Raw genomic sequence first — 56,739 nt, forward strand, 5'->3', positions numbered from 1 at the left:
GGTCAGCCGCGAGGGAGTGTTGAGCGGCTTGCAGCGGGGGCTGGTGGAGTTTTTGCGTGGGGAATTGGGGGTGGATGCGGGGGGATTTGCCTGAGTCCCCCGGCGATCTTTATTCGGGTTTGTTGATTTCGCGGAGCAGGTCGGCGGTGGGGATGTTCATGGTGTTTGAGTAGTAGGTTTTGTAGCCAAAGGCGGTGATGACGACTTTGCAGGGGATTTGGGTTTTATTGTATAGGAGGTTATTTAGCTCCGTTGTTGACAGGTGACGTTGTGAACTACGGTCGCTGGAGGTTTCAACCAGAAACGCGCTGGTGAGATAGGAAGATTTCTCTTTCTCTCTCTTGCTCACGTCTGAATCAATCAAACCTACGGCAGAAAATTGCATTGCTTTATCAACCGAGAAATCATGGTCATCCGCCAATGCACACTCAAGCGTCCCTGACGCCATACCGACTCCCTCTCCACGATTAAAAAGATCCAGAACATCAACGTCCGATTGATATCGGATAGCGTACAACCGAAAACTTTCTCTTTCGACCGACACATAATTCAAATTTGCTGGAGGCTTCGCATGGTCTTTCGCACAGCCGGAACAAACGGCTAACAATGCGCAAAGCAAAAATCTGCACATCACGAAAACTCCCTCATGACTGATTCGAACAACAAATCGCTTGCGGATTTAGCTCCAGAGATAGGTGCGACAAATAGACCTTTAGCGTCTGCATGATTGGTATCTACGTTAGCATTAAGGGAAGGACCGCAAGATATGAGCCATTTTTCGCCAAAATCCGCTACACCATCTGAAGGATCTCTTTGAGTAGGCATCGCTCTGACGTTTATCCAATCCTCCGCAATGGGCTCGGGACGCTCACGATAGATATCCGAGCCTACCCACACCAATGCGCCTTCACCGACAGGGTCCAAAGTAATCAGCATAGGCACTCTGTACCCCCACTCCGACATTATTCTCGTAAGGTGCGCCCCATTCCACCCCCCAAGACTATGTCCAATAATGTAGATAGGGCAGCTTTTGTACGGTATCAGACTCAAAACATGTCGCTGAATATCTGACTTGCCTCTGACCTCGTTGTAGCCCAGCCACTCCGACTTGTATTTCCCCTCATCTTGTAACGACTCAGCACGCTTATTAAAGTCCAGCCACGCCCGTTGTATATTTCGATACGGCCCAGAGAAGTAATAACTCTCCTTATCCCCGGCCCCACCAATAAAAAGCACGATCGCCTTGGTACTTTCCACCGGCACAGGCTTGGCGCTGACATCCTTCTTGTCGGTCAGCGTATGCTCCTTGTGCAGCTTGTAAGTGTTGCCCTTCGCGCACGTTACCGTCTCCGCAGCCATTGCCTCACTCCTCCAGAAACAGCTTGATGGTTTCAGGCAGGTGCGAACTGGCTTCGTGAGTAAACCCGTCGGCATCAGACACGCCATGCTCCATGCGCCCGTCGGCGCGCTGGATCATATAGGGATGGTTGGGCATCGGTTCGCCAGTTACATCGTTGACCAGTTTCAACTTGTCGGTGAAGTGCACCGGCATCGGCAGCAGACCACTGAAAGGCGCCGCGACTACGGTGTCGCCAATGATCACCGTGCCTGAACCGCCGATGACGACATTGCCGTGGCCACCGGTGCTGTCCAGCGTCGCCGCGTTCAAGCCATTGATGAACACGGTGCCAGATACAGCGCCGCTGATCGCACTGCCGCAAGCGGACTTGTCGGTCATGCGCGCAGCCGCCAGTCCATCAAAATTGACATTCGGCGAGCCGCTGACGATCGGGTTGGTGCCGTGTCCCGGCAACGGGCAGGCGGTGGGGTCGGTGACGCGGGCAGCGGGTTTTCCGCTCATGAACAGCTCCTTGCAATGTGTCGTGCAGATCCTTTGAGGCGCTCAGCATGCGCGAATTTGCCCTCCCCTTCAAATCTTCAGGCAAAAAAAAGGCGCTCATGCGAGCGCCTCTTTTCCTGGGCCGTTACGGATGCTCACCGTACCGGCGGCACCCGAATATCCCCCGCCCGGCACTGCGTCTTCACCCCTTTGCCACACGCGCCGAACTGCAAATCCCTGTCCATGCACACCCGCACTTCCGACAGCTGCGGGCCGCTGCAAACCACCGCAATTCCGTCTTCGGGAATACCCGGATTGGCCTTGCGAAACAGATCGACAATCTCCTGCGCTTCGAAGTAGTACGACGTCGAGCCGAACGGCTGTAACGCCTGCGGAATATTCACCGCGCCGAGGGCCTGATCGGACTTGTCCAGATAGCCCTCCGCGCCGAGACCGCTGCAGGTGCCGTGCTTGGCCCATTCGTGATCGAGGAGTTTTTTCGTCGGGTACATCGTCAGGCCCTTGCTGGTTTCTGCCGCCGATAGCGTTGTCAGCGGCGGGCAGGATTGCGGCCAGCCGCCCTTGGCATATTGCGGCCACAAACCGTGCAGGACAAAACCATAACCCTTGCCGGTGCACTGCGCGTCGTCCTTGTGCGACAGACAAAAAGTCGGCGACCAGGACAGCGCCAGCAGGTAGTAGTCGAACACCCCCGCCACCGATTCCGCCTGAGCTTTGTTCGACTCCGGCTGACGCGCCGAACTCATGCCGATGCTACCGGCCGTCAGCGCGATCAGCGCCAGAATTGTAAACAGCTTTTTCATTAACCCGTTCCTTGGGACGCCTGCGTCCGTGGTTTTCGTTGTTGGCCAGACCTGGCCAGTGCTGATTTCGACACGCTTGTATTGCAAGCGCATGACGCAAGGCAAGGCCCTGCGCCGTGCGAAGGTCTACGCTGAACAGGCAGACATCCAACAAGGGAACCGACATGAGTAAAGCAGACGAACTCGCCGCCAGACTCAAGCAGACACGGCATACCCAGGCTGATGCGGCGCTGGAAATCGATTGCTGGCCTGCTCAGGTGTACGACTTGTACCACCGCATCGGAGCCTGGCTACAGCCAGTCACCGAAGTAGGACTGAAGATTCGGCGAAATCCTACGCACGTTTGCGAAAGTTCGCCGGACGGCGAGAGCCACGATTACGCAATCGATCAGTTGGTGATCGAAGCGAACGATCACAGTCTGATTTTCGATCCGATTGCGCGGTTTACCGAGGACGGTTGCGGACGTGTCGAGATCAAGGTGCCGGGGCGTGATCAGTCGTTGCTGCGCACGGTTGACGAGCATGGCGAAAGCCATTGGTGGTTGCAGACTATCGAGACCGGCCAGGAGCTGGATGCGATCGCGCTGACGGAAAACAATCTGCTGCAGGTGGTGCAGCAAGGGTTGAGCCTGTAAGCCGCCCGGGTTAACTGACAAAACTGTAATGTTTGCCTCAGCCAACTGAAAGCCGGGGCTGGCTAGTCTCTCTGTCATGAGCCAGACGGGGATTTCCTGCGCATGCCTTCCATTCTCACAAGACGCACTTTTGTCAAAGGCCTGGCCGCCGGTAGCTTGCTCGGTGGCCTCGGGCTCTGGCGGACACCGGTCTGGGCGCTGAACGGCGCCGCGCCCGTCAACGAACTGAGCGGCAACGAATTCGAATTGTTCATCGGCGAAACTCCGGTCAATTTCACGGGTTCGGCACGCACAGCGATGACCATCAATGGCAGCCTGCCCGGCCCGCTGTTGCGCTGGCGCGAAGGCGATACCGTGACACTGCGGGTGCGTAACCGGCTCACCGCCGACACCTCGATTCACTGGCACGGCATTCTGCTGCCGGCGAACATGGACGGCGTACCGGGCCTGAGTTTCCACGGCATTGAACCGGGCGGCGTGTATGTCTACCAATTCAAGGTCCGGCAGCACGGCACCTATTGGTATCACAGCCATTCCGGCTTACAGGAGCAGGCCGGCGTCTACGGGCCGCTGGTCATTGAGGCCAAAGAGCCGGAACCGTTCCAGTACGATCGCGACTACGTGGTAATGCTCAGCGACTGGACCGACGAAGACCCGGCCAGACTGATGAAGACTCTGAAAAAACAGTCCGACTACTACAACTTCCACAAACGCACCGTCGGCGACTTTATCAACGATGTCAGTGAAAAAGGCTGGGGCGCCACGGTTGCCGATCGCACGATGTGGGCGCAAATGAACATGAACCCCACCGACATCGCCGACGTCAGTGGCGCCACGTATACCTTTTTGATCAACGGCCAGGCCCCCGATGACAACTTCACCTGGCTGTTCCGTCCCGGCGAAAAACTGCGCCTGCGCCTGATCAACGGCTCGGCCATGACCTATTTCGATGTGCGCATTCCGGGACTGAAGATGACGGTGGTGGCTGCCGATGGCCTGCACGTCAAACCGGTCAGCGTCGATGAACTGCGCATTGCCGTGGCCGAGACCTATGACGTGATCGTTGAACCTGCAACCGAGGCCTACACCCTCTTCGCTCAGGCGATGGATCGCAGCGGTTACGCCCGTGGCACTCTCGCCACACGCCCCGGCATGTCGGCAGCAGTGCCGGCGCTGGATCCGCGTCCGTTGGTGAGCATGGACGACATGGGCATGGGCGGCATGGATCACGGCAGCATGGACATGAGCGCCATGGATCACTCCAGCATGGGCCCGATGCAAGCCCATCCCGACAGTGAAAACAATAATCCGCTGGTGGACATGCAGGCCATGATCACCGCGCCAAAGCTCGACGACCCAGGCCTCGGCCTGCGCAACAACGGCCGCCGAGTGCTGACCTACGCCGACCTGCGCAGCACCTTCGAAGACCCGGACGGCCGCGATCCGAGCCGCACGATAGAGCTGCACCTGACCGGCCACATGGAGAAATTCGCCTGGTCGTTCAACGGCATCAAATTCTCCGATGCCGAGCCTCTACGTCTGAAATACGGCGAGCGCATCCGCCTGGTACTGGTCAACGACACCATGATGACCCACCCGATCCACCTGCACGGGATGTGGAGCGATCTGGAAGACGAAAACGGCAACTTTCAGGTGCGCAAACACACCATCGACATGCCGCCCGGCAGCCGCCGCAGCTATCGCGTCACCGCCGACGCCCTCGGCCGCTGGGCCTATCACTGTCATCTGCTTTATCACATGGAAACGGGCATGTTCCGCGAAGTGCGGGTGGAAGAATGAAGAGGCCGATCATGACTCGACTCAGCGTGTTTTCGCTGCTGCTCGCCGGCACCTCTGCCATGGCTGCCGACGCCATGCACGGCATGGACCACAGCCAGATGCCCGGGATGGATCATTCGGCAATGCAAAGCATGGACGACGGCATGATGCAGCCCGCCGCGCCCAGCGAAAGCCGCACGCCGATTGCGCCCGTGACCGACGCCGACCGCGCTGCGGTGTTCACCAGCCCCGGCGGTCATCAGGTGCATGACAGCGTCATCAACAGTTACTTTCTTGCCGACAAACTCGAATGGCAGAACGCCGATGACGGCAGCGCTTTGGCCTGGGATCTGTCCGGCTGGATCGGCGGGGATACCGATCGGCTGTGGCTGCGCTCTGAAGGCGAGCGCAACAACGGCAAGACTGAAGACGCGGAAATTCAAGCGCTATGGGGCCACGCGATTTCACCATGGTGGGACGTGGTCAGCGGCGTGCGTCAGGACTTCAAACCCGGCGCACCGCAAACCTGGGCCGCGTTCGGCGTGCAAGGCATGGCGCTGTACAACTTCGAGGCCGAAGCCACGGCTTTCATTGGCGAGGGCGGCCAGAGTGCGGTACGCCTGGAGGGCGACTACGACATCCTGCTGACCAACCGACTGATCCTGCAGCCGACCGCAGAACTCAACATCTACGGCAAAAACGATCCGCAGCGAGGCATCGGCTCAGGGTTGTCCAATACCGAGGCAGGCCTGCGGTTGCGCTATGAAATCCGCCGCGAATTCGCGCCTTATATCGGCGTGACGTGGAATCGCACTTACGGCAACACCGCCGACTACGCCCGCGAAGAAGACGAGGATCGCAGTGAGGCGCGCCTCGTCCTCGGCGTCAGGCTGTGGTTCTGAATTCTTCTACAAAAACAAACCGGAGACCTTGCATGCGCACATTGACCCTGCCCCTGATATTCGCCAGCGGATTACTCCTGAGCACCCTCGCCCAGGCCCACCCGAAACTGCTTTCGTCAACGCCGGCCGAAGGCGCGGAAGGTGCCGCGCCGAACAGGATCGAGCTGCACTTTTCCGAGAACCTGGTCACGCAATTCTCCGGGGCCAAACTGGTAATGACCGAAATGGGCGGCATGGCTCACTCGCCGATGCCGATGAAAGCCAAGGTCAGCGCCAGCAGCGATCCGAAAACCATGCTGATCACCCCGCTCGCCCCGCTGCCTGCCGGCACCTATCAGGTGCAGTGGCGCGCGGTGTCCGCCGACACGCACCCGATCACCGGTAACGTCACGTTCAAAGTGAAGTGAACAATGGCGGACCTGCTCAACATCATCCTGCGGTTCGCCTTGTATGTGGATTTGCTGCTGTTGTTCGGGCTGGCGTTGTTTGGCTTGTACAGCTTCAACGCGCTGCTGCGGTTCCGTCCGTTGTTGCGCGGCATGGCAGTGACAGGGGCATTGCTGTCAGTGGCCGGGCTGGTGCTGATGACCCGCGCCATGAGTGGCGAAACACAGCTCGCGGCATTGTGGCCACACCTGCAGATGATGCTGCTGGACACGGACGTCGGCCTGGCGTGGGTGCTGCGGATGACAGCGTTGGCCATCGTGGTGATCCGACCGGGTCTTTGGCCAGCGTCGTTGGCAGGCGCCATTGCCCTCGCTTCGCTGGCGTGGAGCGGGCATGGCGCGATGGACGAAGGATGGCTGCGGTTCTGGCACTTTCTCAGCGACATCTTGCACTTGCTTGCGGCGGGAGCGTGGTTGGGTGCCTTGCTGGCGCTGGTGTTGATGGTGAGCGGGCGGATCGGTGATACACGCCTTCGCTTGATCGCCGATGCAGTGAAACGCTTCGAATGGGTGGGCGCGTTGATCGTGCTGACGGTGTCGGTCACCGGCGTGATGAATTATCTCTTCATCGTTGGCCCAAGGCTCGACGGAGTGCTGTTCGGGACCTACGGGCAGCTGCTGACGATCAAGGTGCTGGCGTTTGCCGTGATGCTGGTGCTGGCTGCGTTGAACCGCTTTCATCTTGGACCGTCACTGCAACAATCGCTGCGCGACGGCCAGCACCTCATCGCCGCGAACGCGCTGCGGCGCAGTGTGGTGATGGAGCTGGCCCTTGCCCTTTTGATCGTGGCGCTGGTGGCGTGGCTGGGCACATTGAGTCCGGACCCGGGATGACACCCGTGGAAGGCTTTCACTACACTGGGCCACCTTCCCTTTCAGAAGCCCGATCTCAATGACAACACTAAAAAGCACGATGATCCTCGGCGGCCTGCTGACCCTGGCGACTGGCGCTCACGCCGACCCCGCCACGTCCCACCTCGACAGCATTCAGCAACAAGGCCAGTTGCGCGTCTGCACCACCGGCGATTACAAGCCCTACACCTTCAAGCGCAGCGACGGCGACTTCGAAGGCATCGACATCAGCATGGCCCGCTCCCTGGCCGACAGCCTCGGCGTCAAGGTGCAATGGGTGCAGACCACCTGGAAAACCCTGATGCCCGACATGCAGGCCGGCAAATGCGACATCGGCATGGGCGGCATCTCAGTCACACTGGAACGGCAGAAAAAAGCCTACTTCAGCAACACCCTCGACACCGACGGCAAGATCCCGCTGGTGCGCTGCGCCGACCAGTCCAAATACCAGACCATCGACCAGATCAACCAGCCCAACGTGCGCCTGGTGGAACCTGCCGGCGGCACCAACGAAGCCTTCGTCCACGCCTTCCTGCCCAAAGCGCAACTGGCCCTGCACGACAACGTGACGATCTTCCAGCAACTGCTCGACAACAAAGCCGACGTGATGATCACCGACGCCTCGGAAGCGCTGTATCAGCAGAAACTCAAACCGGGGTTGTGCGCTGTGAATCCGCATAAGTACATGCAGTACGGGGAGAAGGCTTACTTGCTGCCGCGCGATGACATGAGTTGGAAACTGTATGTCGATCAGTGGCTGCACTTGAGCAAGGTCACTGGCAAGTATCAGCAGACGTTGAGTGAGTGGATTGCGGTGCCGCAGTAAGCCACTTAACCCGGCCACCGCGCGCGTTGAGGGAACGGTTCGCTCAATGCACGCGGTGTCGGGAATCTGAACGTGCTCAAACTGAATGCATTCCTGGCCGGCCTGCTGTTCGGCGTCGGTTGGGGGATAGCCGGCATCTGCCCTGGCCCGGCAGTGACCATCCTGTTGACGGGCCACTGGCAGGCAATGGTTTTCGTATTGGCGATGCTCGCAGGCATGGGGTTATTTACGCTGCTGGAAACCCGACGCAATCCGTGACCGCAGAACAACCGGCATTCAGGCGCATGGCACCGACGGCAGCCAGTGTCGGTGGCGGTCAATGTTTTGCATAAGAGCGCGGATTGGATGATCTCCCCAGCCACGCACTCGTCGAGATCTGCGCCAACGATTTGAACGAGGGCCTGGCAAACCAGTAGCCCTGCATCAGATAAATGCCGCAATCGGCGAGAAAGTCTCTTTCCTCGGCATTTTCTATGCCCTCGGCGATCACTTCCACGCCCAACTCTCTGCACATGTTGACCACGTTGCGCACGATGGTCTGGCGTACGCGGTCACGGTGAATATTGCGGATCAGCGCCATATCCAGCTTGATCAGGTCCGGTTGAAAATCCGCCAACAAGTTAAGGCCGGAATAGCCTGCGCCAAAGTCGTCGATGGCCGTCTTGAAACCAAACTCACGATACTCACGCAAGATATTCATCAAGTGTTTGTTGCTTTCAACGTGCTCGCCTTCCACGGCTTCGAAGATCAGCCGCTCCAGCGGAAAGCCGTATGTGCGCGCCGCTTCCAATGTGCTGCGAATACACATCTCCGGCCGGTAAACGGCATTCGGCAGAAAGTTGATCGACAGGTACTGCGTCATGCCTAAGTCAGCCGCGGTGGAAATTGCCCGCACTCGACACAGTTGATCGAATCGGTAACGGTTCTGATCGTCCACCTGCTCCAGGACAGACAAGGCACCTTCACCGTTTACGCCGCGAACCAACGCTTCATGGGCAAACGTCGTTTGATCGCGCAGATCCACAATGGGCTGGAAAGCGAAGGCGAAATCCATCTCTGGCACACCTTTGTTTCTACAGCCCTGGCAGCCACCGGGAGACGCGAATGATTTTGGAAAGTCGGTCATGACACCCCTGATAACGGGTTGTAACCTTCCATGGTGATAAATGATCAGTTGCAGGATTGCGTCATCTGCAAACCAGGCAACAACTGCAGCCCTGCGGCGCCTGAATATGCAAAGGCGCCGCGCGCTCGACGTTAAAATGATCAGGTGCGGAAATGCGCGGTCATTCGCTGCAGGTCCTGCCCCAGTGACGCCAACTCGATCGTCGCCGCCGCGCTTTCTTCGCTGGCGACAGCCGACTGGTCAGCCACATCACGCACACTGACAATGCTGCGGTTGATTTCGTCGGCCACGGCACTTTGCTGCTCGGCGGCGGCCGAGATCTGCAGACTCATTTCCTGGATCGTACCGATGGACTGATTGATCTCGGTAATCGCCAATTCGGCCTTCTGCGCCAGTACCACCGTATCGAGGGTGCGTTCGCGGCTTGAGGTCATCAGCGTCGCAGCCGCTTGCGTGCCTTGTTGCAGGGTGACGATCAGCGCTTCGATTTCCTTGGTCGAGTCCTGCGTGCGCTGCGCCAGCGAGCGCACTTCGTCTGCTACCACAGCAAAACCACGACCCTGCTCACCCGCCCGCGCGGCTTCGATAGCGGCGTTCAACGCGAGCAGATTGGTCTGCTCGGCGACGGCTTTGATCACATCGATGACTTTGCCGATCTGCTCGCTGTCCTGAGTCAGCACATTCATCGCACCGCCCAACTCTTCAATGGCCATGGCAAGTTCGCTGATCTGCACCGTCGCCTGCTTCACCACCGTGCTGCCGTGGCGCGCCTGCTGATCGGCGAGGGTCGCGGCAGCGGAGGCATCGGTGGTGTTACGCGCAACTTCCTGCACCGTCGAAGCCATTTCGTGCATCGCCGTGGCAACTTGATCCACTTCGCTTTTTTGCTGACGTACACCTGCGCTGGTCTGCTCGCTCATGGCCGAGAGCTTTTCCGCAGAGGTGGAAATCTGCGTGACGCCATTGCCGATACCTTGCACCAGCGTGTTCAGGTTCTGCGCCATCTCCTGCATCGCATTTTGCAGATCGCCCAACTCATCTTTGCGCGCAGACCTGGCCTGGACCGTCAGGTCGCCTTTGGCAATCCGTCGCGCCAGATCAACCGTCAGCGCCAGCGGCGCAGTAATCTGGCGCGAGATGACCACCGAAGCCAACAGCCCGATCACCAGCGCCAGCGCAGTCAATACCGCCATCTGAATAAAAGCCGAATGCTGATCCTCATGTGCAAGGCGCTGCTGGGTGTCCATCAGGCCACTCATGATCTTGTCCATCGCCTTGCTTTCCTGGTCGACCTGCTCGCGCATGTTCTGCTTCTGCTCAAACAGCCCGGCCACTTCCACCAGTACTTCGCGATAACGCCGCATGCCGGCGTGGGCTTCTTCCAGTTGGCTCGACAGCGCCGTCGGCAGGCTGGTGCGCGCCTTGCTGATATCACTCAAGAAGGTATCGATGGTTTCCATCAGCAGTTTTTTGTTCACGTCGTTGGGCACCGCAATGTAACGACGCAACATCAGGCGAAACGTGGTCATGCCATTGCGCAAGTCGGCCACCGTACGCAGCTCCCGAACGCGTTCACCATCGGCAGACGCCAGTGCACTGGTCGTGGTGCCTTCAAGCATGCCGGCAAAAGTTTGCGCGTACTTGTCCGACAGCGCCGTCAGCGGTTTCAACGCATCCGTGGTCGACTGGTCGGCAGCGATCAGCCGTTTCACCTTCTGGTCGTAGGCAACAATCGTGGTTTGCAGCGCCTTCAGGGCTTGCTGGTTTTCAGCGCGGGTCAACGTATCCAGCGCCTTGCCCACAAGGCCCTGCAAGACATTCAACTGCGCGTTATAGGACTCGGCGAAGGCTGCGTCAGCGGCGGCTTCGTACTGTTTCTCGGACAGACGCATATTTTGCGTAGCGTCATTCAACGTGCCGATCAGGCGCGTCGTACTCAAGCGATCAACCAGCACGCTGTTGCTGTTATAGCCAATGAAGGCAACCGCCAAAACGGCCAGCAGAAGAATGCCGAAGCCGGTTCCCAGCTTGCGGGAAACTTTGATGTCACCGAGGAAATTCGATGCTACTGCCATATTCAGCCTCAAACGTCCTGACGCGAAACGCCAGGCACAAAAATTGATCTCCGGTAACCACAGTCACCGTCCAGACATTCGGGGGTCGTCATCCAAGGCGTAATACGGGACGCTCCAGCTGTCCCGGAGATGCAAATGCCGATGCTGTTGAAGCGTCGAAAAGAGACCCGACGCGAGCACCGGCAGACAAACCCTTCACCTCGCAAACAGAGCATTTGCACGCTGGATTTATCGTTTCAGCAAAGGTGTCTGGAGGGATGCTATTAATTTTGGGAAAACTTGTACAACTTTATATTTTTGTATAATCGTTGAACTTTTTGAGCGGCGTGATGACGCATTGCCATCATGATTTGTGGCACATCGCTATCGGCGTGAAAAGACGATGAAAATGTCAATGCAGAACCCCGCCCCTCTGCAGCAACGGCGTGCCGCATGCCACAGAGGGACACGGGTTTACGGCTTGATTTCAACCTTATCCAACGCCTGATTCACCGCCAACTCCGCCAACATCACCACCTGCGCAATGCCTAGCGCAGATTTGCGGCGCGAGTTATCCAGCGTCGCGGCAAAGTTGTTGAGCATTTCGGAGGCAGAACCCAGGGTTTCGCAGGCATTGGCCAACAGGGATTCCATGTCGTACTTGGGATTGGCGAGGTACATGCGTTCGGGCGCATCGGTGCTGGCCCTGATTAGGCTGGCGGGAAGGAGATAGTGATCAAGCGCGCGCTCGGCGGCTTCGTGGAGTTTTTTGGAATTGGCGGATTCGTAGGGGGATGCGGGGTCGGTTTCTGGCGGGTTGGGTGTTGGTTTGAACATGGTGTAACTCCTGACGGATTAACGAAAAGGAGCCATCACTCTCGCTACCAAACGAAGGGTGGAGGCCATACGCAGGTTGGTAGACCGGTCGTCAGGAACCCCGGCGCATCCGAAGACGCCCCGCGCATGACCACCATAAAACGAAGACGAGAAACGTCATCGCAAGACAGTAGTCTTGTGCTTCTGACGGAGCGGGCTACCAAACCCGATCACTGTTTTCAGTGACCCGGAGACGATAAAACCCGCAGGCTAGACGCACAAGCCGGCGGATTCTGTCTTAGGTGTAGGGGGAGGCGCAAGACAAGGTAGGCTTCGGATAACTTTCACCAGTCAGATTTAAACAAGCGCCTGCGCAATCGTTTAAACGCATACTGAAGGACAGAAAACAGGCAGAAATACACTTCCTCCCATCAGGCCGAGCGCGTCGGAGCCCAGTTCAAACCACAAACAGCGCCTCGCAAGCCTTTGCCTGTTCGCAGACCTGATAAACTCTTGCGCCTTCGCCTTCTTGATCCAGATTCCTCACATGTCCCTACAACCCGTCACACTCTCCCGCCGCTTCTCCGTCGCCCCGATGATGGATTGGACGGACCGCCATTGCCGTTTCTTCCTACGCCTCCTGTCGAAGAACGCCCTGCTCTACACCGAAATGGTCACCACTGGCGCATTGCTCAACGGTGATCACGAACGTTTCCTGCGTCACAACGAAGCCGAGCACCCGCTGGCGTTGCAGCTCGGTGGTAGTGTTCCGCTCGATCTCGCCGCCTGCGCGCGCATGGCTCAGGAGCACGATTACGACGAGGTGAACCTGAACGTCGGCTGCCCGAGTGATCGTGTGCAAAACAACATGATCGGCGCGTGCCTGATGGGGCATCCGCAGTTGGTGGCCGATTGTGTGAAGGCGATGCGTGATGCGGTGTCGATTCCGGTGACGGTTAAGCACCGGATCGGCATCAACGGGCGCGACAGTTATGCCGAGTTGTGCGATTTCGTCGGCACTGTTCGCGATGCCGGCTGCACGAGTTTTACCGTGCATGCGCGGATTGCGATCCTCGAAGGGTTGTCGCCGAAGGAGAATCGCGACATTCCGCCGTTGCGCTATGACGTCGCGGCGCAGTTGAAGGCGGATTTTCCGGAGCTGGAGATTGTGCTGAACGGCGGGATCAAGACCATGGAGGCCTGCCATGAGCATCTGCAGACGTTCGACGGCGTGATGTTGGGGCGTGAGGCTTATCACAATCCGTATTTGCTGGCGGAGGTGGATCAGCAGTTGTTCGGCAGTTCGGCGCCGGTGATCAGTCGGGCTGAGGCGCTGGCGCAATTGCGGCCTTATATCGCCGAGCATTTGCTGGCCGGTGGTGCGATGCATCACATCACTCGGCATGTGCTGGGCCTGGGCACAGGGTTCCCCGGGGCGCGCAAGTTTCGTCAGTTGTTGTCGGTGGATATTCACAAGGCCAAGGATCCGCTGGCGTTGCTGGATCAGGCGGCTGCGTTGCTTGAAGGGCGTTGATTGATGGTTTGAGTGTGCGGGCGGCGCATGAGCGTTGCCCAGTATTTTGATGTACTGACAGGATGTCTTTTGTTTATGCCCGCGTTTACTTTTTCAGGTTTCAAGCGTTTCACCCTCCTCGCCTTGTTCAGCTTCACTTCCGACGTTTATGCGCACTGCGATGGCTTTTGCATGGGCCGTACCGATACGCCGTGGGAGGTGACGCAGCTTTCCGGCTTCACTTTGGTGTCTTTAATCCTCGCACCTATTTCGTCTAGCCAGGAAACGACCGACAGTCACAAGCGTGTTTACTCTGCCGAGGAGCAAGAAGACGCGCGACTCTATCTGGCCAGCGACGGCATGCTGCAAGCCGCGTATTTCACCTCGGCCTTGCAGCGCTTTCGTCAGGAGTCGTCGGATTCGACGTTAAACGATCTCGCCGTGGCGGCGTTGATCAGCGCGCAGTGATCAGGCGGCCGCTGCGGCGGTCCAGTTGACCCAACCAAACAGCCACGTCGCCAGAATCAACAATCCAAAACCGATCCGGTACCACGCGAACGCGGCATAGCTGTGGTTGGCAATAAACTTGAGCAAGCCGCGTACGGCGATCATGGCGAAGATGAACGCGGTGACGAAGCCGAGGGCGAAGACTGGCAGGTCGTTGGGTTGGAACAGGTCGCGGTATTTGTAGCCGGAATAAACGGCGGCGCCAACCATGGTCGGCATGGCGAGGAAGAACGAGAACTCGGTGGCGGCTTTGCGCGATAGGCCGAAGAGCAGCCCGCCGATGATGGTCGAGCCGGAACGCGAGGTGCCGGGAATCATCGCAAGACATTGTACGAAACCGACCTTCAACGCGTGGGACCAGCGCATGTCGTCGACATGTTCGACGCTGACTACATGGCTGCGCTGTTCGGCCCACAACATGACGATGCCGCCAACAACCAGGGCCACCGCAACGGTGATCGGGTTGAACAGGTATTCATGAATCGCGTCGGCGAATAACACGCCGAGGATAACGGCCGGGAAAAACGCGATCAGCAGATTAAGGGTGAAACGTTGCGCGTTGCGCTCGGTGGGCAGGCCTTTGACGATTTCGAAGATCTTCGGACGAAATTCCCAGACCACAGCAAGAATGGCCCCCAGTTGAATAATGATGTTGAACGCCATCGCGCGTTCGCCGCCAAACTCGAGCAGGTCGGCGACAATAATCTGGTGGCCGGTACTTGAAATGGGCAAGAACTCGGTCAAGCCTTCTACCGCGCCTAATATCAACACCTGGAAAAGGGTCCAGAAATCCATTAATCCTCCGTCAGAGCACTCAGGGTGAGCGACCAGTCAATAACACTCAGGGGTTGAGTATCTGAGTTACACAATTGGCGCATATGAAGATCCAAAGATCGCAGCCTTCGGCAGCTCCTACATTTGGAATGCATTTCCATGTAGGAGCTGCCGAAGGCTGCGATCTTTTGATTTCGAAGAATAGGTCTAACGGACTGCCACACTCAAGTCATGTTAGTAATCGTCGGCCGACGAACTAAACGGAAAAAATTTACATCTATTACTACAAATATTTCAGTTCAGATATGAAGTGTGATCAACCTCACACATTGTTGACATGGCCAATCAATGGCAAAAGGACATAGACAAAGCCATCGCCACAAGCTCAAAATAGTGGCACCATTGCATATAGCCATCACTTACGCATTAGTTCACAAGCCCGAGAAAATCAACTAAAAGCCTGAAAAGCTTAGTTATTGTTAGAAAACTCGGGAGACACGTCTAAAATCCGCACAAATGTTACCAATTGTCAGTCACAGATGAGAACCGGTGCTTTAACATCCCGATGTCAGCACCTAATTCGAGTCAACGCATGATGCTCTCAGGGAACTTGGCGACGAGAAGTCCGCGCCCGACAAATGATGAATCCGGTGTTCTTGCGCTGGGTCGTACACTGGGTGTGGCTGATCATTTGAGATCGCTGATCGCAAAGCACGTGCAACCCGATATGACCCTGGAAACAGGTGCTTTCACTAGTTCATATAAACAGCACGGCTACATAGGTTCCTATCGCGCCATTTTCGTCATCATCGATAGTCCACAAGCCATCGAAGAAAATCTGGCCCTGGTGCAGACCCTGCGCGATGACAACTTGAAGCCACTTATTTGCGCTGTCGTTACCGGCCGCGGTGCCGTCAACAAGATCAAATATTTCCTCGCCGGGGCGGATGCCTGTATCAAGCTCAACACATTGAGCGATGACAGCGAAGACTTGCTCGCGGAGTTCTTCAACAGAGAAGACGGGAAACGAGATATCAATCTCACGCTTGATCCGACGCGGATCTGCCTGATGGACAGTCGGCGCAAACTGGATATCTCTTTCGCCGAAATGAAGATCCTCGAGGCCTTTGCGCACACCGGCAATCACATTCTGAGTCATGATGAAATCGCCAGCATCATGGGCCTCAACACCAATTTCTACGACCCTCGGGCACTGGAAAAATCAATCAGTCGCTTGCGTGGAAAAATCAAGGACATGTATGGTACAAACGCGATTCAGAGCATCCGCGGCTACGGCTATCGCCTGATGCGGGGCCTGATATCGACTGCCTGAGTCTCGGGCAGTCTTCCCTTTTGCATACGTACGAAGGATCGTCTGATGCAGCCATATCGTTTCAATTGCGCCTCATACTTATTAAAACTCAAGCACTTGAATGAGCACGGCATCACGCCACATAACAATAAAACTCCATAACATAGCAGCAGATCGAGTGGAATTTATCGATGGCCATTTTCGGCCAGAACCCTGCCTACGATTACTTCCGAGGAAGTCATTGCTCGCCTGCCGATTTATCTTTTAGCCAATTTTGGTGTGTATTTAGGAGAGAGACATGGAAACGAGTACAACCCTCCCCAGAAAATATTTTGTTGTTGTGACGCACAGCACAACGTCGCAACGTGAACTGGAAAGCATCTTGTCCAGTGAGCGTTTCAATTCGTTTGGCACGTCGCAGGCACAAATGTTTGTTGAAGGTGTTGCTTCGCCCTCTTCCGCCCCGATGGTCATGGAGTTCAGTTACCCAAGCCTCAGCCGAAAGAATGTTGCGCGCAGTATCGAACATGATACTCAACGCATACTGGCCACTCTTGAAAATGAATGGCGAGCCGCGCAAACAGACAATCCGTTTCAAAGCTTCCCGACCCGCAGTGCAGAACGCGCTCATATCTCCAATATCAGCGAGAGCACTGAGCCTTGCAGCGACACCTGGCATCTTGACGATGAACAAGGCGTGTTGCTCAAGGACAATGTTGCGATCAGCCTGACTGGCCTGGAAACCGCTCTGGTCAGGAAAATGCTGAGCCATGAAGAGCGCGTGGTCAGTCGTGATGACTTGATCATCAGCATTGGTCGGGAACCCGAGCAATACCGTGGCCTGGAAATGTGCCTGAGCCGATTGCAGGATAAATTCAAGAGCGCAAGTAATGGCGAGAGATTGTTCCGAGCCGTAAGAAATCGCGGATATTGCCTGATTCAAGAAGTCGTTGCGTAACCGAAGAAGACCTTCAAACCGAGACAAACAGATATAAAGTGCGACTACAACAACAAGAAGAGCACTCTGTTTGGTTTTCCCTCCCTGATTCAATAAAAGCTTCCCTGCCTCCACCCTTCAACAGTAACAAATACGTCCCCGCTTTTTCATCCCCCGCTCTACGACCTTTTCTAACAACCTTCTATTTAAATATTAAAAAGTTGGCATTGTGCCATCTTGTTAGAACTCGTCAGACACCATTCCCGGCAATAACTTAGTCTATTGGCTGACGACAGTTCGGCTCTCGATGTTGTTACCTCAAGACACTCGCTAAAACAAAAACAATAAGTCTGCATAACAACTCGGCTTTCAACTGTTGAAACCTGAATGGACGTCTTTTGGGGATATCGTATGGATCTTTCTCTCAGTATTAATCGAAGCACGGGCCTCAAGGGACTGACCTTTTGGGGCCAATGGGCGCTGGCACAGGCTTTCGTTGTGACACTGCTGTTCATTCTCGCTGAACAGCACACCGGCACCGTCGCGTTCTACTACCGAATGTGCGCCACCCTCGCCGTCCTGGCTTCGGTGCCGGCTTACACATTCAGCGGCGTTTATCGCAAACGCGACAACTACCTGACCGGCCTCGGCCGCTTGTTCATGGGCTGGTCGATGACCATGGCCGCGCTGGCGTGCATCGCGTTTGTCTGCCAGGCCGATGAGCTGTTTTCCCGTCAGGTGATTCTCAGCTGGGCGGTGTATGGCTTCCTCGGTCAGGCGTTCCTCTACGCGCCGCTGCATGCGTTTTCCAAGTACTACCAGCGTTCGCGTAAAAGCGAACACCGGACGTTGATCGTCGGTACTGGCGAACTGGCGTTGGGCCTGGCGAAGAAACTCAGCCAACTGGAAAACCTGCCGCTGATTGGTCTGGTCAGCAACGGTGACAAACCGGTCCTCGCTTCCGACGCACCGCGTGTCGTTGGCGCTCAGGACGAGTTGCTCGAGCTGATCGAAGCCCACGACATTCGTCGCCTCTACATTACCCTGCCGCTGTGCGAAGCCGCGAAGATCGAAGCGATGTATGTCGATTTGCTCGGGGCCAACGTCGATGTGGTGTGGGTGCCGGACTTGAACAGCCTGACCCTGCTCAATCATTCGGTGAAAGTCGTGGACGGCCTGCCGGCGATTTACCTGAACGAAAGCCCGCTGACCAGCCGCCCCACCGCTGCCCTGAGCAAGAGTCTGGTTGAGAAAACCGTGGCATTCCTGGCGATCATCGCGCTCAGTCCGCTGCTGTTGATCATCGCTCTGGCGGTGAAAATCAACTCTCCCGGCCCGGTATTTTTCAAGCAGGACCGCCATGGCTGGAACGGCAAGGTGATCAAGGTCTGGAAATTCCGCTCGATGCGTGTCCACGATGACCGCGAAGTCAAACAGGCCAGCCGCAATGACTCGCGCATTACCGCAGTAGGCCGTTTTATTCGCCGCACTTCGCTGGACGAGTTGCCGCAACTGTTCAACGTGTTGCAGGGGCATATGGCGCTGGTGGGTCCACGGCCGCATGCGGTGGCGCACAACAATTACTACTCGGGCAAGATCCTCGCTTACATGGCGCGTCACCGAATCAAACCGGGCATCACTGGCCTGGCACAGATCAGCGGCTGCCGCGGCGAGACCGACACCATCGACAAGATGCAAAAGCGTGTCGAGATCGACCTGCAGTACATCAACAGCTGGTCGTTGTGGCTGGATCTGAAGATCCTGGTGAAGACGCCGTTTACGTTGTTGTCGAAGGATATTTACTGAGGTTTAGCGCTGCAGATCACAAGGGGACGAAAGTCCCCTTTTTTGTGGGCGGGATTTGGGTAACCAGTATCGACTACAGGTGCGCCCCCGTGGGAGCGAGCCTGCTCGCGAAAGCGGTGTGTCAGGCACTGGAGATATTGGATGTGCCGGACCATTCGCGAGCAAGCTCGCTCCCACAGGGATTCGGGTGATGACCAGGATGTGTGGCGTGACGCCGATCAAGTGTAGGAGTGAGCCTGCTCGCGAAAGCGGTGTGTCAGGCGATGGCGATGTTGAATGTGTCGGCGCCTTCGCGAGCAGGCTCGCTCCCACAGGGATCAGGGTTAGGGTCGAAAACTGTGCTGTAACACAACACCCTGTGGGAGCGAGCCTGCTCGCGAAAGCGTTGTGTCAGGCACTGAAGATGTTGGATGTGCCGGGCCATTCGCGAGCAGGCTCGCTCTCACAGACCAGCGCTTACTCGGTAATCTTCTCGAAGTTGCGGTAGAACATGTCACCTTCCCGGCTATCCGTCATCGAGTGCAGTTGATAGCTGCGGCTCAGTCTGGCGCCGCCATCTCGGGTCAGTGGCGCCCAGACCAAATTGGCGCGGCGCATGGTCGACATGCTCATCATTTCGTCGAACGGGATCGACAGGTACAGGCCCTTGTCGAAACTACCTTCGCCATATTCGGCGCTACTGGCCGTGGTGATGGTTGCCCAGGCACCGACGCGCACGCCGTTAAAAAACTCGCGCGAGATGTCCACGGTCGTGCCCCAGTCTCCGGCCAGATAGCGACCAACACTGACCGCCGCCAGCGTGTCGAACGGCAGATCGGTATAGCCGGTGATATGCCCGGTCACGACCGAGTAATCGCGCAAGGCAAAGCCCTGATCGAAATCACGTTGGCGCACCCAGTTCAGATCCGCGCCCAGCGACCAGCGCTCGCCGGTCGGGCGGAACAACACTTCCGCACCGACGCCGGCAAACATCGATTCCAGATAACCGCCATAAACCATGCCGTAGAGATCCTTATCCAACTGCTCGGCATGGCTGAGCTGAAACAACGGCATGGTCGTGTTTGACGTCGTCAGGTACTGGCGCAAATCCGTGCGCACGCGAGGCAATCCGCTCGGCGCGTCATAGACGAATTTGTCGAAGTTGTTGACCAGGTTGGCGCTGAGCAAACCGCTCCACCAGGTGTTGCGGTTGAAGCGATATTCAGCGTCCGCATCAGCACTGAATTGATAGAGCAAACCATCCGGGCCGCCGACGTTTTGCTTGAAGCCCAGACCCACGCCATAGCTGAAATGCTGCGGCGCTTCGGTGTAGAGGGTCTTCTCGTTGTGCGGCATCGCCGGGTTGATTTCGGTGGTGCGGTGCAGCGCCTCCAAGGGTTCTTCGTTGTTGATCACTTCGCGGAAGGTCTGGCGCGGCAGGCTGGTTTCTTCCAGCGGCAAGTCGTAGCGCTTGTTGACCACGGTGAACCAGTCGATGTCGTCGTTGACGCTGTTGTCGAGAATCCGGCTCGCGCGGCCAACGGCTTTGGACGAATGGAAATAACGCTGCTGCTCGCCATAGACGATCAGTTCGGAATCGCGCTGGCTGATGCGCTCGACCTTGTACCCGGCATTCTGCTGCAAACGCCGCGACACATCGGCCCAGTTGACCTGTTCCATCGAGGTCGTCGGCGCCTTCGCCGGCAGCGGTTCGGGGGTCGGATCGTAGGTCTTGGCCGGCGCCTTGCGGCTGACGAAATTGGTGTGAAAGGTCACGCCGAACATCGCCGTGTTGCCCCGTTCCCAGGCAGCGCTCAGGTCGATCGAATCGGTCACCTTGAACACCGCGCCGAGGTTGATCGGCGAGTCCTGTTTGATCTCGTTGTCCTTCGGCTCGTTCTTGTAGTCGTTGCCTTCGAATTCAAGCTTCAAACTCAGCCGATCCCACGGCGTCTGGTAGCTCACGCCACCGAACAGTGAAGGCTTGCCGCGAAAGTACGAGCCGGAGTTGACGTCACCGGTGCCTTCCAGCGCCGGGCGCGTATCGAAGCGATTGCTGACGTAGCCCAGCGGGTTGTCGAAGTCGCCGCGATTACCGATGTAGCCCCAGGCAATGCCGGCGCTGAAGTCGAAATTGTCGAAGCGCTTGTTGGCGACGAAGAATTCGCTGGAGAACAAACCGGTACCACCGATATCTCGAAAGCCCAGCGCCACTTCCGGCGCCCAGTGGCTTTCCTGCCACAGGCGCACTTTGGCGTCGACCGCCTTGTCCTTGTAGCTTTGACTGCCGCTGAGGGCCTCCGAGCCGTACGGCCGGTTGGTGATCGCGGTGTAGCGGAACGAACCTTCGAGCCAGTCCAGCGGTTGCAACGACACGCTGTAGCGGCTGTAGGGATCGGTGCGGTTGGCGTTGACGCTCAGCTCGCCGGCCGGGGCCATGCGCGCCGTCGGCGTCTGCAACAGACCGGCGCCACCGAAGTCATTCTGGGTGATGCGCGGCTCGGCGTGAGCCAGACCGCAGGGCAATAACAACACAGCTGCAAAACGTAACTTCAACGAACCACCTCGGCCAGCTGCGTGGCAATGAATTCGGCCAACTGCTGATTCAATTCAGGAAGAGGCGGATCTAGATCATCATTTTTTATCGGCACCAGAATCCTGCTGCCGGCCACCGGAAACTGCCCGGACTCGCGATTCCAGTGCGCGATGCCGACGCGCCGCGAGACGCCGTTGGGCTGGATCAACCACAGGTAATCAGCCTCGGCATCGTCGAGAATCGAGCAGCCTTCGAGATATTCGCGGGCCTCCTGCAATGGCTGGTACGGCAAGTGACATGGCTCGGTGACCGCGCCCAACACCTGCACTTCATCAACCCGTTTCGGATAGATCAGCCGATCGCCGTCATCCAGACGAATGTTGCGCGCGAAGCCGACTTCCACCGCTACCGGATCGAGGTCAGCGATCTGCCGTCCGGTCACTGGCATTTGTCGGACTTCTTCAGCAACGCGCTGTGCCAGTGCCGCGCGGCTTGGCCGATCAAACAGCGTCGCCATGCGTTGCAGCACCTCGAGATCGAACAGCACGCCAACCTTGAGCCGTGTCTGTTCCTCGATCAGCGACTGGCGCAACAAGCCGCCCGCCAGCCAATAACCCTCTGCATTGGGCACGGCTTCGCTGATCACATCGAACAGGCGTCCACCCGGCGGCAATGCGATCGGACCGGGATTGGCGACGTCGCCGGACACGATGACGGCGGCCTGACTCGCCCCTGCGACCAGCAAAAAACCCGCCGCGATTAGGCTTAAGCGCTTCACGGCAGATGCCTGCGGTCAGGAGTCAATTGCACCAGCTTCACGCGCAGTTGCGAGGTCAGTTGTTGCTCGCTCTGCAGAATGAAACCGTCTTGCGGGTCGACCCAGTAACGGTTGGTCGCACTGAGGCCGATGGCTGGCGCGTCGATCTGTTCATCGACGCGCAGCACCGAGTAAGGCTTGTCGAGAATTTCCAGGGTCTCGGTGGAACGGCGCGAAAAGCGGCTGTTGACGATCACGCCGACTTCCTGGCCCTTGTACAGATCAATCCAGCGCCGAGTGGTGAAACCGTCGGCGACGTGATGCAGGCCTTGCTTGAACGGCGAGTCATCAGCCAGCCGCGTGCCATCCAGATCACCTTGCAGGCCGAGGCCGATACTGCGCACGGCGAGGCCATCGCGCAGCAGCAACACCTGCTTGCCGGAGGCGACCCAGAATTCCAGGTCTTCGCGCTCGCGCACCAGCGCCAGTACACCAGAGCCGGATGGCGTGGTCAGTTTCAGTTGCGGGTAGTTGACCCCGGCGACTTCGGCCGCTGTCACATCAACCTCGTCGGGGCCGACGACGGCGGCTTTGAGGTTGTTCAGCGATGCGCTCATCAGCGGGTTACAGCCGCACAGCAACGAGGCCGCCATCAGGCAGACGCCCACTTTCAATAGGTTCACAGTCGGGCGGCCTTATTTGCTGTTGTTGCTGTATTCGCTCCAGTTCTTCGCTGCCGAAGCCCCGGTGCCGACAATCGACGCCGACGGCACCAACTGGCTGATGAAACGGTTCCAGCGCGTAACGTTGGCCGGGCCGACGTAGACGACATCCTGCGGCCGCACCTGAAAGTGCGAGGCCAGCGCCATGGCGGTCGGCGATTCGGCTTCGAGCTGATAGATCTTCGCCGGCTCGACGTCGAGATTTTCCACGCCGCGAATCACGTACACCGCGTTACCGTTGGAACTGGTCTGACTCAGGCCACCGACCGAACCGAGCACGTCGGACAGGTTCATGGTTGCGGTCTTGAAGCTCAGCGCGCGCGGCTGGTTGACTTCGCCCATGACGTAGATGCGCTTGTTGTCGTTGTACGGCAGATACAGCTGATCGCCGCCCTTGAGGTAGACGTTCTGCAGTTCGGAATCCTGCTGATTGAGCGTGTCGAGATTGAGTGGATAGACCCGCCCGTTGCGCGTCAGCAGCAGGCCCGACAAGTCGGCGTTATTAGTGTCGATGCCAGCGGAACCGAGGGCTTCGACCACACTCAGCGGATTGGTCGAAATCGCTTGCGGGCCGGCCTTCGTCACGGCGCCGGTGACCACGACTTTCTGGCTGGCGAAGCGCAGCACCGCGACGTCGACCTGCGGCTCGGCGATGAATGCCGACAAGCGCTGTTCGATGTCCGCGCGCAGTTGCTGGATAGTCCGGCCGGCCGCCTGGACTTCCTTGATGAACGGGTAATACAGCGTGCCATCGGAGCGCACCAGACGGCCGTTGGCATCGATCTGTTGTTGCGCGCCGGAGGGGGCGGTCAGCTCCGGATGATCCCAGACGGTGATGTACAGCACGTCATTGTTGCCGATGCGATATTCCGCCGGCGTCACCAGCAGCTCCGCCGGCAGCGACTCACGCTTCTGCGTGGCGCGGTTCATGGCGATCAGCTTCGGGGTGATCGGAATCAGCTCGACCCGACTGCTTTCGCTGGCACCCTGGCGGGTGATATCGCTGGTGCTCAGGTACTGGCCGGGGGAAAACATGCAACCTTGCAAAGCGAGACTTGCCAACATTAAAAGATAAACACTACGAGTCATAATGGCACTACGCTATTCAAGGGCGAATCCAAAAAACAAAGTCACCCGACTTGCGTCGGGCGACTCTGTACTGCACTAACAAATGTTCCTGTTAGTTATGCGTGCCGGTTGTACCGGTGGTACCCGTCGTACCGGTGGTACCGCCGTTGGCACTGCCACCGCTGTTGGACGCCGCTACAGCACTGGCAACCATTGCAGTACTGGCCGCGGGCGCTTGCGAAGCCGCCACACTGCCACCTACATTGGTTACCGCTGTCAACGGCGCTTCAGCGGCGGCAGCCCAGTTGCTCAACATCGTCAACAGGGCAACTGCCATCACTTTTTTCATAACAACTCCTTTCTAACATTCGAACTGTTAAAAAACAGATCTATGTCAGAGCTGGTAGCTTTCAAGTCCGCAAAGAGCGCGAACAAGATCCGTTGTTCTTTCACAGTCCTGTGCAACTGCTAAAGTCGAACGGCAGGTTTATATCTACGGATTTGCAAATGGCATTGCCAGTGTAATTTCCCGACGTTATCTAACAACCTGACTGAAACTAACATCGGACTAAATGGCCATCATCGCGAATAACCATTGGGATGATTCGATTGCCAGCGCCAAGTGTCGGCGACCATGTCCTGCAAGTTGCGCGTGGCTTTCCAGCCGAGTTCTTTCGCCGCTTTCGAAGCATCGGCAAAACTCTCGGCGATATCACCGGCGCGGCGCGGCATCATCCGGTACGGCACCGGCCGCCCGCAGGCCTGTTCGAACGCATGCAGCACTTGCAGCACGCTGTAGCCATCGCCGGTGCCGAGGTTCCAGGTGTGAATGCCGGTGCGCTCGCTGATCGACTGCAACGCTTTCAAATGCCCGTCCGCCAGATCGACGACATGAATGTAATCGCGCACGCCGGTGCCATCGGCGGTCGGGTAATCGTTACCGAAAATCGACAGCTCACGCAGGCTGCCGACCGCAACCTGGCTGATATACGGCACCAGATTGTTCGGGATGCCGTTGGGGTCTTCGCCCATGTGCCCGCTGGCGTGGGCGCCGATCGGGTTGAAATAGCGCAGCAGCGCAATGCTCCAGCGCGGCTCGGCGAGGCTCAGGTCGCGCAGCACGTTCTCGACGATCAGCTTGGACTGACCGTAGGGATTGGTCGGATTGCCCGTCGGAAAATCCTCGCGAATCGGCATCTCTTCGGGCTCGCCGTACACCGTCGCCGAGGAACTGAACACCAGGCGGAACACCCCCGCCGCTGCCATCGCCTGACACAGAGTGATGCTGCCGCCGACGTTGGTTTCGTAGTATTCGAGCGGCTTGCGCACACTCTCGCCCACGGCTTTGAGCCCGGCGAAATGCAGCACGGCGTCGATCTGATGCTCGCGGAAAATCCGGTCGAGCAGCGGCCGATCGCAGACATCGCCGCGAATCATCCATGCACTTTTGCCGCAAATGGCTTCAACGGCGTGAAGTGCTGCGTCGCTGCTGTTACAAAGATTATCCAGAACGACAACTTCATAACCTGCCTCAAGCAATGCAAGTGTGGTATGCGAGCCGATATAGCCGGCACCACCCGTTACCAGAATCTTCATAGCGCGGTCCGTCATTGAATAAATACCCGGTAGCGTGTCAAGCCATGCCTGGTGGATATGCGGAGCAATTCACACAAACAGGGCGACAACAACCTCAAACAAATTTAGTTCAACCACTGGCAATAATTATTTTTGCCGGTCAAACTGTTTGACGGGTACTTATTAGCACTCCCTGGATACTTATCACTATCGACAGATACCGACTAAAAATAACTTACAACCAAGTAGTCGACATCTCATAACATTAGCGCTTTTTAACAGCGCAACTAATTGCCAGCAACAACCTGACTCGGGTATTAAAGTAAGCCTTCAATAATCATTGAAACTTGCCGCCACTTTCTGGTGCGCAACCGTCGCCTGTGTTCCATGACTGTCCAGGATACTTTTATGATTCGTAAATGTTTGTTCCCCGCTGCCGGCTACGGCACGCGTTTCTTGCCGGCGACCAAAGCCATGCCGAAAGAGATGCTGCCGATCGTCAACAAGCCGTTGATCGAATACGCCGTTGAAGAAGCGCGGGACGCCGGCCTGCAACACATGGCCATCGTCACCGGCCGGGGCAAGCGCGCGCTGGAAGACCACTTCGACATCAGCTACGAACTCGAGCACCAGATCCGTGGCACCGAGAAAGAGAAATTCCTCGCCGGCACCCGCGAGCTGATCGACACCTGCACCTTCTCCTACACCCGTCAGGTGGAAATGAAAGGCCTGGGCCATGCCATTCTCAGCGGTCGCCCATTGATCGGCGACGAACCGTTTGCCGTGGTGCTGGCCGACGACCTGTGCCTGAACCTCGAAGGCGACGGTGTGCTGTCGCAGATGATCCAGCTGTACAGGAAATTCCGCTGCTCGATCGTCGCCATCCAGGAAGTCCCGGCCGACCAGACTCACAAGTACGGGGTGATTGCCGGTGAGCTGATTTCCGAGGGTATCTACCGGGTCAACAACATGGTGGAAAAGCCGGCGCCGCAGGACGCGCCGTCGAACCTGGCGATCATCGGGCGCTACATCCTCACCCCGGACATCTTCGACCTGATTGCCGACACCGAACCGGGCAAGGGCGGCGAAATCCAGATCACCGACGCACTGATGAAACAGGCGCAGAACGGCTGCGTGCTGGCCTACAAATTCAAAGGCCTGCGCTTTGATTGCGGCGATGCCGAGGGTTACTTGCAGGCGACCAACTTCTGCTACGACAACGTGTACCTCAAGGGCCGCTGAGACGGCCCCCCATCACCAGAGGCAGGCAACCATGAACATTGCACAACATTCGACAGAGATTGAACGTGAGGTGGGCAACCTCGGGGTGATGAGCTGGTTGTCGTGCCATCAACCGCTGCCCAGCGCCAACGAGACCTGGCTGGGCACGATTCTGCTGGTGGAGCGGATCGGTGTGTTTCCTGCGTCCGGCGATATTCGCCGGCCGCTGCGCGATCCTTATCCGCTGCTCGCGCACCTGAAGGCGTTGTATGGCGAACAGGCGCTGGAAATGGATGACCGCGATGGCCTGAAAGTGATCTTCAGCGACTGGCGCTTCCGCGTGCGCATCTGCTGCAACGACCCGGCGATCATCATTAACGTCGAGACCCGTTGTGATGCGCGGTTGATGCCGCGCAAGCTCGACGAACTGCTGGGGCTCATCGACGCCTTCAAGCACGACGCCTGATCACCTGGGCTTCACGCCGATCCATTGTGGGAGCGAGCCTGCTCGCGAAAGCGGTGGCACAGTCAGCATTTTGGTATTGATCGTTCCCACGCTCCGCGTGGGAATGCATCCAGTGACGCTCTGCGTCACGCTGCGGAGGGACGCGGAGCGTCCCGGGCGGCATTCCCACGCGGAGCGTGGGAACGATCATGGTGGCGAGTCGTCGCAACCGGTACTCGTACCCGTTATCCAGCGATAAAAATAATCGGCAATCACCTTCCCGCCCGTGGCCGGCAACGGATGAATCTTGTCAGGGCCGATCATCGCGCTGGCGTAGCGTTTGACGTCGGGGCCGAACGCGCATTGCAGGTTGGCAAAACCGAGCTGCTGCTCCCGCGCCCACGGCTCGAGCACCTGCGCATAGGCCGACATCGGATAAGCACTGGAGCGCGTGGTGTCCTGACGCATGATCAGGTTGATGCTCGCCGCCGGCTGAATCTCGCGCAGCATGCTCACCAGGCCCTGAACGTTTTGCAGGTACTGCGCAGGTTTGACGCCGAAGCCCTGATCGTTGCCGCCGAGCATGATCAGGTAAACATCGGCCGGGATCTTCGACACCACGGCTTTCCACTGCGCCTGCCACTGTGGATCGGCGTGATAGAAATCCGCGGATGCCGCGCCGGAGGCCGCCAGTTTCGACACCCGAATGCCCTTCTCATCATTCGTCATCCAAAGGCCGAACAACGTGGGCGCGCCCTTCACCACTTCCAGTCTGAATGACCAGTCTGCGGCTGATGGAACGCCCGCTAGCGCGACTTCCTGAACGCCCGAGCCTGCGAGTTTCAACGGTTGCCAGGCTTGCGCGGGCGACCAGCGATAGCGCAGCTCGTCGGCTTCGCCGTTGCCCAGATACAACAGTTTCGCCTGAGTGACCGTGGTATCGATGCGCGGCGAAGGACTGGCATCGACTTGCAACCAGGCGCCCGGCTTGCCGCTGATCGTGCGACTGTCCGGGCTGGCCTGGCCCAGCTCGGAAACCTTCCAGCCGCCGCCGAAGTATTTGTCGCTGCTGCGGGTGTATTTGAAGTGCGTGCCGCCCAGCGCCGCGCCGTGGTTGAAACCGACGTAACCGGGGCCGGCGAAACCCGCTTCGGCGGCCACTCGCTGCACCAGTTTGTTCAGATAGAAATCCTGCCCGGCGGTGTAGCTGTCGCCGATCACCGAAACCGCCAGCACCTTGCCGGCCTTGCCCTCGCGCCACTGCGCAAAGCGCTGGCGGGCATCGTCTATCGTGATGGCCGAAGTGGCGACGGGTTGAGGGGCGTCTACTGGCATCATTGAATATTTTCCTTTGTCCGGGATGGCCCCTTCGCGAGCAGGCTCGCTCCCACAAAAGACCTTGTGCAATTCACACAACCTCTGTGGGAGCGAGCCTGCTCGCGAAGCTTTCAGCTGTTCTGCGTCTGCACCACCGGAGCGACAATCACCGGTGCTTTTTTCTTCGCCGCGCGCTCGCCAAGGAACAACACCGAGGTGAAATTGAACCGGCTGAACACCATCGCCAACAGCACCGGCCCGAGCAATCCACAACTCAGACCACCCAGCACCAACAAGCTCTCATCCTTCACGCCGAGGCGCCCAAGGACAAACCGCGAGGTCGCGGCAAACAGCACATGAAAAAGGAAAATCGCATAGGAATACCCGCCGAGCCAGGTCAGCGCTTTCGAGCGCATGTCACTCGACAGCAACGCGATGCAAGACACACAACCCACCGTCAAACCAATCAGGCTGCGGCGATCGACAATCAGCTCACGATCGATCGCCGCGACGTACAACAGCGTCAGCGAGATCAGCACAAACAGCAGCGGCCCGATCACTTTGAAACGCTGCTTCAAAACATCGACATTTTCCTGACCGATCATCCCTGCAACAAAAAACGGCAGCAGGTAAATCGCACCGTTGATACCGAACGCATCCAGCGGCAACGGTGGCAGCAGGAACAACACCGCAGCAAACGCAAACAAGCCATACAGCCGCGTCGCCGAACGCAGCAGGCCGCGCCATTCCAGCAAGCCGACGAAGATGAAAATGCTGAACACCGCTTGCAGGAACCAGAAGTGGTTGATCGGCACCCAGAACGACAACAACGCGTCGATCACGCCGACGTCCTTGTTCACCCCCGGCCCCACCGCTTGCAGCACCGAGAACGGCACGCCGACGCAGAACAGCGGCACGATCAGCCGCCGCACCTTGCCGGCAAAGAACGCGGAAAAGTCATTGCCGCGAATCTTGTAGATCGAATAGATGTAGCCGGAGATGAACGTGAACAGCGGCATGCGCACGTACACCATCGAGTCGGCGATGACCCGGAACGGCGAGCCGATGTCGATCTTCAAGCCGCCGCCCAGCGGGCCGATGACGTGATAGAGCACCAGCAGCAGGCACGCCAGGCCGCGCAGGGTTTCGATCTCCAGGGATTTTTTCTTGCTCGACATAGAGCACCTGCCTTAAGTGAGAATTCTTGATTCGACCTGCACCGGTTTGTTCGCGCGCAGCATCAAGCCCAGGCCGACGAACAACACCGGCACCACCATCGAGAAGTGGCGGGCGAAGGAGCCGAAGTCCGGCTCGAACAAGCCTTGCACCAACAGAAACGCCAGCGGAATCGCGATCAGTTCCTTGGGTTTGGTCTGGATCGGCGCGCCCTTGTAGTCGGTCGAAGTGATGACTTTGAACAGCAGCAGCGCGGTCATGATCATCAGCGCAACGAAGATCACCTGCCCCGGCCCGGACAGCAGAATCAGCTCAACCGGGAACGACAGGCGGAAGAAAATGATCATCGAGTCCAGCGCCTGGGAGACGAAGTCGCTGCCGCTGAGCCACGAGACGATCAGCGACTTCGAGCCCTCCTCGCCCGCCGTGCGCAGCTCGTTGTTGCTCGCGCGGATCGATGACACCGGAAAGCCCAGCGCCAGCTGAATGGCCATGGCCACCGCCAGATAAAACAGGAACAGCATCAGAAAGAAGGTGAAGCGCGAAACGTACTTTTTCATCACGCAGACGCCGACCCACGACAGCGTAAACAGGATCCAGTACGGCCGGATCAGCACACCGTAAATCACCGCCGAGAGGAAAAAACCGCCGCGATATTTGCGCGTCAATGCGCTGAGCAGAATGCTCAACACCGCCACCGACACGATGATTTCCTTGGTCAGGTTCTCAAGGAAAAACGAGCGCACGATGCCCCACAGGCACAGGGTGCCGAAAATGGTCAACGGCATGCGCCGGAACACCACTACCGGAATTGCGGTGAGGAAGAAATTGCAGAACATGCCGTAGGCCCAGGCGTTGGTCAGGTTGATCCCGGTGGGCCGCAGCAGGAACGCCGAACACTCGTAGGACGAGCGATCCGGCGAGAACGGGTTCCAGAAATTGCAGTTGTCGGCGCGCGCATACGACGACCACAACGTCATCGCATCCGGACCCGGATCACGCGGCACCAGCAACGGCATCGCCACTGACAGAAACAGCCCGGTGAACAGGATCAGAAAGGAAATCGACGAATCGAATTTGCGCCCACGAAACTCGATGCGCGGCAATTTCAGGCCCATGACAGCGCAGCCTTTTTCGCGCCGGTGACACGGGTCAACACTGCAATCACACTGAGCTGCATGACGATGGCGAAAACGTTGCCCCACGCCGCGCCGTAGATCGAGTAATGCTTGATCAGCACATAGCTGACAGGCACCGAAATCAGCAGGCAGAGCGCCGCGCTGGCCAGCGACACCCGGCTGTTTTTCGAGGCAATCAAACCGCCCCAGACAATGTCGCCAATCGCCCGCAAGGCGAAGGAAAAAATCAGCACCGCGAGGAGCGCGTTATCCGGACGCGGCACGCTGGCGGCGACGTAATCGAGCAGCACATTGAAAAACACATAGATCGCCACGGCCACAACGGCGGAAACCACCAGCGAGCGCATCACCCATTTGTTGACGAACAGTTGCCTGACCGTGAACGCCTGCTGATCGGCCTGGAAACGCTTGGCCAACACCGGAATGCCGACCACTGCCACCACCGCATACGACAACGCCTGCAAAGTGTTGGCCGCCGACCACGCATACACATATTTACCGAGGCTGGCGTAGGGCTCGAGGTCGATGATCAGAAAGCGCTCGGCGTACTGACTCAGGGCGATCAGACCGGTGCCGAGATAGAACGGCAACCCGGCCTTCCAAACCGTCGCGGTGTCCAGCGGCGCGGCTTCGCGGCCCTTGTGCACGTTCACCACGATCAAATAACCGGCGATGATCACCAGCACGTTGGCGGCGACCCACAGCCACAACACACTGGCGATGCCCGCGACCCAGCCGAGCACCATGCCGCCCACCGCCAACACCGCCCAGAGGCCGGTCTTGATGAAGAACAGCAGAGCTCCGGCGGTGGCTTTCTGCGCAGAAAACACGAAGGAATTGATTTCGAACGACAGATGTTCGGTGAGCAGTACCAGGGTCACGCAAAGGATCAACGTGGCGGTTGCTTCTACCGATTGGAACAGCGAATAGATCAGTACCGTCAGCACCGACAACAACAGCCCCACCGCCAGATACAGCAGCAAAACCTTGTCGACCACCCGCCGCGAACTGCCGCCGACGCTGATCAGCCGGTTGATCTCGGAACTGAAGCCGACGCTGTAGAACTTCGATGCGATCAACGACGCCGCGACCACCACACCATAAAAACCCAGCGCCTCGTAACCGAGGTAATGGGTGATGGCCAACACCAGCAAGAACTTCGCGCCCAAGGCTCCGCCGCGAAGCAACAGCCGAAATATCATCGAACGACACCCTTGATGATTTCGTCCATGGCCACGGTTTTCGCTTCGATTTCGCGGCAGGTGTCGGTCAGGCGCTTGCCGAAATCCGCCAAGGCATTGGGCGCGTAAACGGTGTTGATGATGGTGTCGACGTCGATGTCGCCGCCGTTGATCACCCAGTCCTCGACGCCCATGTCCTGATAGGCGCCAAAGCCTTTGCGCTCGTAGCTGATGTGATACGCCGGCACGCCGGAGAGCAGCGATTCGATGGCGCCGTGCAGACGCACCGAGATCACCAGGTCCGGTTGGTACTTGGCAATGGTTGCCTTCAGCGACAGCAGATCTTCGTTGATGCCCAGCTCGCGGTAGAACGCGCCGTCATCGTTGCCACGTACGGCGCTTTGCACGGCGCAGACCACTTTGCTTTTGTTCTTCAGACGCTGCAGCAGCAGTTTCAGATTGGCCACGTAGGCGACCTTCTTCTCTTTGCTCCACTCCGGGGGCTTGCGCAGCACCACGCAGACTGTCGCCGGCGAGGCGGCGCAGCGGGTGAATTTCGGTTGCTGAAGAATCTTGCTCGCCAGCGACTGCACCGCCAGATCCGGCGCGCGGTAGACGTTTTCGCAAGCATCGAAGATGGCCGAGGAGCGGTTGTCGCGAACGAACACCGCATCGGCGCTGGCGTAGTGTTCGACGATCTTGCTGCTCTCGCCGTGGAACGGGCCGATGCTCTGCGGCAGGTACACCGACGGCACTTTGCTGAGAATCGCGGTTTCCAATTGCTTGGCGTGGCCGAGCTTCAGCTTGATGTGCTCGAAGGCGCTTTTCGAACGCATGTAACCGCCGCCAACGCCGACGATCAGATCGGTCTTCTTCAGCAGATCAGCGAGCCCGGCGTAGGACTGATTGAGAAACACCGCTTGCTTGACCCGCCCCAGACCCTTGGCAGCCATCACCGGCGCATTGAAACGCGGGTGCGGCAGGTAGTTGAACGACTCAGGGTCGGACGCCACGACACTGATCGCGGTGTCGTCACCGAAGTTACGCTGCACCAGAGCAATGGCCAGATCGACGAGCAAACCGTCACCGGAGTTGGACGCACTGTAGCCATGCAAAATCGTTACGTTCATAAGCTTGAGTTCTACTTAATAAGTGGGAGCGTGATACAGGTCGTAGGTCTGGCGGATCATCAACGCGGCGCTGAAGCGTTCGCGGACAATGCTCCGGCCTTCGTTGCCGAGGTCGAGCAGGCGCGGCTTCTGGATGATCGTCAAAACATCGGCCAGCGCCTGGTGATCGCCGGACGGAAACACGTAGCCGGACACTTCGTTGGTGACCAGTTCCGGCAGTGAAGTGCAGTTGCTGGCAATCACCGGCAGCCCCATGGCCATGCCTTCCAGCGGCACCATGGCAAAGCCTTCCCAGCGACTTGGCACGATCAGCGCATCGGCTTTCTGATACAGCGCCTGCACTTCACTAGGGGTCACCCACGGCAGGTACTCGACCGAATCCATCGGCGGGCACTCGACCGAGTCTTCGTTGACCGCACTGCCAACCACCGTCAGTTTGAGGTCGTTGCGATTGACCTTGGCGTAGGCCTTGAGCAGCACGTCGAAGCCTTTCTGGTAATCCAGACGCCCGACGAACAGCAGATGAATCGGCTCGGCGCCAGCGCTTTTCGGCGCGTCATCCTTGTGATGAATGCCGTTGTAGATCAGCTTCATGCGCTTGCGCTCGATGCCGAAACGCGCGGCTTTGTCCAGCTCGTACTGGCTGACGCAGATGATCACGTCAGTGACTTTCTGCAGCACGCGCTCGATCCACGCATAGACTTTCTGCTTGGTCGGCGAGCTTTCCATCAGGAACGAAAACGCATGCGGGCAGTAGACGATTTTCGGCTTGCGCCATGGTCGCAGCAGCACACACACAACACGGCCGATCACCCCGGAAAAGGTGCTGTGCAAATGCACGACGTCGGGCTTTTCCTTGAGCAGCACCTGGCTCAGACGCCAGGCGAAACGCAGCAGCGACGGCACGTTGCGGCCACTGCGTGGAAAAGTGCGCACCTGCTGCGGGGCGATGCCGTGCAGCTCCCTGGCCTGATCCTCGGGCACCAGATAGACCAGTTGATAATTCGCCGCGTCATCTTCAGGCGATGCCGAGATCGTGCGGATCACCGTCGCCACGCCACCTTTGATCGTCTCTGCCACGTGCAGTATTTTTTTCACAGCTCACCCACTTCAAACAGGAAAGAACAATCGGCAACCATCAGGATTTGTCGGACGCGTATTCGTAGTTGTAATAGCCAGTGCCGCCGTAATAGCTGGCCGCACGCTTCTCGACACCGTTGAACACCGCGCCTTTCAACTCGATGCCGTTCTGGGCGAAGCGGCGAATGGTCAGTTCGATCTCTTTGGCCGGGTTCACCCCAAAGCGGGTGACGATCAGGCTGATGCCGGCTTCGCGACCGACGATGGCGGCATCGGTCACTGCCAGCAGTGGCGGCGTGTCGATGATCACCAGGTCGTAGCGCTCGCTGAGTTCTGCCAGCAGTTCGCGGAAGTTGGCGTGCATCAGCAGCTCGGAAGGATTGGGCGGCACTTGCCCCCGGCTGATGAAATGCAGGTTGTCGACTTCGACCTTGTTGATCGCCTGTTCGAGGGTGCAGCGCTTGACCAGCAGGTCGGACAGACCGTTGCTGATCGGGGTGTTGAGGGTTTTGTGCAGGTGCCCTTTGCGCATGTCGGCATCGATCAGCACCACGCGCTGGCCGCTCAGGGCCATGACCGCCGCAAGGTTGGACGAAACAAAGGTCTTGCCGACCTGCGGGCTCGGCCCGGAAATCATGATGCGGTTGTTGGTCGAATCGAGCCCGGCAAAGTGCAGGCAGGTGCGCAGGCTGCGGATCGATTCGATCGACAGATCGGTCGGGTTGCGCAGCGCCAGCAGGTACGCAGGTTTGTCGACGCCGTCGCGGGCGCGGCCCTTTTTGTTGTCCTCTTCTTCCTGCAAGGCGCTGTAGGGAATCGACGCATAAACCGGCAGGCCCAACTGCTCGATGCCCTCCGGGCCTTCAAGGCCTCGGCTGAGGGATTTGCGCAGCAGCACCAGCGCCACGCCGACAAACGCGCCGAGCAATGTCGCGATCAGCACGATCAGTGGTTTCTTCGGTTTGATCGGATTGGTCAGGTCGACATCGGCAGTGTCGATCAGGCGCACGTTACCGACGGCCCCGGCGCGGACGATGTCGAGTTCTTGCGATTTGTTCAGCAACTGCGTGTAGATCTGCGAAGCCACCTCGACGTCGCGGGTCAGGTTGAGCAATTCCTGCTGGGTGGCCGGCAAGTCCTGAACCTTGCCCTCGAGGGATTTCTGCTGCTGGGTCAGCTCGCCGATCTGCGTCATCAAGGCGCGGTAGGCCGGGTGCTGTTTGGTGAACTTGCGATCGAGTTCGGCCTGCTGCATTTTCAGCTCGGAGATGCGCGTTTCCAGCGCCACCGACTGGCCCAGCACCGACTGGGTTTCCAGCGAGATGTTCACGGTCTTGCCGTGGGTCTGGTAGGCATTCAAGGCGTCGCTGGCCTTGGCCAGATCACGCTTGACCTGGGGCAACTGGCTTTGCAGAAAGGCCAGGCTCTGCGCGGCTTCCGCCGAGGTGCGCCGTACGTTCTGTTCGACGTAGAGCGAGGCGATCTTGTTAAGAATCTTCACCGCCTCGGCCGCGTCCGAGCTGGCCAGCGCCAGACGAATGATCCCCGACTCCTTGCCCTGTTCGGAGATATCCAGCGCGTCCTGATAGCCCTGAATGGTCACGATGCGTGGATTGCGCACCACCTGAAAGCGCGTGCCGGGGTTGGCCGACAAGTGCGCGATCTGCCCTTCTACGCCGTCGTTGGCAAACGCTTCGCCGGCGACGCCTTCGGCGAGCAGATTGTCGTTTTCATCGAACAGTTGAAAACGCTGCTGCTCGCCGGCGATCAGGGTGAGTTTCTTGCCGAGCAGGTCTTTCGGCAATTGCAGCCGAGTGAATTCCAGGCGCTCGCCACCCCAGGCATAACTGGTCAAACCGAAACGCGGCGGCGCGACGCTGGTCTCGCTGTCTCCGCGATAACGCCGCGAAAGAAAGCCGCCGATCAACGGGAACGTGTTGGGGGTGACGTCGATATCCAGGCGCAGGTCGTCAACGGTTTTGCCGATCACCGCGCGGGATTTGATGATGCCGATTTCGGTCACCGACGGCGATTGCCCGCCGAGCATGCTGTTGAGGTCGGAAAAACCCAGCATGTCGTTCTTTTTCGGTTCGACCTGCACCAGCGCGTTCGCCAGGTACACTGGCGTTGCCAGAACCGCATAGGCGACGCCGGTGACCATGAAGGCACCGGTCAACGCGCCGATCAGCCACTTCTGGTCGATCAGGCTGCCGAAGATGCCGAGCAGATCAATACTGTCTTGATCATTGTCGCGGGTGCCGATTACGGACGGTAACTGCATAAGTCTGTTCTTACCATTTACTGTTCTGAAGAATATTCATCAATGCCCGAGACGCTTTGCCCATGAACTAACAGCATCTTCAATCAATGCGTGGGCATGAATAAACGCGGCTTTGCCTTGACGATACGGATCATGTATTTCGCGCTCGCTCTGCCACTTGCCGAGCAGAAACACTTTGCCTCGGGCGTGCGAGGCAATCTTCAGCACTTGATTGACGTGGGTCTTTTCCATGACCAGGATCAGGTCCGAGTCATTGACGATGTCCGAGGTCAGTTGCCGCGCCTTGAAGGCCTCGGCGCAATGCCCGTGTTCTTCGAGAACCTGCCGCGCCGAGGCCTCCACGCCCTCGCCGACGCGGGCGGACAGGCCGGCGGAAGACACGGTGATGGCGGACGGGCCCAGCGCGTTGCGCAGCAGTAGTTCGGCCGTCGGACTTCGGCATATATTGCCCACGCAGACAACGAGGATCTTTTTGAACAAGTCTTGCTTTCCTGTGTAATATCAAACAGCCAACATGCCGTGAAAGTTAATGAACCCCACGACTTTCCTGCACTCAGAAATAGCTTCGCCCTGTTAGTACAGGAACATTAAGTACCACAGCGTTTTAAGCCGCCCCAACCACAATTAGCGGACTAAAAATAACTGTGATTTTCAGTTGCTGTTTTCCTGACAAAAAATAACATTCGCGCACTTAGTGCCATCACCGTTATCGGAAATTGAGTAACGGGATAAATATTCGTAGTTGTCATTCTCTTCAGGAGAGCAGACATGAAAACAGCACAGCGCAATACACTCGCCGCCCTCACCCTGATGGCCCTCGGTGCCACCAGCCAGGTTCACGCCAGTGAGCTGTTCCCCAACCTTCCAGCGAAAACCATCGGCGTGCAGGTGAAAATCCAGAGCTTCACCGCCGCCGATGCCGCACAAATCAAGGCCGCAGGCTTCAGCTTTGTGCGCTTCGGCGTGTGGAGTGACAGCCTCACCGCCAAGACTTATCAGAAACAGGTCAGCGACGCCTTCGCCGCCGCCGCTTCCGCCGGCCTGCCGGTGCTGCTGACGGTGCGCGCGATCAAGGCATTGCCGGCCACTTCGCCAGAGGAGCTGAACGCCGCCGGCGCTAAGTTCGCCAACACCGTGACCGGGCTGGAAAAAACCTGGAGTTCGCAATTGGTGGCGATCGAAATCTGGAACGAGCCGGATCTGGAAACCTATTGGCCGACGCGCAATTTCGATACCACCTTCGTGCCGTTCATGGCTGGCATGTGCAAGGCCTTCGAAGGTCAGCCGCAGACGACGCCACGGGTCGGTTTCGGCTTCGCCCGGCCGCCAAGCGCGGGCTCGGCGTCAACGGTGGCGATGAAAAGTATCGTCAGCGATTACCCCAAATGCCTGAACGCCGTGTCCTATCACCCTTACGGCATGACCGCCACGCAGATCAGCAACGCACAGACCTTCATCCAGCAGAACTTCAATCTGCCGGGGGTCATCAGTGAATGGGGGGTTTCGGCCCTCGCCTCCAACGGTGGTCCCGAGGGGCAAGCGACCAAGATCAACGCGTTTATTACCGACGTTAAACGCCTCAATATTCCCCTGACCTCTATCTATGAATGGCGGAACAGTGATTCGGGCAGCAACGATCGCGAGAAGAACTTCGGCTTTCTCACCTCTGACGGCCAGCCAAAACCGGCGCGCTTGTCGGTAGAAGGTCTGTTGAACGCTGAGTAAGCCTTGGGCAACCGGTCTGTTCACAGGTCGGTTGCTTTGAACCTGTGGGCTGTTTTGGCATCGTATTCAGCGACACCGCGCCCCACCTTTCAAACAATCGTTTTCAGGTTGTTGCCGCAGGGGCCATCGATCCACGAATGCACCCTTGAGTGCCCGTCAGCGCTCGGGTAATGTCTTCAGACCCATAGGATAGAGCACGCCCATGACTTCCAAGCTGGAACAACTCAAACAGTTCACCACCGTGGTTGCCGACACCGGCGACTTCGAAGCGATCGCCCGAGTCAAACCGACCGATGCCACCACCAACCCTTCCCTGCTGCTCAAGGCTTCGGCCATTCACGGTTACGCCGAACTGCTGAACGATTGCGTTCGCGACTGCAAGGGCGATGTCGGCCTGGCCAGCGACCGTTTCGGCGTCGCAGTGGGCAAGGAAATTCTCAACGTGGTTCCGGGCCGCATCTCCACCGAAGTGGATGCGCGCCTGTCCTTCGACCAGGATGCGATCCTCAAGCGCGCGCATCGTCTGATCGAGCTGTACGACAAGGCCGGCGTCGGCCGCGACCGCGTGCTGATCAAGATCGCCTCGACCTGGGAAGGCATCCGCGCCGCCGAGATCCTCGAAAAGGAAGGCATCCAGACCAACCTGACCCTGCTGTTCTCCTTCGCCCAGGCCGCCGCCTGCGCCGACGCCGGGGTGTTCCTGATTTCGCCGTTCGTGGGCCGTATCTACGACTGGTACAAGAAGGCCAACGGCAACGACTACACCGGCGCCGATGATCCTGGCGTGCAGTCGGTGACGCGCATCTACAACTACTACAAGGCTAATGACTACAAGACTGTGGTCATGGGCGCCAGCTTCCGTAACATCAACCAGATCGAACAACTGGCTGGCTGTGATCGCCTGACCATCAGCCCCGAACTGCTGGAGAAGCTCGCCGCCGATACCGGCAAGCTGGAACGCAAACTGGCACCGGGCAATGCCGGTGAAGCGCGTCTGAGCCTCAACGAAGCGCAATTCCGCTGGTTGTCCAACGAAGACGCGATGGCCACCGAGAAACTGGCTGAAGGCATCCGTCAGTTCGCCCGCGATCAGGAAAAACTGGAAGCATTGCTGCAGGCCAAGCTGTGATCTGAGTTTGTAGAATGCAAAAAGGGCGAACCTGTGAGGGTTCGCCCTTTTTTATGGTAACTGCTGATCAAAATGTGGGAGCGAGCCTGCTCGCGAAGAGGCCGCCCATGCATCCTCAATTCACTGGATCAATGCCGCTCCAGCGCATTCACCAGATCATGAAACGCTTCCCGATTGGAATCGTTCAGGCCCATGAGAATCTTGTGCGCTTCCAGCACCTTGATTCGCACCACTTCTTCGGATTGGTCCTGATCCGGCAGGTCGTCCAGGCACTCCGGGCACGGCACCGGGTGGTTGACGATGTTGAACACCTGCTCGAAGCCCATCGACTGCAAAAGCCGAGTGATGTCTTCGTGGGTGGTGACAACCGTCGGCAAAAGGCCGACCTTCTGCCGCGACAGGATCGACAGTTTGGCCAGCAGGCCGAGGGTGGTGCTGTCGATGCTGCGGGTTTCGGTCAAATCGATCACGATCGCGTTGAAATTCAGCGCGGTGAAGATTTTCTCAATAGTCGCATCCAACGCCGAACACAGGGTCAGGCGAACTTCACCGACGAACTTCAGGACGAAGGTGCCGTCCTGCTCGGCGAACTGGATTCTACCGGTACTCATTAAAGATTCCTGCTCAACACCAACAGGGCGATATCATCCGGCATCTCCCCTAGCGTGGCCAAACCAAACACTTGCCGCAGACCATCCAGGCTGCCGCCCGCTGACTTCACCCGTTCGGGCAAAGCAGCCTCTTTTTCTTTGAGCGTTGCTTCCGGCAAAAGGTCCAGAATGCCATCAGACATCAGCGTCAGGCTGAACGTCGGCGGCAGCTCAAGCACGTGGTCTTCGTAGGTGGCTTCATTGAAAAGCCCCACCGGCAGGCCACGGCCTTCGAGATAACGAACACTGTCAGGCGTGTACAACACAGGCAAAGGCAGATGGCCGCCGATGCTATAGGTCAACAAACCGGTCTCCTCGTCGATGACTCCACCGACCATTGTGACGTGTTTACCCAGCTTACAACTGATCAGCCCCCGGTTGATATGACCGAGCACTTCCGAAGGCTTGAACTCCGGCAAGGTACCGCTGCGTTTCGATTCGAAGAGCAACCGCGTGGTCATGAACTTCAACAGCACGGTGACGAAGGCTGATGACGCGCCATGCCCGGAAACATCCGCCAGATAAAACGCGACCCGGCGCTCGTCGACACGGAAATAGTCGACAAAATCACCCGACAGGTACAACGACGGAATGATCTGGTGGGCGAAGTTGAATTCGTCAATGCTCCACGGGCTTTCCGGCAGCATGTTCATCTGCACCTGGCGACCGGCGTTCTGGTCTTCCTGGAGCAGGTTCAGGCTGGCTTCGAGCTCGCGGTTGGCCTTTTCCAGCTTCTCGCTGTAGCGCTGGTTTTCCAGCAGCAGTCGCGCACGATCCAGGGCCCGGCGCACGGAGTGCTCGAGCACAGCCAGATCTTCGAGAGGCTTGATCAGGTAATCCGCCGCGCCCAGGCGCAGGGCCTCGACCGCGTCGTTCATCACCCCGGCACCCGAGACCACGATCACCGGCGTATCGGGTGAGCGCTCGGTGACCTGACGGATCAGTTCGAGACCGCCCATCTGCGGCATGCGCAGATCGCAGATGACCAGATCGGGCTCGTCTTGCTCGAATACCTGAAGACCCTGTTGACCGTTGCCGGCCTGCAGGACGCTGAAACCACTGTCTTCCAGATAGGCCGCGAGGCTCGCGCGCACTACCTCGTCATCATCGATTATCAGCAGCGTGGCACTGGTTTTTGGCATGTGGGCAAACGGCGCCAGAATTAGGTTGGCGTAGTGAGCGGGGCAACGGCCCTGCGCAGACTACTGGATTCGCTTTCTAGCCTCTCTGTTGCAGCGCTTTCAAGCATTCGCCTGGCGCGCGGTTTTAAACAGAGGTGCCCTTCTAAGGCGCAGACGGTACTCCCATCCGCAGAGCGTTTCAAGCATGCGCCGATTGTCGCTAGACGACTTTGTTTGTCAAATCACCGGGAGTTATAAGAACCGCTCCAACGGTAACCCGATGGAAGGTAGCGGCAGTTGCCGGTGACGCTCTGGCGCGGACAAAAAAGGCGACCCGAGGGTCGCCTTTCTGTCGCCGATCGAAATCAGAAATCGTCTTCGACCTGACCGTCCTTCACCTTGAACTCGCGGTTCTGCAGGTAAGCATTGCGGATGAAGGTGTATTTGTCGCCGCTGATCAGCTTCTCGCTCGACAGCAGGCTGGCGCGGGTGTCGACGATGTTCAGGCCGAAGATCGAGTTACGCGTCGGCACGTGGTCGATGTAGCGGTACGCGCCGGTGAAGCTGTCGACGTATTTCGACGGTGCGTCACGCAGGGTGCTCGGGCCCATCAACGGCAGCATCACGTACGGGCCGCTGCCCACGCCCCAGTAACCGAGGGTCTGACCGAAGTCTTCGTCGCTGCGGTTCAAGCCCATCTTGGTGCCGACGTCGAAGAAGCCGAGCAGACCGAAGGTGGTGTTGAAAATCAGTCGGGCGGTATCAACGCCCGCTGCAGCCGGTTTGGCCTGGAGAATGTTGTTCGCCAGGTTGGTCACGTCACCGACGTTGCGGAACATGTTGTGAATGCCGTCTTCAACGAACTGCGGGGTGATGAACTCATAACCCTGCGCCAAAGGCTTCAGCGCGTAGGTGTCAACGAAGTCGTTGAACTGGAAAATCGGCCGGTTGACGCTTTCCCAAGGGTCTTCTTCGGTGGCCGCCTGGGTGGCGAACGGCGCCAGCAACAGGCTGGCACATACACTTAGCTGAGTGAGCGAAGGGCTCCAGCGCATAGAAAAACTCCTTGGATTTGATACTGGCGCGGACCTCTCGGTCCAAGCATTAAGGCCGCTAGTATAAGCATAAACGCCGATTTGGGCAGTGCGCCGCTGCAAGGATATGCAGGAAGTTTCCTACACAGGCTTTCACTCGGCTGTCATGCAACTGTCACCCCAGCGCCCTAGTCTTGAGCGTTATTTCAGGGACGTTGCCATGACTCACGCCGAAACCTTGCCCGTCGCCGCGCCCGGCCTGACTGCCGTGCTGTTCGGCCTGAGCGGTTGCCTGGTGGATTTCGGTGCCCGCGCCGCGCAAGAGCTCAACGCCCAGCCGGAACATGCCAAAACTACACCCGGCGCACTCGATAGCCTGAAAAGTTTGCAGCGCCAGGGAATTCCCTGCGCGTGGCTCGACGAATTGCCCCCTGCCCTCGCTCAGCCACTGGCCGCCTCGCTGCCAGACTGGATCAAACCGACGCAACATTCAGCAACAATGAATCCATGGCCAGCGCCCAACGCGTGCTGGCAGGCGTTGATGAGTTTGAACATCGACCGCCTCGACGGCTGCGTGCTGGTCAGTGGTGAGCCGCGCCTGTTACAGGCCGGACTGAATGCCGGGTTATGGACGATTGGCCTGGCGTCCTGTGGCTCGCTATGCGGCCTGAGCCCGAGCGAGTGGCAGGCTTTGTCACAAAAGGAACGCGAAAAGTTGCGCGGCAAGGCAACCGTGCAGTTGTTCGGCCTGGGTGTGCATTCGGTAATCGATCATCTCGGCGAACTGGACGCCTGCCTCGCCGACATCAGCCTGCGCCGCGCCAAAGGCGAAAAGCCCTGATCGGCGTCATGCAGGTTTACCAAGAGTGGATTAATCTAAAGGTCAGCCATAGACCTTTGGCGCGTGGCTGCGGTCAATGCCAGTGCCTATTGATAAAAGGAAACCACCATGCCCGCCCAAGAACTGCAAAAACAGCTCGATACCCTGCGCGAGCAGCTGGAACACAATCCACCGCTGTCGGAAGCCGAGCGTGAGGATCTGCATGCGCTGATGGCGCAGATCGAATCGGAAATCCAGCTGGAAACTGCCACCCAGGACGCGAGCATCGCCGACGGCGTGAACCTGGCGGTCGAGCGCTTCGAAGTCGAACACCCGGCGATCGCCGGCACTCTGCGCAATATCATGAATACGCTGGGCAGCATGGGCATCTGACGCCCCGCCGCACAAAAAAAGCCCTGCCAGCGATGGCAGGGCTTTTTCATTTCCGAAATGTGCATGCAAGCCCTTGTGGGAGCGAGCCTGCTCGCGAAGGCGTCGTGTCAGTCGACATCATCGTTGAATGAAACACCGCATTCGCGAGCAGGCTCGCCCCCACAAGGGATATCGCACATTCCGTTTCTTTATTGACGTACGAGCCGGTGATTCGGCAGCTGCACCTCTTCAGTGCTGCGATACGGGTTGATATCCAGCCCACCCCGGCGCACATAGCGCGCAAACACCGTGAGTTTCTCCGGCTTCAACAACCGCTGCAGATCAAGAAAAATCCGCTCAACGCATTGCTCATGGAAGTCCGAATGCTGGCGGAAGCTGACGATGTACTCCAGCAGGCTGGCGTGATCCAGCGCCGCGCCGCGATATTCCACTACCACGCTGCCCCAGTCCGGCTGGCTGGTCACCGGGCAGTTGGATTTGAGCAGGTGGCTGTGCACGCTCTCTTCAACGATCCGCGAATCATCGCAACGCAGCAGCTCCGGACGCGGGTGTTCATAATTGCTCACGCTGATATCCAGATCGTCGATGCACACGCCCGGCAACGCCACCACGCCTTCAGCTTCCACGTCTTTCAGACTGCGCACCCGCACGCCCACCGGTTTGCCGGCAGCGGCGGACAGATCCTTGACCAGCGTCGCCTGCAATGTGGCGACGTCGGCGAACGATGTCTGGTTCAGCGAGTTGAGGTAGAGCTTGAACGACTTCGATTCGATGATGTTCGGCGAGTCCGCCGGAATGCTGAATTCAGCGATCGCCACCACCGGCTTGCCCGAGGGCAGCAGCCACGACAGCTCGAAGCAGTTCCAGAAATCCACGCCTTTATACGGCAGGGTTTCGGCGGTCAGGCCCAGCTCGGCCCATTTCGCGGTGCGCGGAATCGGGAACAGCAGGGACGGCGTGTAAGTGGCGATGTATTCGCTGGATTTGCCCAGCGGCGAATGTTCGGCTGCGGGATGCATGGCGGAAACCTGACTGAAGAATCAGCGGATTCTACCAGCCTTTGCCCGCGCCTTTGAGTGCTTACTGACTGACTGTCAGTTTGCCGACCATGCCGGCCTGATAATGCCCGGGGATATTGCAGGCAAACTCGAGCGCCGTTGCCTTGCTGAAGGTCCAGGTCAACTCGGCGGTTTTACCGGGCTCGACCAGTACGCTGTTGGGGTCGTCATGCTGCATGCCATGGCCCATCGCCGCGTGATCCATGCCTGCCATGTCGTGGGACATTTCTTTCATGCCGGTAGGCGTAAGCATGCCGCTTTGCTGCATCTGCAACATTTCCTGCTGGTGACTGGCATGCATCGCCGCATCACCGAGGTTGAATTCGTGCAGTAACTGGCCTTTATTCACCAGCACAAAGCGAATGGTCTCACCGGCCTTGACCTGTATGGCTTTCGGGTCGAAGTTCATGTCGCCCATGACGATTTCGATAGTCCGCGTGGCCTGGCTCGCCGCTGCCGGCTGGCCGAAGGCGAAGGTGTGCACCGGTGTCGCCCAGGCTGGCGTACTCAGTGCCAGCAGACAGGCAGCTATTTTCAGCGAGGTGCGCAAAAACATGGTCGTACTCCAACAAGAGAGGGTTCAGCCTGTGGGAAACTCTAGCCACCCAGGGCTGGCATCGACCTGACAGGCAGATTACAACTTTGTCAGCTTGGCGCTTATCGCCGGATCTCACGGTATAACGCCTTCGCCCTTTTTCATCCCGAACCAGCCCGAGTCGCCCATGAAACTGTTGATCGTCGAAGACCAAGCGAAAACCGGCCAGTACCTGCGTCAGGGCCTGACCGAGGCCGGATTCAATACCGAGTTGGTGGCCGACGGAATCAGCGGCCAGCAATTGGCCTTGAGCGGCGACTACGCGCTGTTGATCCTCGATGTAATGCTGCCCGGGCGCAGTGGCTGGCAGATTCTCCAAGCGGTGCGCAGCGCCGGCCTCGAAACGCCGGTACTGTTTCTCACCGCCAAAGACGCGGTGGAGGACAGGGTTCACGGCCTCGAACTGGGCGCCGACGATTATCTGGTCAAGCCATTCGCCTTCTCCGAATTGCTCGCCCGAGTGCGCAGCCTGTTGCGACGCGGCAGCGCGATCGCCCAGGAAACCAGTCTGCAACTGGCCGATCTGCGCCTGGATCTGATCCGCCGCCGGGTCGAACGCAGCGGCCAGCGCATTGACCTGACCGCCAAGGAATTCGCCCTGCTGGAAATGCTCCTGCGCCGTCAGGGTGAAGTCCTGCCCAAATCGCTGATCGCCTCGCAGGTCTGGGACATGAATTTCGACAGCGACACCAACGTCATCGAAGTGGCGATCCGCCGTTTGCGCCTGAAGATCGACGATGACTTCCCCAACAAGTTGATCCACACCGTGCGCGGCATGGGTTACGTGCTCGAAGAGCGTTCGCTGTGATGCGTCGTTGGTCCTTGAGCACGCGCCTGGCGCTGTTGTTTGCCGCCTGCACTGCGGTGGTCTCGCTGTTCGCCGGGGTGCTGTTCGACCGCGCCAGCGAGGCGCACTTCATCGAGCTTGACCAGCAACAACTGGAGACGAAACTGATCGGCCTGCGCCGCGCCTTGCAGGATCTCCAACCTGCCCAGCGCGAGGCGCGGCTGGCCGATGAACTCAGCCGTCAGGCCGATCTGTCGTTGCGCATCACCAGTGGCGATGGACAACACTGGTATGACAGCTCGGTGCAGATTCCGAAGAATCTGCCGCTGCAAACCGGCCTGTCGACCATCAGCCATGACGGCACCGATTACCGCGTGCTGCGCGCCCCGCTCTACCCGGACACAGCGGATTCGCCACAACTGACGCTGCTGCTGGACATCACCCATCACCAGCATTTCCTTGCGCGCATGCAGCATCTGATCTGGCTGACCGTCGGCCTGTCGGCGCTGGCCACTGCCGTGCTCGGGGCCTGGGCCGCGCGCAGCGGTCTGCGCCCGTTGCGGCGGATGAGCGCAGTGGCCCGTGGGATTTCTGCGCAATCGCTGAATGCCCGACTGCCTGAGGAGAAGATGCCGCCAGAGCTTGCGGAAATGGCCTACAGCTTCAACGCCATGCTCGCACGCCTCGACGACTCGTTTCAGCGCCTCTCGGCATTCTCCGCCGACATCGCCCATGAGCTGCGCACACCGTTGTCGAATCTGCTGACCCACACCCAGGTCACCCTCACCCGCCCACGGGCACTGGAGGAATACCGCGAAGCGCTGCACAGCAACCTCGAAGAACTGCAATGGATGGCGCAACTGGTCAACGACATGCTCTATCTGGCCAAGGCAGACCACGGCTTGCTGATGCCCAAGCGCGAACCGCTGGAACTGGCGGATGAAGCTGACATGTTGCTGGAGTTTTTTGCGCCATTGGCGGAAGACGCTGGCGTGAGTTTGAGCCGTGAAGGTGAAGCGCAAATCGAAGGTGATCGCGGCATGTTGCGCCGGGCCTTGTCGAACCTGCTGGATAACGCACTGCGGTTTACCCCGGCCGAGGGTTATGTGCGCTTGAGCATCGTCGACGAGGGGGAGATCGTGCGCGTCTGCGTCGAAAACAGTGGCGAGGGGGTTTCAGCGCAATTACTGCCACGTCTGTTCGACCGCTTCTATCGAGCGGATCCGGCGCGGCAGGAAGGCAGCAGTGAGCATGCGGGGTTGGGCTTGGCAATTACCCAGTCGATCGTGCGTGCCCATGGCGGGACGATTCATTGCGAATCTGAAGCGGGTTGGACGCGGTTTGTAATCGAGTTGCCTCGGACCTGATCGTTCCCACGCTTTGCGTGGGAATGCAGCCCAGGACGCTCCGCGTCCCTTCAAGAGCCGAACGCAGAGCGTCCGTTGAGGCATTCCCACGCAGAGCGTGGGAACGAGCATGGAGTCGCTTACGAATATCTCAAGGCATGCGCCGGTTCGATCTTCGCCGCCCGCCACGCTGGATACACCGTGGCCAGGAAGCTCAAAATGAATCCCGCCGAGCAGATCAACAGCACATCCCCACCCTGCAGTTCCGAAGGCAGGTTGCTGACGAAATACACGTCCGAACTGAAGATATGCTGGCCGGTCACACGCTCGACCCAGCCGACCAGCTCACTGACATTAAGCGCCGCAATCACGCCCAGCACGCCGCCAATGATGGTGCCGACAATACCGATCACCGTGCCCTGCACCATGAAGATCGCCATGATCTGCCGGGGCGTAGCGCCGATGGTGCGCAAGATCGCGATGTCGGCGCCCTTGTCGTTCACCACCATGATCAGCGTCGCAATGATGTTGAACGCCGCCACCGCGACGATCATCAGCAACAGCAGGCCGATCATGGTTTTTTCCATCTTCATCGCGCTGAACAGGCTGCCCTGGGTGTGGGTCCAGTCGTCAGCCTTGAACTCGGCGCCAAGGCCACTGGCGATGTCCGCAGACACTTTCGGTGCCGCGTACAGATCCTTGACTGCCAGCCGCACGCTCTGCACCTGATTCGGCTGCCAGTGCTGCATGGTCGCGGCATCGGCGACGTGGATCAGGCCCATCGAGCCGTCCAGCTCGGCGCCGACCTTGAACACGCCCACCACATTCAGGCGCTGCATGCGCGGGGTGATACCGCCCGGCGCGGTGCTGACTTCCGGGACGATCAGAGTGATCTTGTCGCCGACATTGAGGCGGAAACGCCGCGCGGTGATTTCACCGATCACCACACCAAATTCGCCCGGCTTCAAGGCATCCAGACGACCTTGGACGATGTGCTGGGCAACGATCGACACCTTGCCTTCCTGGGCCGGATCAACGCCGCTGATCTGAATCGGCTGCATCGAACCCTTGTAGGACAGCATGCCTTCCATCTCGGTGAACGGCACGGCGGCCGTCACTTCGGGATTTTTCATCGCAGCGGCAGCGACTGGCTGCCAGTCATCGATCGGCTTGACGCCAACGATGGTCGCATGGGGCACCATGCCGAGGATGCGCGAGCTCATTTCGCGCTGAAAGCCGTTCATCACCGACAGCACCACGATCATCGCCAGCACGCCGAGGGCGAGGCCGATCATCGAGGTCATCGAAATGAACGAAACAAAGCGATTGCGGCGCTTGGCGCGGGTATAGCGCGTGCCGATAAAGATCGATAACGGTCTGAACATTCGCTGGGGCACCGTATAGAAATAAAAGACCCGGCGCCGTTACGGGCGCCGGGTTTCAGCCAGTCAGATGGGAGTCAGGCAGCCTTCCTGCAGCTGCAGAACGCGGTCCATCTGGCGAGCCAGGTTCATGTCGTGCGTCACCACCAGGAACGCCGTGCGCATCGAAGTGCTCAGCTCCAGCATCAGGTCCTGAATGCCTTCGGCGGTATGCAGGTCAAGGTTGCCGGTTGGCTCATCGAGCATCACCAGCCCCGGGTTGTTGACCAGGGCACGGGCGATGGCCACGCGCTGACGCTCGCCGCCGGACAGTTCCGCCGGTTTGTGTTCCAGACGATGGCCCAGACCGACGCGCTCCAGCAATGCCGTGGCACGCTGGCGCGCCTCCGGAATGGCGGTCTTGCCGATCAACAGCGGCATGCAGACGTTTTCCAGCGCGGTGAATTCCGGCAGCAAATGGTGAAACTGATAAACGAAACCAAGCGCGCGATTGCGCAGCAGGCCACGCTTTTTCTCGCTTAATGCCGACAGCTCTTCGCCGTCGAGCCAGACACTGCCTTTGCTCGGCGTATCGAGCCCACCGAGCAGGTTGAGCAAAGTACTTTTGCCGGAACCGGATTTGCCCACGATCGCTACACGTTCGCCCGGGTGCAACTCCAGTTGCAGGCCGGCCAGCACTTGTACCGACTCAGGGCCCTCCTCATAGGACTTGCCCAGGTTACGGCAGCTCAGAATTGCTTGTTCACTCATGCCCGACTCACTCATAACGTAACGCCTCCGCCGGCTGGGTGCGCGCGGCACGCCAGGCGGGATACAGGGTGGCGAGGAAACTCAGGACCAACGCAGCGGCGCAGACCATGACGACGTCCTGGCTCTGGACCTGCGAAGGAAGATAATCAATGAAATACACGTCAGCATTAAGGAACTTGTGGCCGATCAGCCCTTCAAGCGCCGAAATGGCCGCACTGACATTCAGTGCCGCAAGGATCCCGACCACCGCGCCGATCGCCGTGCCGACCACGCCGATTACCGTGCCCTGAACCATGAACGTGCGCATGATCGTGCCCGGAGTGGCGCCAAGGGTGCGCAGAATGGCGATGTCGCCCTTCTTGTCGTTCACCACCATCACCAGCGTGGAAATGATGTTGAACGCGGCGACGGCGACGATCAGCAGCAACAGCAGCCCGATCATGGCTTTTTCCATGCGGATCGCTTGATACAGGTTGCCGTGGGTGCGGGTCCAGTCGCGGGCGTAGTAACGATCTTCGCCGAGCTGCTGGGCAATGTTCCACGCCTCGCGCGGGGCCTGGAACAGGTCTTCGAACTTCAGACGCAGGCCCTGCACCTGATCGGCTTTCCAGCGGTGCATTTTCGCCAGATCCTGCAGATTGGTCACGCCGAGGTAGCCGTCGAGCTCACCGGCGCCGACATGGAAAATCCCGACCACGGTGAAGCGCTTCATGCGCGGGAACATGCCGGCCGGGGTCACACTGACCTCGGGAGCAACGAACGTAACCTTGTCGCCAATGCCGACGCCGAGCTTGGTCGCCGCCTTGTCGCCGATGACGATGCCGAAGCTGCCCGGTGTCAGGTTGTCGAGTTTGCCCTGCTTCATGAAGTTGTCGATGATCGACACATTGCGCTCGAGCGCAGGATCAATGGCATTGAGCAACACCTTGGAAACCTGACCGTTGTTGGTCAGCAGGCCCTGCATCTGGGTGAACGGCGCCACCGCCGTCACCTGCCGGTTCTGCTTGACCTTGTCGGCCAGGCTCTGCCAGTCATTGATCGGCTCGCCGGTCTCGAGAGTAGCGTGGGGCACCATGCCCAGCACGCGGGTGCGCATCTCATGGTCGAAGCCGTTCATCACCGACAGCACGACGATCATCACGACCACGCCAAGGGCGAGCCCGATCATCGAAGTCAGGGAAATGAATGACACAAAATGATTGCGACGCTTTGCACGGGTATAACGCGTGCCGATAAATACGAAGAGAGGTCTGAACATGTCGGGGCTTGTTCGGAGGGAAAAGGAACGTCCTTGTGGCGGGGGTCGAAAACCAGCTTTACACTCAGACCACCGCCGCTACCATGGGTTCGCCATGTCGACATTAGATGAAGAAGATCGCCGCGAATACTACCGTATCGAGGACACGATCGCACTGGAAATTCGGCCCCTGTCCGCTCCCGAAGCCGCAGGCCAGGAAGTGTTGCAGGATGCTTCCCCACTCTTCAACCTGCTCAGCGAACTGCACCTGAGCGAATTCGAGTCGCAGCACCTGTTGCGGCAGATCAGCGAGCGCGACCGCGCCATCGCCGCGTTCCTCAAATCGCAGAACAAACGCATTGACCTACTCAGCCAGGTGATCGCCCTGACCGTGCTCGGCCACATCGGCGAGCCGCAGCCGGTGATCATCTCCGAGGGCGGGATCGACTTTCAGTACCCGACCCCGATTGCCACCGGCGCACACCTGTCGGTGAAACTGGTACTGATGCCGCAGGCGCTTGGTCTGCTGCTGCGTGCCCGGGTCACCCATTGCGATCCCAAGGGCGATGGCTATGACGTCGGCACCGAGTTCGAGCGCCCGACCGATGCCCAGCGCCAATTGCTCGCGCGCTACATCTTGCAGAAGCAGGCTCAGGAACGCCGTCTGGCCCGCGAACAGAACGAATCTGGCATTTAACTTAAGGAAGCACCGTGACCCTCATCTACGGCCACCGCGGCGCCAAGGGCGAAGCACCGGAAAACACCCTGAGCAGCTTTCAGGAATGCCTCAAGCACGGCGTGCGCCGCTGCGAACTGGATCTGCACCTGTCCAAGGACGGCGAGCTGATGGTCATCCATGACCCGACCCTCAAGCGCACCACCGACCGTCGCGGCAAAGTCGTCGAGCACACCGCCGCCGAACTGGTGACCTACGACGCACGCAAGGGCGGCCCGGGCTGGATCAAGCCGTGCCCGATTCCGACGCTGGAAGAGTTGTTCGAGCAATGTGATTTCGAGCACTGGCAGCTGGAAGTCAAAAGCGCATCACGCACCCGCGCGGCGACTATCGTGCTGGCGATTCGGGAAATGGCTCAGCGCCACGGCCTGCTCGACAAGGTGACGATCACTTCGAGTTCGCGGGAAGTCTTGAAGGCAGCGCTGGATCTGGTACCCGACGTATCCCGTGGCCTGGTGGCCGAATACGCCTGGCTCGATCCGCTGAAGGTGGCGGCCAGCTACGGCTGCGAGATTCTCGCCTTGAACTGGACGCTGTGTACGCCGGAACGCCTGCAGAAGGCGCAGCGTCAGGGCCTGCATGTGTCGGTGTGGACCGTCAACGAGCCTGCGCTGATGCGCAGACTCGCCGACTTCGGCGTTGACAGCCTGATTACAGACTTTCCCGGTTTGGCCACTGCCACCCTTGAGAATTGCTGAAATCGGTCTCCCCGGCCGGCTCAGGCCACCGGCCGGAGCCCGTCAAAAAAGCCGGTTGAGGCCGTCGTACGCCGCTACCCGATAGGCTTCCGCCATGGTCGGGTAGTTGAACGTGGTGTTGACGAAATACTTCAGCGTATTCAGCTCACCCGGCTGGTTCATGATCGCCTGACCGATGTGCACGATCTCCGACGCCTGATAACCGAAGCAGTGCACGCCGAGCACTTCCAGCGTTTCGCGGTGGAAGAGGATCTTCAGCATGCCCTGCGGCTCGCCGGCAATCTGCGCCCGAGCCATGCTCTTGAAGAAGGCCTTGCCGACTTCGTACGGCACTTTCGCCTGGGTCAGCTCCTGCTCGTTCTTGCCGATCGAGCTGATCTCCGGAATGGTGTAGATGCCGGTCGGCACGTCATTGACGAAGCGCCAGCTGCCATTGTCGACGATGCTGCCAGCGGCCGAACGACCCTGGTCGTGGGCGGCACTGGCCAGGCTTGGCCAGCCGATCACGTCACCGGCGCCGTAGATGTTTTCCACGCAGGTGCGGTAGTTCTGGTCAACTTCGATCTGGCCACGGCTGTTGACCTTGACCCCGATGTTTTCCAGACCCAGCGTGTCGGTGTTGCCGGTACGGCCGTTGCACCAGAGCAAGGCGTCGGCCTTGATCTTCTTGCCGGATTTGAGATGCAGGATCACACCGTTGTCCACGCCTTCGACGCGGTCGTACTCTTCGTTGTGACGCACGGTGATGTTGTTGTTGCTGAAGTGGTAGCTCAACGCCTGGGAAATTTCCGAGTCGAGGAAGCTCAGCAACTGCCCACGGTTGTCGACCAGCTCGACCAGCACACCCAGACCACTGAAGATCGATGCGTATTCGCAACCGATCACACCAGCGCCGTAAACGATCAGTTTGCGCGGGGTGTGGCCGAGGCTGAGGATGGTGTCGCTATCGTAGATACGCGGGTGGTGGAAATCGATGTCCGCCGGGCGATACGGACGCGAACCGGTGGCGATGATGATGTGCTTGGCCACCAGTTTTTCGACCACACCGTTGCCGCAGACCACTTCGATGGTTTGCTCGTCGGCGAAGCTGCCGGTGCCGAAGAACACGTCGACGCGGTTACGGGCGTAGTAGCCGGTGCGCGATGCGACTTGTTTGGAAATGACTTTTTCGGCGCTTTTCAACACGTCCGGGAAGGAGAACCAGCGTGGCTCGCCGATCGCGCGGAACATCGGGTTGGTGTTGAACTGCATGATCTGCCGCACCGAGTGACGCAGTGCCTTGGACGGGATGGTGCCGAGGTGGGTGCAGTTGCCGCCGACCTGGCGACGGCTGTCGACCATCGCGACCTTGCGCCCCGCTTTGGCGGCGTTCATTGCCGCGCCTTCTCCCGCCGGGCCGGAACCCAGTACCACCACGTCGTAGTTGTAGACAGCCATGCGTACTCCTCAGAACAGGCCGCGGTGCCAGCAGCACCGGCGGCTAAATCACGCCGAACGGCGGCGCGAAGGAACAATTGGGGGCCAGTGAAGAACCCGGACACAGTCTATAGAAGCGTCAACGCCGCGCACATTAACCCTTGGTCGCGTCGTAGGCTACTTTTGCCTGCACTACAACGCCAGCTTTCGTCTTGTCTTCGGTCAGTTTTTTTCACCGACAAGCTGCGTAAATGCCTGACTGCTGCGGGTGACAAAACCTGTATCGGCACGCAGGACAAAGAATGCAGCAATGTCATGCTTTTGGGCATAGTCCCGCGCCCTTTCCGGCCCGAGAATCAGCAACAGCGTCGATAGTCCATCGGCCATCAACGCTGAAGGATGAATCACCGTGACTGACGCCAGATCATGTAGGACCGGTCGCCCGCTGCGTGCATCGAAGGTGTGGGAATAACGCCGACCGTCCTGCAGAAAATAATGGCGGTAGTCACCGGAGGTGGACACGCCGTAGCCATCGACATCGATAATCCGCTCGGCCACTTGCTGGTCATCGCGAGGCTCTTCGAGAGCGATGCGCCACGCTGAACCATCCGGCTTCTTGCCCCGGGCTTTGAGTTCGCCCGTGGCTTCGACCAGATAATTGTCGATGCCCATGCCCTGCAATCTGGCGGCGATGGCATCCACGGCGTAACCGGCGGCAATACTGTTGAAGTCGACTTCGACGGCGGCGTCCTTGCACAACTGCTCGCCGTCGATGCGCAGATGCTGATGACCGACTCGCTGCATGACCTCGGCCACAGCGGCCGCATCAGGGATCTTTTCTTCGCGTCCTTGCGGGCCGAATCCCCAGAGGTCCAGCAGCGGTTCCACGGTCAGGTCGTAGGAGCCTTCGCTTTGCGTTGAAAGCTGTTCGCCGATGCGGACCAATTCGAGCACCGCTGCCGGCATGGCTTGGCAGCTATCGGCGGGCAAGGCGTTGAAACGTTCGATGGCGGAGTCACTTCGGTAAGTCGACAGCTGTTGATCGACTTCACCGAGGATGGCCTGCACTTCGCCGCGCACCCGCGCAGGATCGGCGACCCCGGCGTGGCGCACGTACTTGACCGACCAGGTGCTGCCCATGGTCGAACCGCCAACCTGTTCCAGGGAATCGCCGGTGCCGCAGCCGCCGATTGCCACCGCCAACACCACAAGCCCCCACCAGCGTCCAGTTAACAATTCTTCATCTCCCCGCAAAACCACGGCGGCCATTATGAACTACAAGCGCCCGCTCGCTTCCCCATGGCTGCAACGCCTTTATACAAAATTGAACAGTGAGTACCTCCCATGTCCTCCACCACGGGCAAAGGCAAAGCGATCTTTCGCGTTGTCAGCGGCAACTTCCTCGAAATGTTCGACTTCATGGTCTACGGCTTCTATGCCACGGCCATCGCCAAAACCTTCTTCCCCACCGACAGCGCCTTCGCTTCGCTGATGCTGTCGCTGGCGACCTTCGGCGCCGGCTTTCTGATGCGCCCGCTGGGGGCAATTTTCCTCGGGGCCTATATCGACCGTCACGGACGGCGCAAAGGGCTGATCATCACTTTGGCGATGATGGCCGCCGGTACGGTGTTGATTGCCTGCGTGCCCGGCTACGCGACGCTCGGCGTCGCCGCACCGCTGCTGGTGTTGTTCGGCCGCCTGCTGCAAGGCTTCTCAGCGGGCGTGGAACTGGGCGGTGTGTCGGTGTATCTGGCGGAAATTTCTACGCCGGGGCGTAAAGGCTTTTTCGTCAGTTGGCAGTCCGCCAGCCAACAGGCAGCCGTGGTGTTCGCTGGCTTGCTCGGCGTTGCTCTGAATCACTGGCTGAGTCCGGAGCAAATGGGCGAATGGGGCTGGCGCGTGCCGTTTCTGATTGGCTGCATGATCGTGCCGGTGATTTTCTTCATCCGTCGCTCGCTGGAAGAAACTCCGGAATTCCAAGCGCGAACCCACCGCCCTACCCTCGGCGAAATCGTCCGCTCGATCGGCCAGAACTTCGGCATCGTCATTGCCGGCATGGCGCTGGTGGTGATGACCACGGTGTCGTTCTACCTGATCACTGCGTACACGCCTACGTTTGGCAAGGCTGAGCTGCATCTGTCGGACCTCGACGCCTTGCTGGTGACGGTGTGCATCGGCTTGTCGAACTTCTTCTGGCTACCGGTGATGGGCGCGGTATCCGACAAGATCGGGAGAAAACCCCTACTGTTGGCGGCGACGATTCTGGCGATCCTCACGGCGTATCCGGCATTGTCGTGGCTGGTGGCGAACCCGAGCTTCAGCCATTTGCTGATTGTCGAACTGTGGCTGTCGTTTCTTTATGGCTCGTACAACGGCGCGATGGTGGTGGCACTGACCGAGATCATGCCGGTGGAAGTGCGCACGACCGGGTTTTCCTTGGCCTACAGCCTGGCAACGGCGACGTTCGGCGGGTTTACTCCGGCGGCGTGCACCTATCTGATTCATGTGCTGGACAACAAGGCAGCACCGGGGATCTGGCTCAGTGGCGCGGCGGTGTTGGGCTTGATTGCGACACTGGTGTTGTTCCGTGGCAATCGGCATGAGTTGCGCACGGCGCAGGCTGCTGTGGTTGGCGGCGCCAGTTAGATCGCACCCGCCAGCGCGATCGTTCCCACGCAGAGCGTGGGAACGATCACTCCACAAACAAAAACGCCCCGACAAAATGCCGGGGCGTTTTCATTCAAGCCTGAGGCTTAGCGCGGGAACGCTGGCGGATTCACATCAGCCATGTCTTCCATTACGCGAACTACCTGGCAGCTGTAGCCGAACTCGTTGTCGTACCAAACGTACAGAACGACGCGGTTGTCCTGCACGATGGTCGCTTCAGCGTCGACCACACCAGCGTGACGCGAGCCAACGAAGTCGGTCGACACCACTTCCTGCGAATTGACGAAGTCGATCTGCTTGTGCAGCTCGGAGTGCAGCGCCATGTAGCGCAGGTACTCGTTCATCTCTTCACGGGTGGCGGCTTTCTCAAGGTTGAGGTTGAGAATGGCCATCGACACGTTCGGCGTCGGAACGCGGATCGCGTTACCGGTCAGCTTGCCGGCCAGCTCAGGCAGAGCCTTGGCAGCAGCGGTGGCGGCACCGGTCTCGGTGATTACCATGTTCAGCGCGGCGCTGCGGCCACGGCGATCGCCCTTGTGGAAGTTGTCGATCAGGTTCTGGTCGTTGGTGTACGAGTGAACGGTTTCGACGTGACCGTTGATGATGCCGAACTTGTCGTTGACCGCTTTGAGCACCGGC

55 protein-coding genes and 3 pseudogenes (1 of these 58 only partly in view) are annotated in these 56,739 nt (G+C 58.8%); 24 read left to right on the forward strand and 34 right to left on the reverse strand.

The genetic code is table 11. The features are described from left to right. Positions 1-109: 109 nt before the first annotated feature. The 4 genes from J5M66_RS23105 to J5M66_RS23120 form a co-directional block, all read right to left on the reverse strand. Entirely contained in the window at positions 110-631 is a 522-nt protein-coding gene (locus J5M66_RS23105; protein ID WP_071173012.1) for a hypothetical protein, read from the reverse strand. Continuing rightward, positions 631-1,359, reverse strand: a complete 729-nt coding sequence (locus J5M66_RS23110) for a hypothetical protein (protein ID WP_016775430.1) — start codon at positions 1,357-1,359, stop codon at positions 631-633. Before J5M66_RS23110 ends, J5M66_RS23105 begins: the two co-directional genes overlap by 1 nt. Before the next feature lie 4 nt (positions 1,360-1,363). Further along, on the reverse strand, positions 1,364-1,891 hold the full coding sequence (locus J5M66_RS23115) for a PAAR domain-containing protein (protein WP_280074296.1): 528 nt from the start codon (positions 1,889-1,891) through the stop codon (positions 1,364-1,366). A gap of 104 nt (positions 1,892-1,995) precedes the next feature. Further along, a complete protein-coding gene (locus J5M66_RS23120) occupies positions 1,996-2,664 on the reverse strand; it encodes a ribonuclease T2 (RefSeq protein ID WP_207809375.1) in 669 nt (222 codons plus the stop codon). Positions 2,665-2,828: 164 nt separating this feature from the next. Between J5M66_RS23120 and J5M66_RS23125 the strand changes: the two genes are divergently transcribed. From J5M66_RS23125 to J5M66_RS23155, 7 genes and pseudogenes are all read left to right on the forward strand, one after another. Beyond that, positions 2,829-3,299, forward strand: coding sequence for a hypothetical protein (locus tag J5M66_RS23125; RefSeq protein ID WP_130903120.1), 471 nt, complete (start codon positions 2,829-2,831; stop codon positions 3,297-3,299). Positions 3,300-3,401: 102 nt separating this feature from the next. Further along, on the forward strand, positions 3,402-5,099 hold the full coding sequence (locus tag J5M66_RS23130) for a copper resistance system multicopper oxidase (RefSeq protein ID WP_123442040.1): 1,698 nt from the start codon (positions 3,402-3,404) through the stop codon (positions 5,097-5,099). 11 nt (positions 5,100-5,110) lie between these two features. Beyond that, positions 5,111-5,980 carry a copper resistance protein B gene (locus J5M66_RS23135; protein WP_207809373.1) on the forward strand — a complete coding sequence of 290 codons (870 nt, stop codon included), beginning with the start codon at positions 5,111-5,113 and terminating at the stop codon, positions 5,978-5,980. A 32-nt stretch (positions 5,981-6,012) separates the two neighbouring features. After that, positions 6,013-6,387, forward strand: a complete 375-nt coding sequence (gene copC, locus J5M66_RS23140) for a copper homeostasis periplasmic binding protein CopC (RefSeq protein WP_137214691.1) — start codon at positions 6,013-6,015, stop codon at positions 6,385-6,387. Between the two features lie 3 nt (positions 6,388-6,390). Next, positions 6,391-7,260: a copper homeostasis membrane protein CopD gene (gene copD, locus J5M66_RS23145; RefSeq protein ID WP_207809370.1), complete on the forward strand. Its 870-nt coding sequence runs from the start codon at positions 6,391-6,393 to the stop codon at positions 7,258-7,260. 58 nt (positions 7,261-7,318) lie between these two features. Further along, positions 7,319-8,104, forward strand: coding sequence for a transporter substrate-binding domain-containing protein (locus tag J5M66_RS23150; RefSeq protein WP_123442038.1), 786 nt, complete (start codon positions 7,319-7,321; stop codon positions 8,102-8,104). Between the two features lie 78 nt (positions 8,105-8,182). Then, positions 8,183-8,362, forward strand: a pseudogene (locus J5M66_RS23155) (DUF6691 family protein); the annotation flags it as partial. Positions 8,363-8,420: 58 nt separating this feature from the next. Here J5M66_RS23155 and J5M66_RS23160 read toward each other — a convergent pair. The 3 genes from J5M66_RS23160 to J5M66_RS23170 all read right to left on the reverse strand — a co-directional run bounded on the left by J5M66_RS23160 (position 8,421) and on the right by J5M66_RS23170 (position 12,121). Continuing rightward, positions 8,421-9,230 carry an EAL domain-containing protein gene (locus J5M66_RS23160; protein ID WP_071173021.1) on the reverse strand — a complete coding sequence of 270 codons (810 nt, stop codon included), beginning with the start codon at positions 9,228-9,230 and terminating at the stop codon, positions 8,421-8,423. Between the two features lie 140 nt (positions 9,231-9,370). Next, a complete protein-coding gene (locus tag J5M66_RS23165) occupies positions 9,371-11,305 on the reverse strand; it encodes a methyl-accepting chemotaxis protein (RefSeq protein WP_122746872.1) in 1,935 nt (644 codons plus the stop codon). A gap of 453 nt (positions 11,306-11,758) precedes the next feature. Beyond that, entirely contained in the window at positions 11,759-12,121 is a 363-nt protein-coding gene (locus J5M66_RS23170; RefSeq protein ID WP_016775441.1) for a hypothetical protein, read from the reverse strand. A 526-nt stretch (positions 12,122-12,647) separates the two neighbouring features. On the opposite strand from J5M66_RS23170, the gene dusA reads away from it, so the two are divergent. Then, positions 12,648-13,634: a tRNA dihydrouridine(20/20a) synthase DusA gene (gene dusA, locus J5M66_RS23175; RefSeq protein ID WP_207809368.1), complete on the forward strand. Its 987-nt coding sequence runs from the start codon at positions 12,648-12,650 to the stop codon at positions 13,632-13,634. Positions 13,635-13,661: 27 nt separating this feature from the next. After that, entirely contained in the window at positions 13,662-14,081 is a 420-nt protein-coding gene (locus tag J5M66_RS23180; RefSeq protein WP_243433042.1) for a DUF2388 domain-containing protein, read from the forward strand. On the opposite strand, the gene J5M66_RS23185 is transcribed toward J5M66_RS23180, so the two are convergent. Next, positions 14,082-14,915 carry an undecaprenyl-diphosphate phosphatase gene (locus J5M66_RS23185; protein ID WP_016775449.1) on the reverse strand — a complete coding sequence of 278 codons (834 nt, stop codon included), beginning with the start codon at positions 14,913-14,915 and terminating at the stop codon, positions 14,082-14,084. Positions 14,916-15,486: 571 nt separating this feature from the next. Between J5M66_RS23185 and J5M66_RS23190 the strand changes: the two genes are divergently transcribed. From J5M66_RS23190 to J5M66_RS23200, 3 genes are all read left to right on the forward strand, one after another. Then, positions 15,487-16,227 (forward strand): winged helix-turn-helix domain-containing protein, encoded by a 741-nt coding sequence (locus J5M66_RS23190; protein WP_207817504.1) that lies wholly within the window; start codon positions 15,487-15,489, stop codon positions 16,225-16,227. 277 nt (positions 16,228-16,504) lie between these two features. After that, positions 16,505-17,164 (forward strand): helix-turn-helix domain-containing protein, encoded by a 660-nt coding sequence (locus J5M66_RS23195; protein WP_122508334.1) that lies wholly within the window; start codon positions 16,505-16,507, stop codon positions 17,162-17,164. A gap of 390 nt (positions 17,165-17,554) precedes the next feature. Then, positions 17,555-18,949 (forward strand): undecaprenyl-phosphate glucose phosphotransferase, encoded by a 1,395-nt coding sequence (locus J5M66_RS23200; protein WP_016775452.1) that lies wholly within the window; start codon positions 17,555-17,557, stop codon positions 18,947-18,949. A gap of 228 nt (positions 18,950-19,177) precedes the next feature. On the opposite strand, the pseudogene J5M66_RS27250 reads toward J5M66_RS23200, so the two are convergent. The 7 genes and pseudogenes from J5M66_RS27250 to galE all read right to left on the reverse strand — a co-directional run. After that, positions 19,178-19,270 (reverse strand): annotated as a pseudogene (locus J5M66_RS27250) (metal ABC transporter ATP-binding protein); the annotation flags it as partial. Between the two features lie 135 nt (positions 19,271-19,405). After that, on the reverse strand, positions 19,406-21,484 hold the full coding sequence (locus tag J5M66_RS23205; protein WP_016775453.1) for a YjbH domain-containing protein: 2,079 nt from the start codon (positions 21,482-21,484) through the stop codon (positions 19,406-19,408). Continuing rightward, entirely contained in the window at positions 21,481-22,242 is a 762-nt protein-coding gene (locus tag J5M66_RS23210; RefSeq protein WP_207809366.1) for a capsule biosynthesis GfcC family protein, read from the reverse strand. The genes J5M66_RS23205 and J5M66_RS23210 overlap by 4 nt, the downstream gene beginning before the upstream one ends. Then, complete coding sequence (locus tag J5M66_RS23215) at positions 22,239-22,904, reverse strand: YjbF family lipoprotein (RefSeq protein WP_207809365.1); 666 nt, start codon at positions 22,902-22,904, stop codon at positions 22,239-22,241. The genes J5M66_RS23210 and J5M66_RS23215 overlap by 4 nt, the downstream gene beginning before the upstream one ends. A 12-nt stretch (positions 22,905-22,916) precedes the next feature. Further along, on the reverse strand, positions 22,917-24,032 hold the full coding sequence (locus J5M66_RS23220) for a polysaccharide biosynthesis/export family protein (protein ID WP_177180896.1): 1,116 nt from the start codon (positions 24,030-24,032) through the stop codon (positions 22,917-22,919). Positions 24,033-24,123: 91 nt separating this feature from the next. Continuing rightward, positions 24,124-24,360, reverse strand: a complete 237-nt coding sequence (locus tag J5M66_RS23225; protein ID WP_016775457.1) for a hypothetical protein — start codon at positions 24,358-24,360, stop codon at positions 24,124-24,126. 230 nt (positions 24,361-24,590) lie between these two features. Then, positions 24,591-25,607: a UDP-glucose 4-epimerase GalE gene (galE, locus tag J5M66_RS23230; RefSeq protein ID WP_016775458.1), complete on the reverse strand. Its 1,017-nt coding sequence runs from the start codon at positions 25,605-25,607 to the stop codon at positions 24,591-24,593. Between the two features lie 387 nt (positions 25,608-25,994). On the opposite strand from galE, the gene galU reads away from it, so the two are divergent. Beyond that, entirely contained in the window at positions 25,995-26,828 is an 834-nt protein-coding gene (gene galU, locus J5M66_RS23235) for a UTP--glucose-1-phosphate uridylyltransferase GalU (RefSeq protein ID WP_041477294.1), read from the forward strand. A gap of 31 nt (positions 26,829-26,859) precedes the next feature. Continuing rightward, entirely contained in the window at positions 26,860-27,273 is a 414-nt protein-coding gene (locus tag J5M66_RS23240) for a mannose-1-phosphate guanylyltransferase (RefSeq protein ID WP_207809363.1), read from the forward strand. Positions 27,274-27,459: 186 nt separating this feature from the next. Here J5M66_RS23240 and J5M66_RS23245 read toward each other — a convergent pair whose 3' ends face one another. From J5M66_RS23245 to J5M66_RS23280, 8 genes are all read right to left on the reverse strand, one after another. Then, entirely contained in the window at positions 27,460-28,590 is a 1,131-nt protein-coding gene (locus J5M66_RS23245; protein WP_207809361.1) for a GDSL-type esterase/lipase family protein, read from the reverse strand. A 110-nt stretch (positions 28,591-28,700) separates the two neighbouring features. Then, complete coding sequence (locus tag J5M66_RS23250; RefSeq protein ID WP_024013615.1) at positions 28,701-29,747, reverse strand: acyltransferase; 1,047 nt, start codon at positions 29,745-29,747, stop codon at positions 28,701-28,703. A gap of 12 nt (positions 29,748-29,759) precedes the next feature. Beyond that, entirely contained in the window at positions 29,760-30,863 is a 1,104-nt protein-coding gene (locus J5M66_RS23255) for a hypothetical protein (RefSeq protein ID WP_207809359.1), read from the reverse strand. Next, entirely contained in the window at positions 30,854-32,086 is a 1,233-nt protein-coding gene (locus J5M66_RS23260) for an oligosaccharide flippase family protein (protein ID WP_207809358.1), read from the reverse strand. The genes J5M66_RS23255 and J5M66_RS23260 overlap by 10 nt, the downstream gene beginning before the upstream one ends. Continuing rightward, positions 32,083-33,195, reverse strand: a complete 1,113-nt coding sequence (locus tag J5M66_RS23265; protein ID WP_206421827.1) for a polysaccharide pyruvyl transferase family protein — start codon at positions 33,193-33,195, stop codon at positions 32,083-32,085. Before J5M66_RS23265 ends, J5M66_RS23260 begins: the two co-directional genes overlap by 4 nt. Positions 33,196-33,210: 15 nt before the next feature. After that, positions 33,211-34,293 (reverse strand): glycosyltransferase, encoded by a 1,083-nt coding sequence (locus J5M66_RS23270; RefSeq protein WP_122603757.1) that lies wholly within the window; start codon positions 34,291-34,293, stop codon positions 33,211-33,213. 40 nt (positions 34,294-34,333) lie between these two features. Continuing rightward, positions 34,334-36,556 (reverse strand): polysaccharide biosynthesis tyrosine autokinase, encoded by a 2,223-nt coding sequence (locus J5M66_RS23275; protein WP_123441998.1) that lies wholly within the window; start codon positions 36,554-36,556, stop codon positions 34,334-34,336. Positions 36,557-36,595: 39 nt separating this feature from the next. After that, positions 36,596-37,036 carry a low molecular weight protein-tyrosine-phosphatase gene (locus J5M66_RS23280; protein ID WP_123441997.1) on the reverse strand — a complete coding sequence of 147 codons (441 nt, stop codon included), beginning with the start codon at positions 37,034-37,036 and terminating at the stop codon, positions 36,596-36,598. A gap of 288 nt (positions 37,037-37,324) precedes the next feature. Here J5M66_RS23280 and J5M66_RS23285 point away from each other — a divergent pair, with 288 nt between their 5' ends. Both J5M66_RS23285 and tal read left to right on the forward strand, forming a co-directional pair. Continuing rightward, positions 37,325-38,281: a cellulase family glycosylhydrolase gene (locus J5M66_RS23285; protein WP_207809356.1), complete on the forward strand. Its 957-nt coding sequence runs from the start codon at positions 37,325-37,327 to the stop codon at positions 38,279-38,281. 202 nt (positions 38,282-38,483) lie between these two features. Continuing rightward, on the forward strand, positions 38,484-39,410 hold the full coding sequence (gene tal / locus J5M66_RS23290) for a transaldolase (protein WP_016775468.1): 927 nt from the start codon (positions 38,484-38,486) through the stop codon (positions 39,408-39,410). A 128-nt stretch (positions 39,411-39,538) separates the two neighbouring features. Here tal and rssC read toward each other — a convergent pair whose 3' ends face one another. The 3 genes from rssC to J5M66_RS23305 form a co-directional block, all read right to left on the reverse strand. Then, entirely contained in the window at positions 39,539-40,021 is a 483-nt protein-coding gene (rssC, locus tag J5M66_RS23295; protein WP_003226553.1) for an anti-sigma factor antagonist RssC, read from the reverse strand. Continuing rightward, positions 40,021-41,202, reverse strand: a complete 1,182-nt coding sequence (rssB, locus tag J5M66_RS23300; protein WP_024013622.1) for a two-component system response regulator RssB — start codon at positions 41,200-41,202, stop codon at positions 40,021-40,023. Before rssB ends, rssC begins: the two co-directional genes overlap by 1 nt. A gap of 344 nt (positions 41,203-41,546) precedes the next feature. Then, entirely contained in the window at positions 41,547-42,236 is a 690-nt protein-coding gene (locus J5M66_RS23305) for a VacJ family lipoprotein (protein ID WP_016775470.1), read from the reverse strand. A 199-nt stretch (positions 42,237-42,435) separates the two neighbouring features. Between J5M66_RS23305 and J5M66_RS23310 the strand changes: the two genes are divergently transcribed. The 3 genes and pseudogenes from J5M66_RS23310 to J5M66_RS27255 all read left to right on the forward strand — a co-directional run. Then, positions 42,436-43,056, forward strand: coding sequence for an HAD family phosphatase (locus J5M66_RS23310; RefSeq protein WP_125918344.1), 621 nt, complete (start codon positions 42,436-42,438; stop codon positions 43,054-43,056). Positions 43,057-43,164: 108 nt separating this feature from the next. Continuing rightward, positions 43,165-43,428 (forward strand): DUF4404 family protein, encoded by a 264-nt coding sequence (locus J5M66_RS23315; protein ID WP_016775472.1) that lies wholly within the window; start codon positions 43,165-43,167, stop codon positions 43,426-43,428. A gap of 57 nt (positions 43,429-43,485) precedes the next feature. Beyond that, positions 43,486-43,593 (forward strand): annotated as a pseudogene (locus J5M66_RS27255) (metal ABC transporter ATP-binding protein); the annotation flags it as partial. Between the two features lie 23 nt (positions 43,594-43,616). Here J5M66_RS27255 and queF read toward each other — a convergent pair. Next, positions 43,617-44,447 carry an NADPH-dependent 7-cyano-7-deazaguanine reductase QueF gene (queF, locus tag J5M66_RS23320; protein WP_207809354.1) on the reverse strand — a complete coding sequence of 277 codons (831 nt, stop codon included), beginning with the start codon at positions 44,445-44,447 and terminating at the stop codon, positions 43,617-43,619. Between the two features lie 61 nt (positions 44,448-44,508). After that, positions 44,509-45,042 (reverse strand): cupredoxin family protein, encoded by a 534-nt coding sequence (locus J5M66_RS23325; RefSeq protein WP_207809352.1) that lies wholly within the window; start codon positions 45,040-45,042, stop codon positions 44,509-44,511. 166 nt (positions 45,043-45,208) lie between these two features. On the opposite strand from J5M66_RS23325, the gene J5M66_RS23330 reads away from it, so the two are divergent. Together J5M66_RS23330 and J5M66_RS23335 are read left to right on the forward strand one after the other, a co-directional pair. Beyond that, positions 45,209-45,889, forward strand: a complete 681-nt coding sequence (locus tag J5M66_RS23330; protein ID WP_130903103.1) for a heavy metal response regulator transcription factor — start codon at positions 45,209-45,211, stop codon at positions 45,887-45,889. After that, on the forward strand, positions 45,889-47,235 hold the full coding sequence (locus J5M66_RS23335) for a heavy metal sensor histidine kinase (RefSeq protein WP_207809351.1): 1,347 nt from the start codon (positions 45,889-45,891) through the stop codon (positions 47,233-47,235). Before J5M66_RS23330 ends, J5M66_RS23335 begins: the two co-directional genes overlap by 1 nt. A 119-nt stretch (positions 47,236-47,354) precedes the next feature. On the opposite strand, the gene J5M66_RS23340 is transcribed toward J5M66_RS23335, so the two are convergent. The 3 genes from J5M66_RS23340 to J5M66_RS23350 form a co-directional block, all read right to left on the reverse strand. Further along, positions 47,355-48,599, reverse strand: a complete 1,245-nt coding sequence (locus J5M66_RS23340) for a lipoprotein-releasing ABC transporter permease subunit (RefSeq protein ID WP_125918340.1) — start codon at positions 48,597-48,599, stop codon at positions 47,355-47,357. Positions 48,600-48,662: 63 nt separating this feature from the next. Next, the gene (gene lolD, locus J5M66_RS23345) at positions 48,663-49,346 is read right to left on the reverse strand and encodes a lipoprotein-releasing ABC transporter ATP-binding protein LolD (RefSeq protein ID WP_016775477.1); all 684 of its coding nucleotides are present in this window, start codon (positions 49,344-49,346) and stop codon (positions 48,663-48,665) included. Positions 49,347-49,353: 7 nt separating this feature from the next. Beyond that, the gene (locus J5M66_RS23350; protein ID WP_207809349.1) at positions 49,354-50,604 is read right to left on the reverse strand and encodes a lipoprotein-releasing ABC transporter permease subunit; all 1,251 of its coding nucleotides are present in this window, start codon (positions 50,602-50,604) and stop codon (positions 49,354-49,356) included. Positions 50,605-50,698: 94 nt separating this feature from the next. Between J5M66_RS23350 and J5M66_RS23355 the strand changes: the two genes are divergently transcribed. Both J5M66_RS23355 and J5M66_RS23360 read left to right on the forward strand, forming a co-directional pair. Beyond that, on the forward strand, positions 50,699-51,280 hold the full coding sequence (locus tag J5M66_RS23355) for a PilZ domain-containing protein (RefSeq protein ID WP_016775478.1): 582 nt from the start codon (positions 50,699-50,701) through the stop codon (positions 51,278-51,280). A 14-nt stretch (positions 51,281-51,294) separates the two neighbouring features. Continuing rightward, complete coding sequence (locus tag J5M66_RS23360; RefSeq protein WP_207809347.1) at positions 51,295-52,017, forward strand: glycerophosphodiester phosphodiesterase; 723 nt, start codon at positions 51,295-51,297, stop codon at positions 52,015-52,017. Between the two features lie 42 nt (positions 52,018-52,059). Here the strand turns inward: J5M66_RS23360 and sthA are convergent, their stop codons facing one another. Beyond that, positions 52,060-53,454, reverse strand: coding sequence for a Si-specific NAD(P)(+) transhydrogenase (gene sthA, locus J5M66_RS23365; RefSeq protein ID WP_016775479.1), 1,395 nt, complete (start codon positions 53,452-53,454; stop codon positions 52,060-52,062). A 201-nt stretch (positions 53,455-53,655) separates the two neighbouring features. Further along, positions 53,656-54,702, reverse strand: a complete 1,047-nt coding sequence (locus J5M66_RS23370) for an FAD:protein FMN transferase (protein WP_206421823.1) — start codon at positions 54,700-54,702, stop codon at positions 53,656-53,658. 75 nt (positions 54,703-54,777) lie between these two features. Here J5M66_RS23370 and J5M66_RS23375 point away from each other — a divergent pair, with 75 nt between their 5' ends. After that, complete coding sequence (locus J5M66_RS23375) at positions 54,778-56,079, forward strand: MFS transporter (RefSeq protein ID WP_136493877.1); 1,302 nt, start codon at positions 54,778-54,780, stop codon at positions 56,077-56,079. A gap of 107 nt (positions 56,080-56,186) precedes the next feature. Here J5M66_RS23375 and J5M66_RS23380 read toward each other — a convergent pair whose 3' ends face one another. Continuing rightward, positions 56,187-56,739, reverse strand: partial view of a glyceraldehyde-3-phosphate dehydrogenase gene (locus J5M66_RS23380; protein ID WP_016775482.1) — the 3' portion only. It continues 911 nt past the right edge of the window; 553 of the gene's 1,464 nt are visible here — the last part of the coding sequence; the start codon falls outside the window, past its right edge; it ends in the stop codon at positions 56,187-56,189.

The organism is Pseudomonas sp. 67(2021), assembly GCF_017491835.1.
GTDB classification, from domain to species: Bacteria; Pseudomonadota; Gammaproteobacteria; order Pseudomonadales; family Pseudomonadaceae; genus Aquipseudomonas; species Aquipseudomonas atacamensis.

Bases quoted from the DNA above. Each gene is read 5' to 3' on its own strand.
- J5M66_RS23315 (WP_016775472.1), top strand. From the start codon at position 43,165: ATGCCCGCCCAAGAACTGCAAAAACAGCTCGATACCCTGCGCGAGCAG.
- J5M66_RS23330 (WP_130903103.1), top strand. From the start codon at position 45,209: ATGAAACTGTTGATCGTCGAAGACCAAGCGAAAACCGGCCAGTACCTG.
- sthA (WP_016775479.1), bottom strand. From the start codon at position 53,454: ATGGCTGTCTACAACTACGACGTGGTGGTACTGGGTTCCGGCCCGGCG.
- rssC (WP_003226553.1), bottom strand. From the start codon at position 40,021: ATGAGTACCGGTAGAATCCAGTTCGCCGAGCAGGACGGCACCTTCGTC.
- J5M66_RS23260 (WP_207809358.1), bottom strand. From the start codon at position 32,086: ATGATATTTCGGCTGTTGCTTCGCGGCGGAGCCTTGGGCGCGAAGTTC.
- J5M66_RS23350 (WP_207809349.1), bottom strand. From the start codon at position 50,604: ATGTTCAGACCTCTCTTCGTATTTATCGGCACGCGTTATACCCGTGCA.
- galE (WP_016775458.1), bottom strand. From the start codon at position 25,607: ATGAAGATTCTGGTAACGGGTGGTGCCGGCTATATCGGCTCGCATACC.
- J5M66_RS23245 (WP_207809361.1), bottom strand. From the start codon at position 28,590: ATGATGCCAGTAGACGCCCCTCAACCCGTCGCCACTTCGGCCATCACG.
- J5M66_RS23200 (WP_016775452.1), top strand. From the start codon at position 17,555: ATGGATCTTTCTCTCAGTATTAATCGAAGCACGGGCCTCAAGGGACTG.
- J5M66_RS23375 (WP_136493877.1), top strand. From the start codon at position 54,778: ATGTCCTCCACCACGGGCAAAGGCAAAGCGATCTTTCGCGTTGTCAGC.
- J5M66_RS23180 (WP_243433042.1), top strand. From the start codon at position 13,662: ATGAGCGTTGCCCAGTATTTTGATGTACTGACAGGATGTCTTTTGTTT.
- J5M66_RS23285 (WP_207809356.1), top strand. From the start codon at position 37,325: ATGAAAACAGCACAGCGCAATACACTCGCCGCCCTCACCCTGATGGCC.
- J5M66_RS23325 (WP_207809352.1), bottom strand. From the start codon at position 45,042: ATGTTTTTGCGCACCTCGCTGAAAATAGCTGCCTGTCTGCTGGCACTG.
- J5M66_RS23170 (WP_016775441.1), bottom strand. From the start codon at position 12,121: ATGTTCAAACCAACACCCAACCCGCCAGAAACCGACCCCGCATCCCCC.
- J5M66_RS23240 (WP_207809363.1), top strand. From the start codon at position 26,860: ATGAACATTGCACAACATTCGACAGAGATTGAACGTGAGGTGGGCAAC.
- J5M66_RS23195 (WP_122508334.1), top strand. From the start codon at position 16,505: ATGGAAACGAGTACAACCCTCCCCAGAAAATATTTTGTTGTTGTGACG.
- J5M66_RS23190 (WP_207817504.1), top strand. From the start codon at position 15,487: ATGATGCTCTCAGGGAACTTGGCGACGAGAAGTCCGCGCCCGACAAAT.
- tal (WP_016775468.1), top strand. From the start codon at position 38,484: ATGACTTCCAAGCTGGAACAACTCAAACAGTTCACCACCGTGGTTGCC.
- J5M66_RS23255 (WP_207809359.1), bottom strand. From the start codon at position 30,863: ATGGGCCTGAAATTGCCGCGCATCGAGTTTCGTGGGCGCAAATTCGAT.
- J5M66_RS23150 (WP_123442038.1), top strand. From the start codon at position 7,319: ATGACAACACTAAAAAGCACGATGATCCTCGGCGGCCTGCTGACCCTG.
- lolD (WP_016775477.1), bottom strand. From the start codon at position 49,346: ATGAGTGAACAAGCAATTCTGAGCTGCCGTAACCTGGGCAAGTCCTAT.
- J5M66_RS23120 (WP_207809375.1), bottom strand. From the start codon at position 2,664: ATGAAAAAGCTGTTTACAATTCTGGCGCTGATCGCGCTGACGGCCGGT.
- J5M66_RS23185 (WP_016775449.1), bottom strand. From the start codon at position 14,915: ATGGATTTCTGGACCCTTTTCCAGGTGTTGATATTAGGCGCGGTAGAA.
- J5M66_RS23250 (WP_024013615.1), bottom strand. From the start codon at position 29,747: ATGTCGAGCAAGAAAAAATCCCTGGAGATCGAAACCCTGCGCGGCCTG.
- galU (WP_041477294.1), top strand. From the start codon at position 25,995: ATGATTCGTAAATGTTTGTTCCCCGCTGCCGGCTACGGCACGCGTTTC.
- J5M66_RS23105 (WP_071173012.1), bottom strand. From the start codon at position 631: ATGTGCAGATTTTTGCTTTGCGCATTGTTAGCCGTTTGTTCCGGCTGT.
- J5M66_RS23370 (WP_206421823.1), bottom strand. From the start codon at position 54,702: ATGGCCGCCGTGGTTTTGCGGGGAGATGAAGAATTGTTAACTGGACGC.
- J5M66_RS23355 (WP_016775478.1), top strand. From the start codon at position 50,699: ATGTCGACATTAGATGAAGAAGATCGCCGCGAATACTACCGTATCGAG.
- J5M66_RS23310 (WP_125918344.1), top strand. From the start codon at position 42,436: ATGACTCACGCCGAAACCTTGCCCGTCGCCGCGCCCGGCCTGACTGCC.
- J5M66_RS23340 (WP_125918340.1), bottom strand. From the start codon at position 48,599: ATGTTCAGACCGTTATCGATCTTTATCGGCACGCGCTATACCCGCGCC.
- J5M66_RS23305 (WP_016775470.1), bottom strand. From the start codon at position 42,236: ATGCGCTGGAGCCCTTCGCTCACTCAGCTAAGTGTATGTGCCAGCCTG.
- J5M66_RS23135 (WP_207809373.1), top strand. From the start codon at position 5,111: ATGACTCGACTCAGCGTGTTTTCGCTGCTGCTCGCCGGCACCTCTGCC.
- rssB (WP_024013622.1), bottom strand. From the start codon at position 41,202: ATGCCAAAAACCAGTGCCACGCTGCTGATAATCGATGATGACGAGGTA.
- J5M66_RS23160 (WP_071173021.1), bottom strand. From the start codon at position 9,230: ATGACCGACTTTCCAAAATCATTCGCGTCTCCCGGTGGCTGCCAGGGC.
- queF (WP_207809354.1), bottom strand. From the start codon at position 44,447: ATGCATCCCGCAGCCGAACATTCGCCGCTGGGCAAATCCAGCGAATAC.
- J5M66_RS23265 (WP_206421827.1), bottom strand. From the start codon at position 33,195: ATGAACGTAACGATTTTGCATGGCTACAGTGCGTCCAACTCCGGTGAC.
- J5M66_RS23110 (WP_016775430.1), bottom strand. From the start codon at position 1,359: ATGGCTGCGGAGACGGTAACGTGCGCGAAGGGCAACACTTACAAGCTG.
- J5M66_RS23165 (WP_122746872.1), bottom strand. From the start codon at position 11,305: ATGGCAGTAGCATCGAATTTCCTCGGTGACATCAAAGTTTCCCGCAAG.
- copD (WP_207809370.1), top strand. From the start codon at position 6,391: ATGGCGGACCTGCTCAACATCATCCTGCGGTTCGCCTTGTATGTGGAT.
- copC (WP_137214691.1), top strand. From the start codon at position 6,013: ATGCGCACATTGACCCTGCCCCTGATATTCGCCAGCGGATTACTCCTG.
- dusA (WP_207809368.1), top strand. From the start codon at position 12,648: ATGTCCCTACAACCCGTCACACTCTCCCGCCGCTTCTCCGTCGCCCCG.
- J5M66_RS23130 (WP_123442040.1), top strand. From the start codon at position 3,402: ATGCCTTCCATTCTCACAAGACGCACTTTTGTCAAAGGCCTGGCCGCC.
- J5M66_RS23125 (WP_130903120.1), top strand. From the start codon at position 2,829: ATGAGTAAAGCAGACGAACTCGCCGCCAGACTCAAGCAGACACGGCAT.
- J5M66_RS23220 (WP_177180896.1), bottom strand. From the start codon at position 24,032: ATGACTCGTAGTGTTTATCTTTTAATGTTGGCAAGTCTCGCTTTGCAA.
- J5M66_RS23275 (WP_123441998.1), bottom strand. From the start codon at position 36,556: ATGCAGTTACCGTCCGTAATCGGCACCCGCGACAATGATCAAGACAGT.
- J5M66_RS23225 (WP_016775457.1), bottom strand. From the start codon at position 24,360: ATGAAAAAAGTGATGGCAGTTGCCCTGTTGACGATGTTGAGCAACTGG.
- J5M66_RS23335 (WP_207809351.1), top strand. From the start codon at position 45,889: ATGCGTCGTTGGTCCTTGAGCACGCGCCTGGCGCTGTTGTTTGCCGCC.